General features: G+C 53.5%; 49 protein-coding genes and 1 tRNA gene (1 of these 50 only partly in view). 23 read left to right on the forward strand and 27 right to left on the reverse strand.

Translation table 11 applies throughout. From position 1 onward, the window contains the following. Positions 1-282 precede the first annotated feature (282 nt). Complete coding sequence (locus H6G13_RS04015) at positions 283-1,092, forward strand: hypothetical protein (RefSeq protein ID WP_190481894.1); 810 nt, start codon at positions 283-285, stop codon at positions 1,090-1,092. A 360-nt stretch (positions 1,093-1,452) separates the two neighbouring features. Here H6G13_RS04015 and H6G13_RS04020 read toward each other — a convergent pair whose 3' ends face one another. Together H6G13_RS04020 and H6G13_RS04025 are read right to left on the reverse strand one after the other, a co-directional pair. After that, the gene (locus tag H6G13_RS04020) at positions 1,453-2,343 is read right to left on the reverse strand and encodes an alpha/beta hydrolase (protein ID WP_190481895.1); all 891 of its coding nucleotides are present in this window, start codon (positions 2,341-2,343) and stop codon (positions 1,453-1,455) included. A gap of 35 nt (positions 2,344-2,378) precedes the next feature. Then, positions 2,379-3,101 (reverse strand): hypothetical protein, encoded by a 723-nt coding sequence (locus H6G13_RS04025; RefSeq protein WP_190481896.1) that lies wholly within the window; start codon positions 3,099-3,101, stop codon positions 2,379-2,381. A 320-nt stretch (positions 3,102-3,421) separates the two neighbouring features. Here H6G13_RS04025 and H6G13_RS04030 point away from each other — a divergent pair, with 320 nt between their 5' ends. Beyond that, positions 3,422-3,787 (forward strand): hypothetical protein, encoded by a 366-nt coding sequence (locus H6G13_RS04030; RefSeq protein ID WP_190481897.1) that lies wholly within the window; start codon positions 3,422-3,424, stop codon positions 3,785-3,787. Between the two features lie 179 nt (positions 3,788-3,966). After that, positions 3,967-4,488: a GNAT family N-acetyltransferase gene (locus tag H6G13_RS04035; protein WP_190481898.1), complete on the forward strand. Its 522-nt coding sequence runs from the start codon at positions 3,967-3,969 to the stop codon at positions 4,486-4,488. Between the two features lie 64 nt (positions 4,489-4,552). Here H6G13_RS04035 and H6G13_RS04040 read toward each other — a convergent pair whose 3' ends face one another. Further along, a complete protein-coding gene (locus H6G13_RS04040) occupies positions 4,553-4,963 on the reverse strand; it encodes a DUF4332 domain-containing protein (protein ID WP_190481899.1) in 411 nt (136 codons plus the stop codon). A gap of 58 nt (positions 4,964-5,021) precedes the next feature. Between H6G13_RS04040 and H6G13_RS04045 the strand changes: the two genes are divergently transcribed. Together H6G13_RS04045 and H6G13_RS04050 are read left to right on the forward strand one after the other, a co-directional pair. Continuing rightward, positions 5,022-5,095, forward strand: a tRNA-Pro gene (locus H6G13_RS04045). Between the two features lie 572 nt (positions 5,096-5,667). Continuing rightward, the gene (locus H6G13_RS04050) at positions 5,668-6,195 is read left to right on the forward strand and encodes a hypothetical protein (RefSeq protein ID WP_190481900.1); all 528 of its coding nucleotides are present in this window, start codon (positions 5,668-5,670) and stop codon (positions 6,193-6,195) included. A 57-nt stretch (positions 6,196-6,252) separates the two neighbouring features. On the opposite strand, the gene H6G13_RS04055 is transcribed toward H6G13_RS04050, so the two are convergent. Beyond that, positions 6,253-7,302: a pentapeptide repeat-containing protein gene (locus H6G13_RS04055; RefSeq protein WP_190481901.1), complete on the reverse strand. Its 1,050-nt coding sequence runs from the start codon at positions 7,300-7,302 to the stop codon at positions 6,253-6,255. 123 nt (positions 7,303-7,425) lie between these two features. Further along, positions 7,426-7,656, reverse strand: coding sequence for a hypothetical protein (locus H6G13_RS04060; protein WP_190481902.1), 231 nt, complete (start codon positions 7,654-7,656; stop codon positions 7,426-7,428). A 532-nt stretch (positions 7,657-8,188) separates the two neighbouring features. On the opposite strand from H6G13_RS04060, the gene H6G13_RS04065 reads away from it, so the two are divergent. Beyond that, on the forward strand, positions 8,189-8,938 hold the full coding sequence (locus H6G13_RS04065; RefSeq protein ID WP_190481903.1) for a Tic22 family protein: 750 nt from the start codon (positions 8,189-8,191) through the stop codon (positions 8,936-8,938). A gap of 168 nt (positions 8,939-9,106) precedes the next feature. Here H6G13_RS04065 and H6G13_RS04070 read toward each other — a convergent pair whose 3' ends face one another. From H6G13_RS04070 to H6G13_RS04085, 4 genes are all read right to left on the reverse strand, one after another. Then, positions 9,107-9,730: a sugar transferase gene (locus tag H6G13_RS04070; RefSeq protein ID WP_347277447.1), complete on the reverse strand. Its 624-nt coding sequence runs from the start codon at positions 9,728-9,730 to the stop codon at positions 9,107-9,109. A gap of 279 nt (positions 9,731-10,009) precedes the next feature. After that, positions 10,010-10,459, reverse strand: coding sequence for a phosphate-starvation-inducible PsiE family protein (locus H6G13_RS04075; protein WP_190481904.1), 450 nt, complete (start codon positions 10,457-10,459; stop codon positions 10,010-10,012). A gap of 14 nt (positions 10,460-10,473) precedes the next feature. Beyond that, entirely contained in the window at positions 10,474-12,735 is a 2,262-nt protein-coding gene (locus H6G13_RS04080) for a nitrate reductase (RefSeq protein ID WP_190481905.1), read from the reverse strand. A gap of 354 nt (positions 12,736-13,089) precedes the next feature. Continuing rightward, positions 13,090-14,688, reverse strand: a complete 1,599-nt coding sequence (locus tag H6G13_RS04085; RefSeq protein WP_190481906.1) for a ferredoxin--nitrite reductase — start codon at positions 14,686-14,688, stop codon at positions 13,090-13,092. 809 nt (positions 14,689-15,497) lie between these two features. Here H6G13_RS04085 and H6G13_RS04090 point away from each other — a divergent pair. From H6G13_RS04090 to H6G13_RS04100, 3 genes are all read left to right on the forward strand, one after another. Continuing rightward, entirely contained in the window at positions 15,498-16,637 is a 1,140-nt protein-coding gene (locus tag H6G13_RS04090) for a HEAT repeat domain-containing protein (RefSeq protein WP_190481907.1), read from the forward strand. Between the two features lie 222 nt (positions 16,638-16,859). Next, positions 16,860-17,801, forward strand: a complete 942-nt coding sequence (locus tag H6G13_RS04095; protein WP_190481908.1) for a LysR family transcriptional regulator — start codon at positions 16,860-16,862, stop codon at positions 17,799-17,801. Positions 17,802-17,814: 13 nt separating this feature from the next. Next, positions 17,815-18,897, forward strand: coding sequence for an anthranilate phosphoribosyltransferase family protein (locus H6G13_RS04100; protein WP_190481909.1), 1,083 nt, complete (start codon positions 17,815-17,817; stop codon positions 18,895-18,897). On the opposite strand, the gene H6G13_RS04105 is transcribed toward H6G13_RS04100, so the two are convergent. Beyond that, the gene (locus H6G13_RS04105; RefSeq protein ID WP_190481910.1) at positions 18,890-19,378 is read right to left on the reverse strand and encodes a GNAT family N-acetyltransferase; all 489 of its coding nucleotides are present in this window, start codon (positions 19,376-19,378) and stop codon (positions 18,890-18,892) included. The genes H6G13_RS04100 and H6G13_RS04105 overlap by 8 nt on opposite strands. A 452-nt stretch (positions 19,379-19,830) precedes the next feature. Between H6G13_RS04105 and secA the strand changes: the two genes are divergently transcribed. Next, entirely contained in the window at positions 19,831-22,620 is a 2,790-nt protein-coding gene (gene secA / locus H6G13_RS04110) for a preprotein translocase subunit SecA (protein WP_190481911.1), read from the forward strand. 3 nt (positions 22,621-22,623) lie between these two features. On the opposite strand, the gene H6G13_RS04115 is transcribed toward secA, so the two are convergent. The 4 genes from H6G13_RS04115 to H6G13_RS04130 are packed head-to-tail and all read right to left on the reverse strand — an operon-like array spanning position 22,624 to position 26,758. After that, a complete protein-coding gene (locus H6G13_RS04115; protein ID WP_190481912.1) occupies positions 22,624-23,733 on the reverse strand; it encodes a substrate-binding domain-containing protein in 1,110 nt (369 codons plus the stop codon). Between the two features lie 36 nt (positions 23,734-23,769). Continuing rightward, entirely contained in the window at positions 23,770-24,318 is a 549-nt protein-coding gene (locus H6G13_RS04120; protein ID WP_190481913.1) for a hypothetical protein, read from the reverse strand. A 2-nt stretch (positions 24,319-24,320) separates the two neighbouring features. Then, positions 24,321-25,049, reverse strand: a complete 729-nt coding sequence (locus H6G13_RS04125) for a hypothetical protein (protein ID WP_190481914.1) — start codon at positions 25,047-25,049, stop codon at positions 24,321-24,323. Positions 25,050-25,051: 2 nt separating this feature from the next. Then, entirely contained in the window at positions 25,052-26,758 is a 1,707-nt protein-coding gene (locus H6G13_RS04130) for a VWA domain-containing protein (protein ID WP_190481915.1), read from the reverse strand. Between the two features lie 305 nt (positions 26,759-27,063). Between H6G13_RS04130 and H6G13_RS04135 the strand changes: the two genes are divergently transcribed. Beyond that, positions 27,064-27,666: a hypothetical protein gene (locus H6G13_RS04135; protein WP_190481916.1), complete on the forward strand. Its 603-nt coding sequence runs from the start codon at positions 27,064-27,066 to the stop codon at positions 27,664-27,666. 1 nt (position 27,667) lies between these two features. On the opposite strand, the gene H6G13_RS04140 is transcribed toward H6G13_RS04135, so the two are convergent. Together H6G13_RS04140 and H6G13_RS04145 are read right to left on the reverse strand one after the other, a co-directional pair. After that, positions 27,668-29,125 (reverse strand): glycoside hydrolase family 1 protein, encoded by a 1,458-nt coding sequence (locus H6G13_RS04140; RefSeq protein WP_190481917.1) that lies wholly within the window; start codon positions 29,123-29,125, stop codon positions 27,668-27,670. Positions 29,126-29,360: 235 nt separating this feature from the next. Further along, positions 29,361-30,134, reverse strand: coding sequence for an SDR family NAD(P)-dependent oxidoreductase (locus tag H6G13_RS04145; RefSeq protein ID WP_199305728.1), 774 nt, complete (start codon positions 30,132-30,134; stop codon positions 29,361-29,363). Positions 30,135-30,292: 158 nt separating this feature from the next. Between H6G13_RS04145 and H6G13_RS04150 the strand changes: the two genes are divergently transcribed. The 3 genes from H6G13_RS04150 to H6G13_RS04160 are packed head-to-tail and all read left to right on the forward strand — an operon-like array spanning position 30,293 to position 31,629. Next, positions 30,293-30,637: a MerR family transcriptional regulator gene (locus H6G13_RS04150; RefSeq protein WP_190481918.1), complete on the forward strand. Its 345-nt coding sequence runs from the start codon at positions 30,293-30,295 to the stop codon at positions 30,635-30,637. Between the two features lie 38 nt (positions 30,638-30,675). After that, a complete protein-coding gene (locus H6G13_RS04155) occupies positions 30,676-31,146 on the forward strand; it encodes a GFA family protein (protein WP_190481919.1) in 471 nt (156 codons plus the stop codon). Positions 31,147-31,200: 54 nt separating this feature from the next. Then, positions 31,201-31,629, forward strand: coding sequence for a GNAT family N-acetyltransferase (locus H6G13_RS04160; protein ID WP_190481920.1), 429 nt, complete (start codon positions 31,201-31,203; stop codon positions 31,627-31,629). Positions 31,630-31,688: 59 nt separating this feature from the next. On the opposite strand, the gene H6G13_RS04165 is transcribed toward H6G13_RS04160, so the two are convergent. After that, a complete protein-coding gene (locus H6G13_RS04165; RefSeq protein WP_242028142.1) occupies positions 31,689-33,956 on the reverse strand; it encodes an FdhF/YdeP family oxidoreductase in 2,268 nt (755 codons plus the stop codon). 397 nt (positions 33,957-34,353) lie between these two features. Between H6G13_RS04165 and H6G13_RS04170 the strand changes: the two genes are divergently transcribed. Together H6G13_RS04170 and H6G13_RS04175 are read left to right on the forward strand one after the other, a co-directional pair. Next, positions 34,354-35,547 (forward strand): glucosyl-3-phosphoglycerate synthase, encoded by a 1,194-nt coding sequence (locus H6G13_RS04170; protein ID WP_190481921.1) that lies wholly within the window; start codon positions 34,354-34,356, stop codon positions 35,545-35,547. 20 nt (positions 35,548-35,567) lie between these two features. After that, the gene (locus H6G13_RS04175) at positions 35,568-36,134 is read left to right on the forward strand and encodes a DUF981 domain-containing protein (protein ID WP_190481922.1); all 567 of its coding nucleotides are present in this window, start codon (positions 35,568-35,570) and stop codon (positions 36,132-36,134) included. 69 nt (positions 36,135-36,203) lie between these two features. Here H6G13_RS04175 and H6G13_RS04180 read toward each other — a convergent pair whose 3' ends face one another. From H6G13_RS04180 to H6G13_RS04210, 7 genes are all read right to left on the reverse strand, one after another. After that, entirely contained in the window at positions 36,204-37,169 is a 966-nt protein-coding gene (locus H6G13_RS04180) for a class I SAM-dependent methyltransferase (protein ID WP_190481923.1), read from the reverse strand. A 231-nt stretch (positions 37,170-37,400) separates the two neighbouring features. Continuing rightward, the gene (locus tag H6G13_RS04185) at positions 37,401-37,811 is read right to left on the reverse strand and encodes a hypothetical protein (RefSeq protein ID WP_190481924.1); all 411 of its coding nucleotides are present in this window, start codon (positions 37,809-37,811) and stop codon (positions 37,401-37,403) included. Positions 37,812-38,216: 405 nt separating this feature from the next. Next, the gene (locus H6G13_RS04190) at positions 38,217-38,918 is read right to left on the reverse strand and encodes an EAL domain-containing protein (RefSeq protein WP_199305729.1); all 702 of its coding nucleotides are present in this window, start codon (positions 38,916-38,918) and stop codon (positions 38,217-38,219) included. Between the two features lie 661 nt (positions 38,919-39,579). Then, positions 39,580-41,556 (reverse strand): molecular chaperone HtpG, encoded by a 1,977-nt coding sequence (htpG, locus tag H6G13_RS04195; RefSeq protein WP_190481926.1) that lies wholly within the window; start codon positions 41,554-41,556, stop codon positions 39,580-39,582. Between the two features lie 157 nt (positions 41,557-41,713). Next, the gene (locus H6G13_RS04200; RefSeq protein ID WP_190481927.1) at positions 41,714-42,829 is read right to left on the reverse strand and encodes a glycosyltransferase family 4 protein; all 1,116 of its coding nucleotides are present in this window, start codon (positions 42,827-42,829) and stop codon (positions 41,714-41,716) included. Between the two features lie 6 nt (positions 42,830-42,835). Then, entirely contained in the window at positions 42,836-43,861 is a 1,026-nt protein-coding gene (gene hpsE, locus H6G13_RS04205; protein ID WP_190481928.1) for a hormogonium polysaccharide biosynthesis glycosyltransferase HpsE, read from the reverse strand. Positions 43,862-43,936: 75 nt separating this feature from the next. Next, the gene (locus tag H6G13_RS04210; protein ID WP_190481929.1) at positions 43,937-45,721 is read right to left on the reverse strand and encodes an ABC transporter ATP-binding protein; all 1,785 of its coding nucleotides are present in this window, start codon (positions 45,719-45,721) and stop codon (positions 43,937-43,939) included. Positions 45,722-45,888: 167 nt separating this feature from the next. On the opposite strand from H6G13_RS04210, the gene H6G13_RS04215 reads away from it, so the two are divergent. Both H6G13_RS04215 and H6G13_RS04220 read left to right on the forward strand, forming a co-directional pair. Beyond that, positions 45,889-46,284, forward strand: coding sequence for a hypothetical protein (locus tag H6G13_RS04215; protein ID WP_190481930.1), 396 nt, complete (start codon positions 45,889-45,891; stop codon positions 46,282-46,284). Between the two features lie 610 nt (positions 46,285-46,894). Then, positions 46,895-47,668: an ABC transporter permease gene (locus H6G13_RS04220; RefSeq protein ID WP_190481931.1), complete on the forward strand. Its 774-nt coding sequence runs from the start codon at positions 46,895-46,897 to the stop codon at positions 47,666-47,668. An 8-nt stretch (positions 47,669-47,676) separates the two neighbouring features. Here the strand turns inward: H6G13_RS04220 and H6G13_RS04225 are convergent, their stop codons facing one another. Further along, on the reverse strand, positions 47,677-47,850 hold the full coding sequence (locus H6G13_RS04225) for a hypothetical protein (RefSeq protein WP_190481932.1): 174 nt from the start codon (positions 47,848-47,850) through the stop codon (positions 47,677-47,679). 104 nt (positions 47,851-47,954) lie between these two features. On the opposite strand from H6G13_RS04225, the gene H6G13_RS04230 reads away from it, so the two are divergent. Further along, complete coding sequence (locus tag H6G13_RS04230) at positions 47,955-48,941, forward strand: ATP-binding cassette domain-containing protein (RefSeq protein WP_190481933.1); 987 nt, start codon at positions 47,955-47,957, stop codon at positions 48,939-48,941. Between the two features lie 382 nt (positions 48,942-49,323). Here H6G13_RS04230 and H6G13_RS04235 read toward each other — a convergent pair whose 3' ends face one another. Both H6G13_RS04235 and H6G13_RS04240 read right to left on the reverse strand, forming a co-directional pair. Continuing rightward, on the reverse strand, positions 49,324-52,446 hold the full coding sequence (locus H6G13_RS04235; protein WP_190481934.1) for an efflux RND transporter permease subunit: 3,123 nt from the start codon (positions 52,444-52,446) through the stop codon (positions 49,324-49,326). A 58-nt stretch (positions 52,447-52,504) separates the two neighbouring features. Next, positions 52,505-53,869 carry an efflux RND transporter periplasmic adaptor subunit gene (locus tag H6G13_RS04240; RefSeq protein ID WP_242028143.1) on the reverse strand — a complete coding sequence of 455 codons (1,365 nt, stop codon included), beginning with the start codon at positions 53,867-53,869 and terminating at the stop codon, positions 52,505-52,507. Between the two features lie 162 nt (positions 53,870-54,031). Between H6G13_RS04240 and H6G13_RS04245 the strand changes: the two genes are divergently transcribed. The 4 genes from H6G13_RS04245 to H6G13_RS04260 form a co-directional block, all read left to right on the forward strand. Then, positions 54,032-54,589: a PadR family transcriptional regulator gene (locus H6G13_RS04245; RefSeq protein WP_190481935.1), complete on the forward strand. Its 558-nt coding sequence runs from the start codon at positions 54,032-54,034 to the stop codon at positions 54,587-54,589. A gap of 164 nt (positions 54,590-54,753) precedes the next feature. After that, entirely contained in the window at positions 54,754-55,359 is a 606-nt protein-coding gene (locus tag H6G13_RS04250; RefSeq protein WP_206756509.1) for a hypothetical protein, read from the forward strand. A 172-nt stretch (positions 55,360-55,531) separates the two neighbouring features. Beyond that, positions 55,532-56,908: an SPFH domain-containing protein gene (locus H6G13_RS04255; protein ID WP_190481937.1), complete on the forward strand. Its 1,377-nt coding sequence runs from the start codon at positions 55,532-55,534 to the stop codon at positions 56,906-56,908. Further along, positions 56,905-57,671 carry the 5' portion of an SPFH domain-containing protein gene (locus H6G13_RS04260; protein WP_190481938.1) on the forward strand. The gene runs 523 nt beyond the window's last position, so the window shows 767 of its 1,290 coding nt (coding positions 1-767); its start codon is at positions 56,905-56,907; its stop codon lies off the right edge, out of view. Before H6G13_RS04255 ends, H6G13_RS04260 begins: the two co-directional genes overlap by 4 nt.

Here is a 57,671-nt window from a genome sequence, read left to right on the forward strand (position 1 = left end):
ATGCCCTAGGGCAGCGCCAAGCGTCATTTAGCAAGCGAAGACAGCCTAAATTCGAGATTTAGCCCCGCAGACCCCTTAATACTAAAACATGACTCCGTGCTTTTTCCCCTAAATCAAATCTTTCTGGGCAAAGATTAGACCGGAAGATGCACAATTCGTATCCGTACAGGTTGGTCTGCCCTCCCTAAGGATCCCCACAATGGAGGCGTGACTAAGCCTAAAACTCCATTCAAAATGCCATATCTCTCTATCAAAGCAGTGTTACAAAAGTCACTGAACAGTGTGTTTTACCAGGTTGCCTCCCAATGGTCGGAAATCCAGCCTAATCAGCTAGACTGCTCTCAATATTTGCCGGTTACGCTGCACCTGCGGCGGCAGCCTTTTCCCCTTGAATATGTTTCCCCGCTGCCCCTTCAGCTAGCAGCAATCTTAAAGCAGCCCATTCAAGAGATGACTTCATTGGTTATTGAGGGGGTTATTGAGGGCTTGCAGGGGGAATCAGTCCTGGGCTCAGATACTCCATCCTCACTAGAGCTTTCTATTATGCAAAGGATCACCCTCTTGCCCTCTGCCTCGGGGCAGCTGGGGCTACAGCTTGATCGCGCCGCGCTGATGCTTTGGTTAAACCTCCTCGTCGCCTTGCCCTGGCCAGAGACACAAGCAGCCTATCCACCAGCGCAGGTCTCAGCAGTCGGGCTATCTCCCTTAAGTGAGCGGCTGCACCTCTCTCCCCTGGCCCTAATTCAACACACCCATGCCCGTTGCTTGGGTCTGGCGACTGAACTTCCTAGCAGCAGTGCGAGTCTTACAGAGACCAAGGCAGCGCCTACCCCAGAGACAGAATCTAGTGCCACAGCAACAGTGATTTGGGCTTTGGCAGATTTAGTTGATGCGCTGGCCGCAGCCGGGGAGTCGGTGGCTCTACTGCAGCGGGGCTGTTTTTTAAGCGAGGCAGTGTATGAGTGGCTCAAGCCTTTCTACCAAGAGAGGACAGCAAATCCGGCTTTGGCCAGCCTGATCCTGCAGGCAGTTCAACAGACGCTACAGCATTTGCTACAGCAGCTAGGCCATTCTGCCCCTGGGGCTGTATGAGCGATCGCACCCGTCCTATAAGAAAAACTAACGTTAAAGAAAGGCTCAAACAGGTGACAAGCCAAAATTCTTCTTCTATACTTACAAACGTGTGTGAGGAGCGAACCAGAAGAGGTACCGAGACGAAACACGGCCAGTCGTCGGTACCTTTTCTGATTTTTGGCATTTATTGCTCTCTGATCTGATTTTTGGCATTTATTGCTCTCTGAGAGGTTAGACGCCGAGATTTAGGGCGGCTGCCTCTTCACTTCTGCGAGCACTCTCCTCACAAGCACTATTTTTGTAAGCACCAAAATCAGCATTCCTGCGATTCCTGTGCAAGGAATTGAGAACTGTTTATGCCTCTTTAGATTTTCCTCTTCAAATATGCTGTTGCAACACAGCAGCAATTGTCTCAGCCACCAGGGCAGGGTATTCCACCATTGCCATATGTCCGCAGTTGGCTAGTTCAAACACGTTGCCGTTGTCAGCCTCAAAGAGGCTGTGAAAACTGGCTAAATATCGGACAAACTTCAGCTCCATCACCCGGTCTTGGTCTCCCGCCAAGAAATAGACAGGTTGAGACAGGCCTGAGACAATTCTGGGCAGCAGATGTACCTCTTCCTCAGTGGTTGACTCTAGCAGCGATCCCAGGGCGGCTTCGGGGTGGGCTTGGAGCAAGTCTATCAAGCGCTGACGGCCCCACTGCCGCTGCAGTGGTCGAGCCACCATCATGCGGGTAAAGGCCAGATCAGCCCCCGGAAAATGCTGAAACCAGCGGGGTCGAAACTGAACAATCTGCTGGCCTGCGGCTCGAAACCGCTCAAACTCTCGCCGCAGATAAATACCGCCCCCTGCATTAACACAGATCACCCCTTTGATCCGCTCTGGGTAACAGTAGGCAGCCCAGAGGGCAACGCTAGCCCCTAAAGAATGCCCCACTAGCCAAACTGGCTTGAGATCGAGCTGCGCTAGAAGCTCTCCTAGGTCTCTGGCGTAGGCCGCCAAACTAAAGGGGGAATAAGAGGCACCCAAGCGTTGGGCCAGCGGCAGCATGCCCATTTGGTACTGATCTAAGAACTGACAGGAGTTGCCAAAGCCGCGCAGATCGTAGCTCAGGCATTGGCAGTAAGGCTTAAGCTGGTCAATCACGGGTGACCAGTACTGCTGGCTTAACAACCAGCCGTGAATAAAGACTAGGGTATTAGAAAAGCCTTCAGGGGCTGTGAGGCTGTAGCTGTGGGGAACCCCCCGGAGGGTAATACTTGGCATGACCTGATCCTAACCCGAACGGTTGACCCTTTGGCTTAACCCTTGCCCAGAAGCCGGTAGCGCACTCCCTCAGCAATCTTTTGCCCCAGATACTCTGGTATCAGGCTCTCATTAGGTCCCAAAAGATAAAGAATTAGCCGGGTGCGTCCCCGCCAAACCAACAGGTTAGCGTTGACAACTAAAAGATCCTCCTGCCAAATGGCGTACATGACTTTGTAAAATAGCCCTGGCTGGTTATCGGCCTCGATCAGCAGGGCCGGCAGGTGAAAAACGGGATCGACGTAAAATTCAGTTTCTACCTGCTCTAGTCCGGCATCGAGATTAAATTCGACCGTCAGCATCTCCTCAACCTCAAAGCGGCCCGCCAGCGCTTCACGGACGGCGCGGCAGACGTTGTCAGCGGTTTGTCCGGTGAGGGCTTTGCCGCCGCGAGAGACAACTAGCTTGATGAACACCAGCATGGGGGGATAGATCTGACCATAAAGGCTGAGGTTGTGGATGGTCAGACCATAGGCAGCCAACACGCCAAAGATATCGCTAAGCAGGAAGGACTGGTTGCGGTAGGCAAAGTGGAGGGCGCTACGGTTGCCCTCGGGCTTGATTTCGATGACTGCTTTCTTGCTCTTATAGAGCTGATAGGCCAGGCGCAGGTTTTGGAGCTGGATCTCGCTGCTCACAAATTGCTCATAAAATTGGGGAAACGCCCGGTTGAAGCGCTTCAGTAGCTCAATGGTCGAAGATTTTAGGCCAGCAGTCATTGTCGGGGCAAGGAACTCTATGGACGTCACGTTAACACTTGACTCGTAAGCTAGCGACGAAAGGCCCTGATGCCAGAGGAGGCTCTCCAGTTCATGGAGGTGGCCTGGGTCCTATGTATGAGGTTGCCCAAGAAATTCTCTTTGAGTTAGACGTTTCTAGATAGTCTTAGTCAACGGTTGGGTTAATCATACCCCTGTACTAATCTCGCAGCTTCACCAACACCTCATCAACTACTCCGCATCTGTACGCAGGTCAAGCCAGTCGGTATGGGATGTGATGGAAACAGAGCATTGTTGTTTCCCTAGATGAGGACTGGAAGATGAGTCTAACTCAGAATGAGCGTGAGAAAATTCGCCGATATTTCGGCTATCCGGCAGCGACCGGGTGGACCAACCAGATCCAGTTATTTTGCGATCGCTTCAGTGTCACTCAGCCAGAAGCAGAAGAGACAGTGCGATCGCTGTTGCGGCAGATTGAGCAGATCAACTTACAGCTGCAGCAGACTTTAGGAGATGAGCAGGCGGGGCAAAAGCCGCTTAATTCTTCAACAGGGCAAGAGGTAAGCGTTTTGAGGCGAGAGCAGCGGCAGCACGTACAGACCTTGTCAGGATTCTTGGGTCTGCCTATTCATAGAGCTGTGTTTGGGGGTGAGGGGTGGCAGTCCTCCCGACGGGTAGCTAGGTAGTAGGCCACAATAGGGCCATCACTCCCTCTAAATCAAGACCTATCAGCACTCTGGCATAGCCAGAGTGCTGTTCTATGTGTGGGAACGAAACACTAGTTCTAGAGAGAGGGAATTTTGCAGAAGAGAATATACTATTTGAGTAGTGCTCTCTGTCTTGTCTCTACACTACCGGCACCTGCATGGGCTTTTGGAAAAGTTTGTTTGTCAACTCAGACGCAACATCGTCTCCTAAGTCAACCCAGTCGAGTTCTGTCTTGGCAGAGGTGCAGAGCGACGATGGCAGTACCCGCATTTTTTTTAGTACAGACCGCGATATAGACCTGTACGAGTTAGAGGAACTGTGCAACGCCGTTGGGTGGGCTAGGCGGCCCATTCGCAAAGTCAAAAAGGCTATTCAGCACAGCTTTTTAGTGGTGACGATGTGGGAGCAGCGCGGTAGCCGTCGCCGGTTAATTGGCTTTTCCCGAGCTACGTCAGACCACGCTTTTAACGCCACTATCTGGGATGTCGTCGTACATCCCGAATTTCAAGGGCAGGGTTTGGGGAAAGCGCTCATGAAGCAGCTTGTCAAAAAACTGCGGAGTGAAGACATCAGTAACGTAACCCTGTTTGCCGATCCCCAAGTCGTGGATTTTTATCGGGGACTGGGCTTTATGGCTGACCCGGAAGGAATCAAAGGCATGTTTTGGTATCCGGACTAGGCTGTGCCTGCTCATCCGCCAATTAAGAGCAGAAGTTGGGCGGCGACCCAAGATTCCTTCAAAGCTAGAGCGCTGCTATTTGCCGAGCTTCTCGCACCCAGACCGAGATCTGGCCAGGATCGGGGCATAGGTCTGACCGGTTAAGGGTGGTGACATGGAATCGGCGGATCTGAGTGTGGAGCGTGCCTAAAGCGGTTTGGGCTAGCTGGCTCACGGACATGACGCCAGCGTGAAGCAGCAGACCATTGTACTGACAGCCCACGCTGGGAACTCGGGCGAGATCTGCTAGAGCCACCCACTTGTTGATGTAGCGTAGCGGCTGGTGGAGTTGACGCGCCAAGGACTGGCGCGCCTCAGCGTTCTGGCTGCGTTTGAGCAGTTGGGCTGTGGTCTCAATGCCCAGATGAGCTAGCTGCTGTTCGAATTCGGAGGTCATGCCGGGCAGTTGGCCCAAGTTCCAGTTTTGAGGACGCATCTTTATAATGGGCTTGCCGACGAAAGGCAAAAGCAAGTTATACTGATTACGAGTTTAACGGGATGTAGCGCAGCTTGGTAGCGCGCCTGCTTTGGGAGCAGGATGTCGCAGGTTCAAATCCTGTCATCCCGATTCGGTTGTATCAATACTTTTGGCGACATCTGCCCCAAAGCAGACGCGCTTCAGTCGGTGTGTTGTGTCCAATCTGTGTCCAATGTGCCTTAGTAGTATGCTGTAACGCTACATACTACAGCCATGATCACAGCTTGCCAGTACAGGTGTATCGCTTCACTCAGAATCGGCTGTAGGCTCTCAGCAGCACTATTCAGGATTGAACCCACACACCAAATAAGCCCACAAGCGTACATAACCTTGTGGGTGAACTGGTGCTAGGCATCCTTGCTTAGGCTGTAGCTTGAGATATGGGATCTGACAGGCAGCAGGAATCAGAGCTTAGCTACCCCTCTTGTCTTTGAGAAATTAAAACTATTAAAACGTTTATATTTCTGCTGTAGAGAGGGTATACCCCTCCTACACTTCAAACATAAAAATGATTTAATAGTTTTAATTATTGAAAGAGAGAAGGTATATCCCTCCCCTACTCAGAAAATAAAAATATTTAAAGTGTTTTATTTTTCAAATGTAGAAGCTATCCCTCTAACTCAGCACCCCATTCTGTAACAAAACAATCTTGGGATCTAGAAATGGGCACTCAATTGGCTGTTGCTTATTGCTTGGTAAGTGAAGAACACAACTCTAGAGCTTTTGAGTCCTGGAATGATGCCACAGCTTTGCTTGATGAAATAATTGATAACGAAGGTTTTGATATATCTGAATTAAGAGTGAGTACGTGTAAACATGGATGGTACCTAGATTTACTGATGAGAATTTGCAAGGGGACTCAGATTCAAAATCTTGAATTTGCGAGTGTACGCGATTTTTGGAGTGTCATATGTGCTGAGCAATTAGAAGCAGCAAAAGAGAGTTTGGAAAAAGTTTTGGAGTTTCTTGAATCAGGTATTCCAAATTTAGGAGAATGGGAGGACGACAAAGTTGAGGATTTGAGGAAGGATCTAAACGCCTTTGAACAAGCTGATGTAGATTTTAGAATCGATGATTATGGATTTGATGCAAATCAAAGTTTTTGTTCTCACATCAAAACGCTTCACTTTACAGTAAACGAAGCATTAGAGAAGGGGAAATGTCTTTTGTATTTCTTTTGCCCTTCATAGAACAAATCAATTCATACGTCTTGCTCGAAGATAGCAACTATGAGTTTGACTAAAGAATCACTCCTCAGAATCACAGCTTTCATCAGTGGAAAAAACGGCTCCTGCTGCTATTGGGTCAAACCCTTCTGGAAATTGAGTATCAGCGTTGTAAATCGCGTTTTTAAAGTTTGCGCCATCGATAATGGCCCTTCTCAAATCAGTTACTCTCAAGTCAGCACCTTGAAGGTTTGCACGAGTCAAGTTGGTATACCATAGTCGTGCGTTGCAAAGGCGGGAGTTAATAAGACTTGCTTCTAGAAAACTGGAATCTGTAGTAATTGAATTCTCAAAGATTGCCCCGTCTAAAACTGCTCTAGAGAAATCTGCTGAGATTTCAGAGTCACTAATGTTTAAACCCGTTAGGTCTTGATCTGCTAAGTCTAATCCATATCCTCGAATGCCTACGGCAGAAGAATAAGCTGCCAGTAAATACATACCTACATCAGGAGGAGAAAAGCCTTCTGGAAGCTGTGTTCGAGCATCATAAATAACGTTTTCAAAAGATGTCGAATTAAAGTTGGCTCCTCTCAAGTCAGTTTCTAGGAGGTATACATTTTGCAAGCTAGCATTCGTAAAATCTGTATTGGTTAAATCTGATTTTGAAAAGTCAGAATCTCCAATTTCAGCATCTACAAAACGAGCGCCAGATGAATTAGTGCTTCTAAAATAGCTTGCTATGTTTGCATTACTGAAATTAGCTCCTCTTAAATCCGCATTGTCTAAAGTGTCATAAATCAAGCTGGCATTTTCAAAGTTGGCAAGCTGTAAATTTGCACTAGACAAATCTACTTCTCTGATGACTGAATATCTTAAATTTGCCCCTGGTAAATTAACATGAGTCAATTTAGAGCGTAATATTTCAGAAGCTCTTAAGGAAGCACCTGCTAAATTTGCACCAGACATATCAGTGCTAGAAATAGTACAGCGATCGCATCTTCCAGTTTCAATAATCCTATTAATTACTATTCGAGGCGTTGGTTCTGGTATGTAGAGATCAGCTACAGCATTGCGAGAGAGTGCTGCAATGGAAATCAGAAACGCCAATCCTGCAAAGTACGCTTTTTTCATATAAGTAACTTTCTCAATATGGACACGTAATAATCTCTTCTAAACAAAGTTCCCCAATCCTTCTAAAAGGAAACCCCTCCCAAATTATGAGAGGGGTTTGAGTTATGGAATTGAAATCTCGATTTAGCTTTCCGTATTGGGAGCGCTGCGTTTAATCAAGATGCTGATGTACTCGCCGGTTGCTCCTATAGGTTGCGGCTGAGTCCAGAAATTCTTGTCGGCGTACTTCAAAGTAGCAAGCAGTTTTTGCGTTGCAACGATCGCTCCGTAGTCTCCAATGAGGATGTGCTTCAGCGTTTCCTGGTTTGAGAGAACCGGAATGGAGCGCAGTAATTCAGTTTTGCTAGTGATCATGTTTCTACCTTCTAAAGGAAAACAGGGAGGTCACTAGTAGCCCCTCCGAAGGTAGTTGGACAGGGGCACTAGGCTAAAATGAGCCTAGCGCTGCCTTTCTACCCGGACTAGATTGGGAGCGTTAGGGGGATTGGAAAGGTACGAACTTTCCTTTCTCCCGTCTAGGCTCTCCCTGCACTTAAAACGGTATCAGAACTGCTCAACGAGTTCAACCGTATTCAAAGAAGTCCTAAAAGATGGAATGAGGCAAAAACTCTTTTACATCAGATTGCCTAGCGCCGTCTGACTAACCATCGTCTAATGAATTGCTGTCTGTCAGGAACTTTGTTTGCTGCTTCAAAATCTCTATACTCTGAAGGATTGCTTCCGGCATGACTGGCGTAAAGAGCAGTTGACTCTCTAAGGGCTTGGATGAGAAGATCGCTGCTCACCGCTCAGACTAAGGAAAGCAGAGATACGTTTTCTGCTGTTTCCACAAAGAAGTCTCCGTAAGATAAGGTTTATTCGCTAAAGTGCGCACATGGTTGGATCTATGAAAAAACTTCTTCGCTCTTGGTCTGTCGGCGGTCTAGCCACTCTGGTGCTGACAGGGGTTGGACTATTGGCTCCTCTATCCGCGGAAGCGCTACCTGAGGATCAAATTGTTGATAAGCTGCAGCAGGTGCCTGTCTTTCTCATCCTAAACTCGGAGGGCCAACCGCTGACTGCGGCTGCCTCCGCCGACGCAGCAGAGGTGAAGGTGCCAGTCGTTTTCCTAGATGGCGAAACAGCTCAGGAATTTTTGGAGCAGGCACAGCAGGAAGATGCGAATGCTCAGGTCGCTCTGGTTGACCTGGGAACGCTGTTCCAAGAAACTCAATCTCAGGAAACAGGTCCAGCACCCGTCATGTACTTCCCAGAAGAGGATGAGTTGACAGCGGCAGCTACCATTCAAGATGATTTTCGGGGAGTGCCCCTGTTTTTTGCCCGTCGAGGTGAAGACGGGCCTTATCTAACAATCACGCAGGATGGGGTCTCTTCTCTGCCTATGTTTTTCTCTAGGCAGGATCTACAGACCCTAATCACCCGGTACACACAAGAAAATCCGGGTGAAGCCCGAGCCATCGCTATAGAGGTGCTTTCTCTGGAGTGGCTACTAGCGGCAATGGCTACCAGCGATGACCCCCAACTAGACGAGCAACTGCAACGGATACGGCTGTTCCCTTCTTCTGAGGTGCTGCAGTATTTGCGATCGCAGCAGCAGGAGCAGTCTACCAGACCCGCTACCTCCTCTCAGCGATAAATCTTGCTAGTGCTCTAAATCCATATAACAAAGCGAGAGAAGGCGTGGCATGCTTTCTCTCGCTTTGTTTTTAGCAACCTAGTGTTTAACAACCTCTGCGGCAATCTCTTTCTGAATGCCCCCCTGTGAATGTCTTGGGGGAAGAAGTTCAAAGGAGCGACCACCCTACTAACAAGCGCCCTTGCGGCGCAGTACCACGAGAATAGTTTGAAGAATGAGCTGTAGGTCATATCGGACAGACCACTGCTGCTGATACGCTAGGTCCATCTTGACAACAGCTTCAAAATCTTTAACGTTGGAGCGACCCTTAACCTGCCACTCTCCTGTCATACCAGGCTTAATATTCAGGCGCTGCCAGTGATGTGGCTCGTACTGGCGAACCTCATCAAGGGTTGGAGGACGCGTTCCTACTAGGCTCATGTCGCCTTTGAGCACGTTCCAAAATTGGGGCAGCTCGTCTAAGCTAGTGCGGCGCAGAAAACGGCCAACTCGAGTAATGCGGGGATCGTTCTCGTTCTTGAAGATCAGGCCCTGAGCCTGGTTTTCAACCAGATGCTTGAGCCTATCTGCATTGTGGACCATAGAACGAAACTTCCAGATTTGGAAAGTACGCCCGCGATAACCGCAGCGCATCTGGCGGTAGAAAATAGGACCTGGATTGTCTAGCTGAATAGCCAAGACAACGGGCAGCGCAACTAGACCCGTGAGAAACAGACCTACCAGAGCTCCCGCAACATCAATACCCCGCTTGAGTGAACTGGTCACAGCAGGGTGAATGGGAGTAGCTAGGATTTCTGGAGAGGGAGAGAGCGGAAAATGAGCAGACTCAACTCGACCCTTGAGCGTAGGCGTCAAGGAAGGTCGACTGGGTTGGCAAGACGTTTCAGGAGAGGTGAGCACAGAGATGGACTCCTCGGACCAGCGTGAAGATGCATTGGCTGATCTTAAAGAAGTTCTATGAAGTTTCGAAGATTTTGAGCTAAGGTTTGCTGAATCTTTAAGAAAGCTACTACTACTCTATGCACAGGTAAAGCTCGGGCTGAACCCAGCTCCTAACCTCGGTAGAGTTGGCTATGACCGATGGCTAATGCGGATAATCCAGTAGCTGATAGATAGCGCAAAGACGGCAGCCGCCAGACCAACAAGACTAGTGCCGGTAACTTTGTCCAGATCCACAATGACAAGTTTTCTACCTACAGCAGTTAATGCCGTTGCAATGACCAGTTCGACCTGGACAACGTGCTTCTTCAAATAGGCCGTGATATTCTCCAAGATTTCCAGAGCAATTAGCACGCTGAGGAACAGGCCAAAAATCTGGCTCAGGGTTGGCCCAAAGAAACCATTCTCAGGAGAAACTCTCAAAGCTGTTGTCAGCACAATAAACAGGTCCACGACGATGACCAAAATCACCCCCACCATCGCCAGGGACAAAACCTTTGAGATAGCCCCCTCAAACTGGCCGAGCCGCCTTAAAAAAGCGCTATCTTCAAATTCCCTAGCCAACCGACGCCAAATGGACATGCTCCTCTCCCCGATTAGTGCTGAAGCACCTCTGTGAGCATAGTCGATGGGGAGGACTCTAGCAAAGAATTAGTTTGGGCCATATCGGCAGGTTCAGCCGTCTTTTCTTGAGCGTGTTTCTGCTTGGCTAGGGAAACTACCTGAACAGCGCAGGCTTTCAGTTCTGGCTGCAGGGAAAGCGGACAGCGTTCGGGGTGGGTAAGCCGATTACAGTCAGCATCTTCAGCCCAGAGACTGCCCCAGTGCATCGGCACAAACACAGTGCCCCGCCGAATATTTTGGGTGACCAGCACCTTGAGCCGAAGCTGGCCTCGGCGCGATCGCACCTCTGCCCACTCCCCCGACTGCATCTCTAGCTGCTGGGCATCCCTAGGATTGACTTCCAGAAAGGGTTCTGGGTGCAGCGCTCGGGTCTTTTCGATGCGGCCTGTGCGGGTCAGGGTGTGCCAGTGGCCGTAGAGGCGACCCGTAGTCAATACAAAGGGGTAGTCGGGATCGGGTGGCTCGGCCAGGCCCTTTTCATAGAAGGGCACAAAACTGGCTCGTCCGTTGGGTGTGGGAAACCGCAGGTCGGTGTAGAGCCGTTTGTCGCGTTTGCTTGCCGCTGTCGCCGGAGTTTCGACCACTGGACAAGGCCACTGGATCGGTCCCTCCTGGGCTAGGCGCTGATGGCTAAGGCCGCTCATGTCGCAGATGCGATCGCGAGTCAACTGCACAAACTCTTGGTAAACCTCAGCCGCATTCGTGAACTCAAACTGCCGCTCAAACCCCAAACGACGGCCGACCTCAGCAAAAATAGCCCAGTCTGGCCGAGCCTCGCCAATTGGCGGCCTAAACGCAGAGCAGAGGGTGACGGTGCGTTCAGAATTCGTCATCACCCCAGTTCTTTCGCCCCAGGGAGCTGCTGGCAGCAGCAGGTGGGCAAAAGCCGCCGTCTCCGTCGGGTAATAGGCATCTTGGTAGACCGTGAAGGGCGAATTTCGCAGGGCAGCTTTGGTGCGCTCCAGATCTGCCATGCTAACCGCTGGATTGGTGGCTGCAATCCAAAAAAGTCCTACCTGGCCTTGCTCTAGTGCTAGCATCATCTCCCAGGCTGCTAGGCCCGGTTCAGCCGCAATGCTCCCTGGGGGCAGTTGCCAGACCTGCTCAACGGCCTGCCGATGGGTCGGATCCTTCACGCTGCGATAGCCGGGCAGCAGATGAGACAGACCACCAGCTTCTCGACCGCCCATGGCATTGGGCTGGCCGGTTAGAGAAAAAGGGCCAGCACCCGGTTTGCCCAGATTACCGGTCATCAGGTGCAGGTTGATCAGGCTACAGACCTTAGCAGTGCCTTCCGAAGACTGGTTCAGCCCCATCGACCATAGCGATAAAACTCGCTTAGAGTCGGCCCAGTAGCGGGCTGCGGTTTCTAACTCTTCTACCCGAATGCCGCAGTGCTCAGCCACCAGATCAGGGTGGTAATGGCGCAGTACCTCGGTATAGGCCGCAAATCCCTGAGTGCATTCCTCGATAAATTCGGTGTCAATCTGACGCCACTGCAGCAACAGATGAGCAATGCCGTTGAGCAAGGTGATGTCTGAACCTGGTCGAATGGCCAGATGCAGGTCGGCAAAGCTAGCGGTTTCGGTGCGCCGGGGATCTACGACAACAAGCTTAACGTTGCGGTTTTTCTTGTGATATTTCTTAAACCGATTAAAGACAATGGGGTGGCACTCTGCCGTATTGGTGCCAATCAAAAAGGCGCAGTCCGTCAGCTCTAGATCGTCATAGCAGCAGGGTGGGCCGTCAGAGCCTAAAGCTTGGCTGTAGCCCGCGACCGCCGAGGACATACAAAGCCGAGAATTGGCGTCAAAATTATTGGTGCCTAGACAACCCTTGATCAGTTTTTGGGCCACATAATAGTCTTCGGTCTGAAACTGACCCGAACCATACATGCAGATGCCGCTTGGCCCCAACGTTTGCCGCACCTGCTGAATTCGATCAACCAGGGTTTGCAGCGCTTCTTCCCAAGAAACTCGGCGAAAGGGCTGGTCCAAAGATTCCCGCAGCATGGGGTACTTGAGCCGGTCTTTATCTAGGGATTCGGCAACTGTGGCTCCTTTGACACACACTTGTCCTTTACTGGAAGGGTGAGCCCGGTCTCCTCGAGTCTGCCAAGTGGGGTTGCCTGCGCTGTCGCGGTGAGTAGGACGCTTGGGCAGGGCAGGAGGGAGCACCTCTAGGCCGCAGCCTACTCCGCAGTAAGGGCAGAGAGTCTTTGTGGGATCAGCCATAAGGCAGATGAAGATCTAGATAAAAGGCAATGAATTAAGCAGCATTGAATTGGCTAGGTAGGCCCTTTCAGGGCAGTTTGTGGTGCAAAAGTGGCTAAACCAGCCTTTTAAACCTCACGACAGCCACTTTGCCGCAACAGAAGTCAGAGCAGGACATCACTCGCCTGTATGAGTATTGTGTAGAAGCCCGGTAAAGGAAGCACATTGCCAGACATCTTGTGCTACTCTCCTAATGAATGAAAACTGCGTGTGTGTGCCCTGCAAGTGTTCTGCTCTGGCAGGGACTTTTTTACGGGAAAAACCGGGCTAGGGCAGCAACTCGAAACCAAATCTGAATTTGTTTACTCCCTCCACTTAGGCAGATTCAGACGCTGTGACTAAAATCGAGCCATTCAAGCTACTGTTGCTTGCCTGCGTTTTTGGGCTGGCCTGGAAATGCTCTATCAGCAGCTGGCGCAATACATCAGGCAGATCATCACAGGCCACTCCCTGCTGCACCCGTTCGCCTAGTCGAGCTTCCTTGCCGACTTTGCCGCCCATGTAGATATCAACTCCTTCCAAGGTTTTGCCTGCTTTGCGCACTTTAGTGCCCATCAGGCCGATATCAGCTACTTGGGGCTGACCGCAGGAGTTGGGGCAGCCAGTCCAGTGAATTCTTACGGGCTGAGGCAAAGACAGCTCGGCATCTAGGGTTTGGGCCAGCGCCAGCGCCCGCTGTTTAGTCTCAATCAGGGCGAAATTACAAAACTGGGACCCGGTACAGGAAACTAGCGATCGCACCAGAGTCTGCGGAGCAATCGAAAACTTCTGCAGAAGCGGCTCCTGAAGAAAAGCCGACAGGCGAGAATCGGCAACATTCGGAATAATTATGTTTTGCTCCACGGTGAGGCGAACTTCACCATTGCCATAGACTTCTGCCAGGCGGGCCACGTCATAGAGATCGCCAGCCTGTAGCCGCCCAACCGGAACGTGCAGGCCCACATAGTTTAGGCCGGTTTGTTTTTGGGGATAAACGCCAATATGATCTCGCTTGTCCCAGTCAATTTCATCTTCTGGGGCTGCTGAGAGCAGCGGCCGCCCCAAGGCTGTTTCCACCTCAGATCGAAAGCGTTCCACACCCCACTCATCGATCAGCCACATCAGCCGCGATTTTTGGCGGTTGGCCCGCAGCCCGTGATCCCGGTAAACCTCTAGAATGGCCCGACTGATATCGACGACTGTATCATCGGGCGGCACCCAGGCATTGAGGGGAATGGCAGCTTCGCAGCGACGGGCAGAGAAAAAGCCGCCCACCAGCACGTTAAAGCCCAGTTCACCGTCGCGATAGGCAGGGACAAAAGCAATGTCGTTAATCTCAGCGTGAATCGAGTTGTCGCGCCCCCCTTCAATGGCAATATTGAACTTGCGGGGCAAGTTGGTAAAGGCCTGGTTGCCCTCCCCGTTACTGGTGATCATGTCCTGCACCTTGAGCACCAGACCCTGAGTGTCGATCAGCTCATTGGCGTCAATACCAGCGACCGGAGAGGCAGTGATATTGCGAACGTTGTCCATTCCCGACTGCACAGAGGTCATGCCTGCCTGCTTAAGCTGCTCGAAGATATCAGGAATATCTTCCAAGCGAATGCCCCGCAGCTGCAGGTTCTGGCGAGTGGTGACGTCGGCGCTGCCGTCTTCGCCGTAGCGCTGGATAATATCGGCCAGCACTCGCATTTTGTAGCTGCTCAACAGACCGCTAGGAGTGCGCAGCCGCAGCATAAATTTGCCAGGCGTAACCGGTCGGAAGAAAATGCCCAACCACTTCAGCCGGTGGGTCAGATCGGTTTCATCAACTGCTTCCCAGCCAACCTGAGCAAACTGCTCTAGCTCGTTTCTAACGACAAGCCCATCTTTCTCAGCTTTGAGCTTTTCAAACTTGTTGAGTTTTTCTTCGGTTTTGGTAGTTGAACTAACCACAGGATCACCTAACTAAGCGTTTCAAAAGACAGCAAGACTGACGCAATGAGTAATCTAAACCCGCTTCGAGAGCAAACAATTAAGCAGTGAAATCAACCGTTGGATATAAATATTTAAATTTTTCTTGACCTAGAACCTCAGACTGTCTTGTCAATGCTGTTCGAAAATGACTTTCTTGAAACGATTTGAGAATTGAAGCAGAGTAAAAGAGAGACTCAAAAACTGCTGCCAATAAAAGCCGCTGCTGCTGCTCCAGCCAAAGCCTACAAAAAGTTTTGCCGACTGTATTTGACTCTTACGTTAAGCAACAAATCAAGGGGCTTTTGTATCTGTAAGCACAGTTCTGTAAACAATTTGTAAGCCTTGCATGGGCCTCATGCAATTCCTGCATTTTTCTTCGCCGCCTGGGTTTCGCTAAACCTAGAAGAATCAGTAAGATGCTTTGCTAGATGGCCAAGCTCAAAAAAAATTTCTGATTTGCAACCTAATTTGTAAAAGTCAGGCCGGTGGTAGGTACTCCTCAGATAGAGCCTGAAATGCCTTTTGGGGGTGCTGATTATTCAGCAAATCGGTTTTAACCGCTCGGTGGGGCAGTGTAGAGTAAGCCAGACAAATAGGGTAGATGGGGTTGTTTGCTAGGGCCGTTTAGAGCGCTTTAATCGACCCTTTACTAGAGCCCGCTGGGCATCTCCAAGCTAGAAAAGTAAGCTGGGATTGTGAGGGAAATGATTAAGGCTTAACCAGACCATTGTTTCGATTCACGCCACTTAAGAGCCAAGTCTGAGTCACGTTTTAAAGGACGGTAATCGTTGTACTCTTCGTCTGAAACCCACTCACATAACACTGGTCCACAAACGGTATCTGTCGATCAACCCGAAGTTTCCCTCAACAGAGCGATTGATACACTTCTGCTAGGCAACTTTCACGACCGATGGGAAGTAACTAAGCGCCTGCCAAACTTTGGTGAAGAGGCCATTTCACCCATACTGGCCTTGCTGGGAGACGACAGCTTGGATTGGGAAGTGCGCTGGTTCGCCGCCCGCACATTGGGAGAATTTGACCGGCCTGAGGTAGTGGCTGCCCTGCTATCGCTGTTTATGGCCACTGAGGATGAGGAACTGCGGCAAAGTGCAGCTGACGCTCTGACTCAAATCGGCCCTTCTGCCGTGGCAGCACTAGCCCACTCCCTGCGGGAGCGCGATCGCAAACCCATTGCAGCCCAAGCCCTGGCTCAGATTCGTCATCGCTCGACCATTCCGCCTTTGCTAGAGCTAGCCCAAGACGAGTCAGCCCCACTACGGGCCCTAGCCCTAGAAGCGCTGGCTGGGTACCCCGAGCCTCGGGTGCTAACTGCCGTTCAGGCAGCCCTGGTTGATCCAGCGGGAGAGGTGCGGCTGCAGGCAGTTCGAGCCTTAGGAGCCTACCGCCAAAAGCTGGACCCACAGGACCTGATGGACTGGCTAGAACCGCGCCTACAGGACGGACATCTAGGCGTTTGTCAGGCTGCGATCGCACTGCTAGGTCGCCTGTCCCTGCCCACTGCTGCGGCCCGACTGATCGCGTTGATTCAGACCCCTACAACCCCTAAGTCCCTGCGGCTAAAGGCCATTCAGTCCCTAGGGTGGATGGGGATTCGGCCTGCAGTTGAGGGCCTGCTGGAGATTTGGCAGGAAGCCTCAGTAGACGAACGCTCTGCCATTGTTACAGCCCTATCGCACCAGCCTGAAGCAGAGTTGCGAGAGCTAGCAGCTCAGGCCCTGCTCAGCTGGCTGCAGCAGCTTTCTCTGGAGCGTCCATCATCAGAGCTAGAGCCGCTACGACGACAGAGCGCCTTGGCCTTAGGCCAGATGAGAGTCGTAGCCGCCAGGGCTACCCTAGAAGTCCTGAAGGAAGACCCCGATGAAGGCATGCGGCTACATGCGATCGCAGCACTGAGACACTTAGACTGAGTGGAAGAGGAGTTAGTAGAAGGGTTAGCTTTTTCTTCCTCTCTCCTCCCTCTTCCAAAGAACTTTCAACCTATTCTTTCAGACAAAACTTCGCGAATAGGCACGTTCTGTATCTTCGTTTAGCAGTTTTTGATACTAAGCAGTGCCCCGGCTTTTGTTATTCAGTTAACAATCCCGACCGACTCTCGGTTGGGATTTCACTGTTTCAGGTGCTAGGTCCCCATGCGTATAGAGCAGTTGCAGGCATTTTTAGCCGTTGCGGAAACCGGGAGCTTTCAGGCGGCTGCTCGCCAGTGCCAGGTTACCCAATCCACCATCAGCCGTCAGGTGCAGGCGCTAGAAGCCGATCTAGATGCGCCCCTGCTTCATCGCGGGGCGCAGGCCAAGCTCACGATCGCGGGGGAACGGCTAATGCCCAAAGCTCGCCGGATTTGTCAGGACTGGCTACAGGTGTCGCGCGATATTGCCGACCTGATGGCCGGAAAGCAGCCAGAACTGTGTGTAGCAGCGATTCAAACAGTGTGCGCCCACTTTTTGCCGCCGATTCTGCAGCAGTTTTGCCAGGACTACCCCAACGTGCAGCTGCGGGTCAGTTCCTTAGGTAGCGATCGATCCCTAAAGGTACTGAGAGATGGCCTGGTAGACATTGCCATTGTTATGCAAAATCCCAAGCTGACGGCCCACCCAGAAATGGCCGTGATCCCGCTTTATGAAGAAGCCGTAGAGGTACTGCTGGCCGCCGATCACCCGCTTACAGCCTATGAGGCAGTGCCCTGGGAAGCGCTGTCCCGTTTTCCCCATGTGGTGTTTAAAGACGGCTATGGGATGCAGCGGCTGGTGCAAGAGCAGTTTCAGAAGTGTGAGGGCACTCTACAGGCAGCGCTAGAGTTGAATACGCTAGATGCCTTTCGGGGGGTCGTGCGGCAGGGAAATTTCGTGGCCCTGCTGCCCAAGGCTGCCCTGACCGAGTGCCGCCGGGACCCTACCCTGGCAGTGCGAGTTACCGAAGCCCCCGTGTTGCGTCGTCAGGTTGTGCTGGTGACCACTCACGATCGGCTCACCATCCCGCCCATACAGCGGTTTTACGAGCTGGTTAAAACCCTGGCTAGTGACTTTCAAGGGCCTGCTGCAGCTACCGTTTCACCACTTGCCTTCGTCCGCTAGAGTGTGATCCACCATGAGCCAAGAATTTAGGGAATTACTGAAAAAGGTCGGCAGCGGTAGCCATACCTCCAAAGACCTGAGCCGCGAGGAAAGTGCCCTAGCCACCCGGCTGATGCTGCTGCAGGAGGCTACCCCAGCCCAGATCGGCGCGTTTATGATTTCCCACCGGATCAAGCGACCTACAGCGGCAGAGCTAGCAGGCATGCTAGATGCCTACGAAGCCCTAGGCCCGACTCTGCCTGCCATTGCTAGCGCAATTCCGGTTATGGTGCTGGGCTGCCCCTACGATGGCCGCTCGCGCACCGCTCCGGTAACTCCCCTAACAGCGTTGATCCTAGCGGCGGCGGGGGCTCCGGTGCTGCTGCATGGCGGCGATCGCATGCCCACTAAAGAAGGCATTCCCCTAATTGAAATCTGGCAAGCCCTGGGACTCTCCCTAGAACGCCTGGATCTGGCGCAGGTCCACACCCTGCTAGAACGCACTGGATTTGGCTTTATCTACCTGCCCCAGCATTTTCCGGCGGCTCAGTCGCTGGTGCCTTACCGTGAGCAGATCGGCAAGCGCCCGCCCTTTGCCACCATTGAACTGATGTGGTCGCCCTATGGTGGAGCCAGCCAGACTGTTACCGGCTATGTTCATCCGCCCACCGAGGGGTTGGCTCAGCAGACCTTCCAACTGCGAGGGCTACAGCGCTTTATTGCTGTCAAGGGCTTAGAGGGCAGCTGCGATTTACCTCGCAGCCGCACCGCCATTATTGGCTTAGGGCAACCCGACGGCTCTATTGAACGAGTGCTGCTCCACCCCCGAGACTACGGCTTTGCCGCAGAAGACGTGCCCTTTGAGGGAGATGAGTGGCTGCACCGATCGCTTGCATCGGTGCTCCAGGGAGAGCCCAGCGAACTGATGCGCTCTACCGTTTGGAATGGCGGCTTTTACCTGTGGCGCAGCGGCGTTAGCGAGTCGCTTGAAGCGGGGCTGACCTTGGCGACCACCCTGATCCAGCAGGGCCAAGTTCAGGCCAAGCTCGATCAGCTGCGCCAGGCAGTTTTGGATCTAACCTTAGCTGCGTCGCCGGTGGGGTTGAGCATTAGCTAAACGGGCCGCTCGACGAGGCTGCTTCTGCGCCTCGATAGGCCGGGGTAAACTCTCGCTCGACGGGCTGGTTAAACAGAACCAGGGTAGTGCTGGAGTTGGCTTGGAAGCCGATGCGCTCATAAAAGCCCTGTTGATGCGTGGTCATCAAGTAAACGCGCTCAACCTGGCTGACGTGGGGGTGGCCCAAAACTGTCTGGACCAGCTTACGGCCCAGGCCACCACCCTGATAGTTAGGGTCGATCACTACATCCCAGATGGTGGCCCGGTAGATACCGTCGGAGGTGGCGCGAGCAAAGCCAATCAGCGTTTTTTGATCCCAAACGGTAACTACTGGGTGGCTGTTTGCGATCGCAACCTGCATATCTTTCATGTCTCGGTCTTTTGCCCAAAAGGCAGCGGCCTGAAATAGTCGGTAGAGCTGGTCTAAATCAGACTCCGAAAAATCTTCGCTGTACTGAAAATGAACGTGGCTACAGTCCATTGCGGCGGTTACGTCCTTACGACAAGGCAGTTAATCGGGCAGTAACGGCACTATCCCAAAATGCTTCACTAAAGCATAAACAGATTTATCTGAATCGGGATATACCGAAAATGGCTGATTCAATCCAAAAATCAAGATATCGTGACACCCTTTGGCTTAATCCTTTAGGATGATTAGCCATAGCGGGTTTTACGCCCTAATACTGCTTCAACCCTCTATTTACATCTCCCCTGCAGGCTCTTTTGGACCACTCAGCCCAGCCCAAAGTCCAGATGATAGGATAGATAAGCCCATCTAGCCCAGTTTGGCCCCCTTTATCTCGGCTGCCAACCTTCGCTGATCAAGTGAGTTGGGTCACTGGCTTGAGGTGCGGGAATCGTCCCTTGCAGCGCCTCAATACATTACGATTTACTAAAGTCTTATACCCCTACGCTGTCTTGGTTCCCTAATCCATGCTGAAGAACCTTCTGGGTGATCCCAATACCCGCAAGCTTAAGAAATATCAGCCCGATGTGGCTGAGATCAACCTCTTGGAAGAGGACATCAAAGTACTCTCCGACGAGGCACTCTCCGCCAAGACAGGAGAATTTAAGCAGCGGCTGGAAAAGGGAGAAACCCTCGACGACATTTTGACCGAAGCTTTTGCTGTAGTGCGTGAGGCCTCCCGGCGAGTGCTGGGTATGCGCCACTTCGATGTACAGCTGATTGGCGGCATGGTGCTGCACGATGGTCAAATTGCTGAAATGAAGACCGGGGAAGGCAAAACCCTGGTTGCGACCCTACCTTCTTACCTCAATGCTCTAACTGGTAAGGGCGTTCACATCGTCACCGTGAACGACTACCTAGCCCGTCGAGACGCCGAGTGGATGGGGCAAATCCACCGCTTCTTAGGCCTGAGCGTGGGGCTGATTCAGCAGGGCATGTCTCCCGCTGAGCGCAAGTTTAACTACGGCTGCGACATCACCTACGGCACCAACAGCGAGTACGGCTTTGACTACCTGCGCGACAACATGTCCACGGCTATGCAGGATGTGGTGCAGCGCCCGTTCAACTTCTGTGTCATTGACGAAGTCGATTCGATTTTGATCGACGAGGCCCGCACGCCGCTGATCATTTCAGGTCAGGTGGATCGGCCCAGCGAAAAATACACCCGAGCGGCAGACGTCTCTCGTGAGCTAAACCCAGAAGAGCACTACGAAGTAGACGAGAAAGCCCACAACGTGCTGCTGACCGACGAGGGCTATATCAAATCGGAAGAACTGCTGGGCGTCGTTGACCTGTTTGACCCCAAAGACCCCTGGGCTCACTACATCTTTAACGCGCTTAAGGCCAAAGAACTCTTTACCAAAGACGTCAAATACATCGTCCGCAATGGCGAGGTGGTCATCGTCGATGAATTTACTGGGCGAGTCATGCCCGGTCGCCGCTGGAGCGATGGCCTGCACCAGGCGATCGAGGCCAAGGAGCGGGTAGACATTCAGTCTGAAACCCAAACGCTAGCCAGCATTACCTATCAAAACTTCTTTCTGCTTTACCCTAAGCTGTCGGGCATGACCGGCACAGCCAAGACAGAAGAGGCCGAATTCGAGAAAATCTACAACCTAGAAGTCACCATCATCCCAACTAACCGGGTGAGGGCGCGTCACGATGTTTCTGACGTCGTCTACAAGACCGAAGAAGCCAAGTGGAAGGCAGTCGCGGAAGAATGTGCAGAAATGCACGAGCTGGGTCGCCCCGTACTGGTGGGCACGACCAGCGTAGAGAAATCGGAACTGCTCTCCAACCTATTGCAGCAGTTAGGCGTGCCCCACAACCTGCTTAATGCTAAGCCCGAGAACGTTGAGCGAGAATCAGAAATTGTGGCCCAGGCCGGTCGCCGGGGAGCTGTGACGATTGCCACTAACATGGCGGGGCGAGGCACAGACATTATCCTTGGGGGTAACGCTGACTACATGGCCCGCCTCAAGGTGCGGGAATATCTCATGCCCCGGATCGTGAAGCCGGAAGATGAAGACGAGTTTTCGGTGACGGCAGTGCCCGGCGCTAAAGGTCGAGGCCCCGCCCAAGGCTTTACACCAGGCAAAAAAGTTAAGAGCTGGAAAGCCTCTCCCGATATTTTTCCCACCGAGCTGTCAGCCGAAGCCGAAGCGGCGCTGCGTAGCTCGGTCGATCTGGCGGTGAAGACCTATGGTGAGCGCAGTCTGCCAGAATTGCAGGCAGAGGAGAAGGTTGCGATCGCAGCCGAAAAAGCCCCCACCGACGATCCCGTTATCCAGAGCTTGCGGGAAGTCTACAACCTGATTCGCCACGAATACGAGAACCTCACTGAAGCAGAGCACGACGAAGTCGTTCGCCTAGGTGGGCTCCACGTCATGGGGACAGAGCGCCACGAGTCTCGCCGGATCGACAACCAGCTGCGGGGCCGGGCCGGACGTCAGGGCGACCCTGGCTCCACCAAGTTTTTCCTCAGTCTGCAGGACAACCTGCTGCGGATTTTTGGTGGAGATCGCGTTGCAGCCCTGATGAATGCCTTCCGGGTAGAAGAAGACATGCCAATTGAGTCGGGCATGCTCACCCGCTCCCTAGAGGGAGCACAGAAGAAGGTCGAGACCTACTACTACGACATTCGTAAGCAGGTCTTTGAATATGACGAGGTGATGAACAACCAGCGTCGCGCCGTTTACGCTGAGCGCCGCCGAGTGCTAGAAGGGCAAGACCTCAAAGAGCTGGTCATCGCCTACGCCGAGCAGACGATGGATGACATCGTGCAGGCATACATCAACCCAGAGTTGCCGCCCGAGGAGTGGAAGCTCCCCGAGATGCTGGAAAAGATCAAGGAGTTTGTCTACCTGCTGGCAGACCTAACCCCCGACCAGCTAGAAGACCTCTCACTGGGCGAAATTCGCACCTTCCTCCATGAGCAGGTTCGGATTGCCTACGACATCAAGGAAGCTCAGGTCGATCAGATCAAGCCCGGTCTGATGCGTGATGCAGAGCGATTCTTTATCCTGCAGCAGATCGATACCCTCTGGCGCGATCACCTGCAGCAGATGGACGCCCTGCGGGAAACAGTGGGCCTGCGTGGCTACGGCCAAAAAGACCCGCTGCTTGAGTACAAGAGCGAAGGCTACGAGCTGTTCCTCGACATGATGACGGGCATTCGCCGGAACGTGGTCTACACCTTGTTCCAGTTCCAGCCACAGCCACAGCCACAGGTGAGAACCTCTCAAGAAGTCGTCTAAACTTCAATTAGCCCGCTGCCACAGCCGGATCACCTCAGTTACTACCTGACGATCTGGCGGCAGCGAGATCTGGCTAGGCGGATTGACCTCAGCCCCTGGAATCCCTTGGCTCCAGGGGCTGTTGGGTACGCTCTCTAGATCTACGCTAGGGTTTACTGGACGAAAGCCATGCTGCACAAAGACCGTCTGCTGTTCGGGCGCAGCCAGAAACTCAAGAAAAGTACGGGCCGCTTTAGCCTCCCCGCTGCTGACATCCTGGCGGAGAATGGCAGCAGTGGAGACGGTTTCGACCGTGCGATCCAGATAGTAGATTTCGTAGCTCTGGTTCTGAGTGGTGCCCGACTGCTCCCAGCGATGCAGGGCAATGCTTTCGTAAACAGTGGCGATGTCGGCATCGTTGGGGCCTCGGGTAATAAACTCCTGCAGCAAAATGTCTGTGGAGCGGGGCGGCTGGTAAACCGAGCTCTTGACCTGGGCAAAGAGCGACTGAACCGGCGGCGCATTGAGGGCAGCCGGGCTGAGGGCTGACGTGTTGAGCGCTGCTTCAGACCAAAGAGTAAGCGTGAGCTGACCGCTGTTAGAGCGGGTTGGATCGGTGGTGACAAAGTCGAAGCTGCCCCAAGCCGGATTGCCGCCAATCGCACCCCAGTTGGCCTGTTCAATGGCCTGCTCCAGGCGCGACCACTGAAATTGGCCATTGGGAAAGAGGGCCTTGCCGCGCTCAGGCCATGCGATCGCAACCAGCAGCGTCTTCGCCACTGGCTGTGGCTCCTCGTAGAAGGGGCTCTCGCCGGTTTGAGTTTGCCAGCGCTGACGCAGCTCCTCCAGCAGATCGCCGTTAGCCGGAATCAGCACAGTCGCTTTGAAGTCGTTTCTATCATCTAGATAGTTGTTAACGACATCCTGAGAGCCCTGAATTTTAATTACTAGATCAACGTTGGGATTAGCCTGCTCAAATCGAGGCTCCAGCGCTGCTAGCGGTTCCTGTAGTTCCGAGCCGCTGACGACTGTGACCGTCTGCTGCAGACCCGGCAGAGGGGCGTAGGTTAGGGCCAAGGCTCCAGCAATAATGGCGGTCGAGAGAGCTATCCGTGCACCTGAAGACTGCGTCATAGTAAGCTCCTTGGGGGTAATGCCGAATGGTGGGAACTACTCTTGGGAAAGAGATTCGGGGTGACGATGTAACGAGGTAGCAGGAACTGCCGGAGGCCAGCGCACATCCCAGAAGCTCCAGCTCACGACCCCCAGCAAAAAGGCCATCAGGCCACTTCTCACCAGGGCGAAGGTCGGCTGCGCTGGTTGAAAAGTCAGCGTATCGGAGCCACTCCCGGCCAGAAACTCCTGCACCTGCCGCTTAATAGCCGCCCCCGAAATGGGGCTTTGGGCAATTTGAGTGGAAAAGGTCTGGGATTCGCCGCTGAGGGTAAGGGTATGGCGAAATCGTACCCCGCCACGCGGTACTCGGTCAGTTAGCTCCGAGACCACCTCCACAGACTCGACCACAAAGGGCTTGGCGGCACCGGGAATCAGCCCATAAAGGAAGGTGCTCACCGCCTCGCAGCGCACCTCATCGGAGGCCGGGCGGTGGCAGGTCAGACCCTGCCCACCTGTAGTCAAACAGCAGTAGGCGACTAGCAGCAGCAAACAGAGCAGACCCACAATCGGCAGGCTCGCAGGTCGGGCTTTAGACTGGGTCATAGTTACCCTTCAGCAATCAGCACCTCCATATTCTCCTGCATCCCGTTGAACTCAGTGCTGAGGCTGCGCACTTCGTCAGCTGCCAGGGAACTGCTCAAATCGGCGGTGCGTAATTTGTTCTGAAGCTGCTGCAAAACGCCTGCGGCATCGAGAATTAAGGTTGATAGGCTGACAACTTGAGCCTCACGAGCATCTTCCCCCTGCTGGGCGAGCTGCCGGTTGCGCTGCAAACTGGCAATTAGGGTATCCCACTGTTGGCGGGCCACGCCACTGCTGTTTTGCCGCTGCCGCTCGGCCTCGATCAGCTGCTTTTCTAGATCGGTGACCGACAGCAGTGAATCTTTGCCCTGCAGCCGCTGGGCCAATTGGTCGATTTTGGCAGGCAGTTCGCGGCTGCGATCGCAAGCATACTGCACTACTCCTAACAGCTCTATCTGATGAGCCTCGGTCAGCAGCCGTTGGGCCTCGGCCTGCAGCGCAGTGGCCTGCTGGGTGAGGTTCAAAGCCTGTTGCCGAGTTTTTTGCAGCTCCTGCTCCAGACGCGGGTTTTCCAATACAGGGGAGGAGTCGGGCTCGCGAGATTTAAGGGCAGTAGCTCCGAGGGTTGCGATCGCGGCCGCAGCAGGCAGCATCACCCCGCTGGGCAAACTCGCCAGACGCACCCCCAAAAACAGCGTCAAACCGCCCGCCAAAACCGCTAAAGGATACTGCAGAGGATTAGCCAGCTTCATGGTTAAAACTCCAGCTGCAGATCCGACATCAAGCGAGCAATTGTGGCCGGATCGCCCTTGGAATAGTAGCCGCCATTGAGCTGAGCAATCTGCTGCAAAGCTTCTGGGTCAAAGTCACCTTCTTCTCCATAGCCCACCGTAAAAAAGGCAATCCGCTCATCACTGGAGAACCCACTCTGCTGCAGCTCCTGGCCCAGCTGTTCCAGAGAAATGCCTGACTCCGAATCTTCCCCATCAGTCAGCACCAACACTGCATTGATGGCGTCGTCCCGACGGTTCTGCCGCAGCCAATTACGAGCATAGAGACTGGCATCATACAGGCGAGTGCCGCCTTCGACCTGTAGGCTATTGATAAACTGCAATCCCCGCTGCTGCCCCTCAGGCGTACTGTCTGCCAAAACCGGAGACCGAATACTGGAATCGAAATCAATTAACGCCACCTTGTCCTTAGGCCCTAAGCTCGTAATGTAACTCTGCAGAGTGCTCTGCACTGCAGGCATCTTGTTGCCCTCCATAGAGCCAGAGGAATCGACCACAATCACCACTAGCGACGGCTTTTTAGCAGTCTCCTCCCAACTGGTCAGTATGGCCTCCACGACCTGGGGTTGCGGGGGGCGGTAGGAGTCGTAGCTAGCCTGAGGATTGACGCCAAACTCCGGGCTAAATTTGGCCCCCAGAGGCACTCCCGGCACCCCTGGACGCAGCCCCAATTCAGCGGCGATCTGCTGAACTGCTGGAGTCTGTAGATAGGCCAGGATGGCCTCTGCAGCCTCCTTCTCCTCAGCGCTAACCCAGGGAGCATTGGGCAAAATACCTCGCATATTGGAGGTAAACGTGGCCTTGGGGTACACCGCTACATACTTGGGCTGATCAGGTTGGCGCTGGCTGTTAGCCTCAATCACTGAAGACTCATAAACAGAACCAATGGAAGCCCAGAAAGGCCCGTTTTCGAGCATAGACTGAGCCAGAGACCCGGTAGAAACACCGTACCGGGTAATTTTGCTTTGAATGCTTTGAATGCCTGACTGGTAACTCTGGATGTCTTCAGGGGTCAAATCCTCTGGCCGCTTGCCCGATACAGAAGCGTACTGAGCCACTAGGGTTTGCAGCCCCGAGTTGGAGCGAGTAGGCGCAGTGTGAACGTAGTAAATATTTTGCGCCGGGCTAGCAGCATCGAGATCCTGATGAGTTTGAGCGGTGGTTAACGCTCGATACAGATCGTCTACCTGCTGTAGCCCAGGGGCCAAATTTTCCTGCGTCATAAAAACCATTGGGCTATTGGCCAGCAGTGGAGCGTCGGCAATCGGCGGAATGTAGTTTTGTCCCGGAAAGACCTGCTCCATCTGATAGATCAGCTGACTGTGATAGATTTCCCCATCCACCGAAATCAGGGTGGGAAACTCGGGTGCCTCGGCTGCTAGGGTGCCCGACTTGAGCTGCTGTGCCAGCGTCACCACCTGATTGACGACATCACCACTGCCTGCGGCTTCGCAAGACAGATAAAAGGCTTCGCCGCTGCTGAGTTTAGGGTCTTGCTGATTAAATTGCTCTGCTGCCTGATCGCAAAAGTGGCCTAGGGCGCTGCCAACTAGCAGCTTAACTTCCAGTCCCTGGCGGTTTTCACTGCTGCTAAGCCCATTGTTACAGCCAACTAGCAGCAGCACTAATCCTGCCGACAATGCTCGAATTCTGCCATTTGCATTGGACATATGGATTGTCTGTCGAGAGTTTATGGGAGTGAGCTATCTACAAGCTACTCATCGAAGATTAACGATTCCGTAAAGCTAGGGTGATTCACTAAAAGCAAAAATTTCTGCGAAAACTCGATAAAAACCTGAAAATCAGCTCAAGGTCCTGCCATTTGTAGTTTAAACATCTATCCAAAGAGAGATGGCGTTTTAGTATGAACACAAGTTTTCACCTATAGTGATTTTGTCTATTCCGTATATTTTGTGAGTAAAGCTATTTGGCTACGGGGAACTCTTGGAAGCACTCCACTGCTTTTGATACGCTGATGAAAATAATTTTGACGGTCACAGCCATAGGACTGGTGACTGTGATGGGGGTAGCGGGGGCTGCAACCGCAGCGACGGCCCAACCCAGTGCCGGTTCTCGTTGTGACGATGTCAATTTTATAGAGACTAGCAGTAGCGAGTGTATTGACCTAACTCGACTTACCAGCACCCTTGAAATTGAACTCAGCACTCAGTTTTATACTGCCCTGGGTCGATTGAGTATTCCTGTTTTGCACAAAGACTGTGAGTCTGACAAAACCTTGGGATATTACGACCTCTCTAGCAATGAGATGGTCTTGTGCATGAACAATCTTCAGGACGACCATGTCGAGATTGAAGCAACCTTGATTCATGAGTCTTGGCACGTAGTTCAAGACTGTGAGGATGGGCTAGATAATGCCAGCTACCGACCGATGTCTCTGCGGCATGGAGATTCTGCCAATCTGGATCTCATGGCCTCCAGCCTACAGCGGGCCGACCTGAGAACCATTGAAAACCATTACAACCCAGAGGATCGACCCCACGAAATCGAGGCTCGCTACATGGAGCATCACCCAGATCTAGTGCTGCAGGCCCTAAACGCCTGTGCCATTCGGCAGTAAGTTACGATTCAGCCGTCTTTTCCTGAGACAGGTAAAGGCTTTCGCCGTGGGTTTGGATGACCTCTTGGTACCACCAGTAGCTTTGCTTGGGGTGGCGGGCTAAGTTGCGATCGCGAGCCACATACACAAAGCCATACTGCTTCTGATACCCGTTGAGCCAGCTCAGCAAGTCGATGAAAGACCAGGCGAAGTAGCCAAAGAGGGGAATGCCCTCTGCAATCGCTTTTTTACACCAGATCAGGTGCTTTTGAATGTAGTCGATGCGGGACTGATCTAGGACTTCGCCAGTGGGTGCGATCGCATCCTTGCTGCCCAACCCATTTTCCGTAATCACCAGCGGAATATTGCCGTAGCGGGCCCGAATTCGCTTCATGCCCTCGTACAGCCCTTCTGGATAAACCGCCCAATCCCAGTCTGTGTACTCAATGTCCGGATTTCGCACCTTTTTGAACAAGTCCGGAATGCCGCTTTCGGGCTGGCTGCCTTTTTGACCCGAGGTGTTGATCGTGGCAGAACCCACGCCATCAGGAGGATTGTAGGCCAGAAAAGTGCTCTGATAATAGTTGATGCCGATAAAATCGTTGACTGTGTTCTTAAGCAGATCCAGATCACCTGGGAGAACGGTTGGCGTATGGCCCTTTCGCTGGTAGTAGTCCCAAATTAGCGGCGGATATTCACCCTTTAAGACCGGGTCGTAGAACCAGTGAAAATCCATCCCCTCATAGTATTCGCAGGCTCGGACATCCTCTGGTGTAACGCTGATGGGAAATCCTGGTAGCAGCACATGGGCGATGCCGATTTTGCCGTCTAGAATCTTGCCCTGTGCAACCAGCTGACGATATTCCGCTACGGCCTCAGCGTGGGCTAAATTGACGATGTGACTAACCTCAATAGCCCTACCTTCATCTCGAACCCCAGGCGGGTGCAGTCCATCCCGGTAGCCCAGCATGATGAAGTTGATCACTTCATTCAGCGTGATCCAGTATTTAACCCGGTCCCCAAATTGCTCGAAGCAGGTTTTGGCATATTGGGCAAAGGCTGAAACTATCAGCTCCCGATTTTCCCAGCCGCCTTGATCCTGCAATGCCTGGGGCAAGTCCCAGTGATAAAGCGTGACAAAGGGCACGATGTCATAGCACAGCAGCTCATCAATCAGCTGACTGTAGAACTGAATTCCTGCGGGGTTCGGTTTGCCCACGCCTCCGGGGAAAATACGAGCCCAAGCGATGGAAAACCGGTAGGATTTAAGCCCCAGTTCGGACATCAACCGCACGTCTTCCCGGAAGCGATTGTAGTGGTCAGCAGCGACATCACCGTTAGTGCCCTGGTAGGTGGTGCCAGGCAGGTGGGAGTAGACGTCCCAGATTGAGAGTCCTTTGCCGTCTTGCTGATAGGCCCCTTCTACCTGGTAGGCAGCGGTAGATGAGCCCCACAAAAAGTCCTCCGGAAAGCCTGCCATGTGTCTGCTCCTGGATGGGTGACCATTAGTGGCAGCCTACCGTGTTGGCATATTTTTGGTATCGGCCTCCAGAGAGCCGAAAAGTTCTCTCAACACCTGCCTGCATCCCTACCCTGGCTATAGCAATTTCAAATCAGCTGTGCGGGGTGCAAGGGTAGAACCTCTGGTTGGGGGCACAGCTCCCACACCCCCATACTTACAAATAGTTTGCTAACGCTATATGAGGACAGAGAACTTATTTTTTCGGCAGCAGCCCCAAATTTCTGCCAATGGCTCTGTCTAACCAGCGATGTGGCATTGCCAAAGGTAAAACCCAGTTGAAAAGGGGATTGGGAACGAACGCATAACGGGTTTTTGGAGCTTTCAGCTCAAATACCTGCCTGATAAACTCCCCAACTTGGTCTGGAGAATATCCTGCCTTACCAAGACCCGTCATATACCGCTGAAATGCCTGTAGGGGTTTTGCATATTCTGTCGCGGCATACTGGCTCATATCTTGAGCTGAGTCCTTATCCCAAATGGGCGTATTGACTGCTCCAGGTGCGACGATAACAACATCAATGCCATGCAGCTGCAGTTCCCGGCGCAGGCTATGAGATATTCCTTCAATTGCGTGTTTGCTGCCCGCATACGCACCGATAAAGGGGGCTGCAATCTTTCCCCCAACAGAGCTTATGTTGATAATTCTGCCCGGTTTCGTCGCTGGGGACTGTCCAGCCTTTAATAAGGGTAAAAATGCCTGTATTACGGCAATTGGAGCAATCACGTTCACCTCAAACTGCCAACGAATCTCATCGATCGACTGGTAGACAAGTGGCCCACTAGTCGCAATCCCGGCATTGTTAACTATTCCGGCTAATCCGTCGGGTCCAACGATTGATGCGACCTGTCGAGATGCGTTTTGCAGCGATTTTGTGTCGGTCACATCAAATAGCAGCGGCGTCACATTAGGCCCAATTTTGTCTGTGAGCCGCCTCGCATCTTCTTCTTTGCGAACACTTCCAAACACCCGCTAGCCACAGTTGGCAAACGCCCTCACGGCGCTATACCCGATGCCAGAAGATGCTCCAGTCACCAAAATTGCCCTCACAGTAACTCCTCCTACCTTGTGAACTGCAGTTACCTCACCGTAAACTATGGACTATACTCCAAGGTCAAGGGATTGCCATGCTGATTGGAGAACTCGCTAAGAAATCGGGGCTACCGACCGATACTATCCGCTTCTATGAGAAGAGAGGCTTGATTGATTCTGAGCTAATCGAACGTAGAAGCAACAACTATAGAGATTACTCGGAGGTCAGCCTAGAAAGGTTGGTGTTGATACAGCGCGCCAAACGGCTAGGATTCACGCTGACCGAGATTCAGGACTGGATTAAAGCTTTTGAAAATGATCAGCTTACGCTTGATCAAAAGCAAAGAATTTTGGGTCAAAAGCTTGAGGAGGTTGAGGAACGAATTCAAGAACTAAAGAGGATGAAGAGCTATCTCTCAGAAAAAATAGCTCGCTTATAGAAGTGAGCCCTCTTCAATCACTATAGGAAACATAAAAGATGGCTACTCCTTACACCGGAGGCTGCCAGTGCGGGCAGATTCGATACGAGATTCGAGCCGAACCCCTCACGCTGTATGCCTGTCATTGCAAGGAATGTCAAAAGCAATCCTCTAGCGCCTTTGGCATGTCGATGTCCGTTCCTCGTGCCGCAGTTGTCATCCTTCAGGGACAGCCAAAGGAATGGAAGCGAGTCTCTGACAGCGGGCGGGAAGTAAGCTGCTTATTCTGTCCGGAATGCGGTACAAGACTATTTCACAATCCTGCTCGAAATTCTGAAATCAGCAACGTTAAGCCCGGAACACTAGATGATACGAGTTGGCTCAAGCCCGCTGGCAATTTGTGGACTCGAAGTGCTCAAAAATGGATCATTTTAGATGAAAAATTGCTCAACTACGAAGCTCAACCCAGCGACTTTTCTCCGCTGCTTGAGCGGTTTCGGATCGAGTGTATTAAGAACAATTCTACTTGATTTGAATCTACACCAATCGAGATGCACAGCTGAACTCTGTAGGATTAATCTGAATTGGCTAACGTAGTATATAAAACAGATCTAAATCACGTTGACTGGGTGCAGGTGAAAGCAATACTGCATCAGGACGATTTTGATAACGGACGTAGCCCTGAACAGCTCAAGGCATCGTTTGAGAATAGCTATGCTACCTGCCTTGCCTATGCCGAGGAGCAAATCGTCGGGACTGCTCGGGCGTTATCTGACGGTGTTTGTAATGCATATATTGTTGATGTGTGGACGCTTAGCTCCTTTCGCCAGCAAGGAATCGCGAAGACGATGATGCAGATCCTTATAAGCAAATTACAGGGGCAGCACGTTTATTTATTCACAGATGATGCAGTTGACTTTTACAAGAAGCTCGGTTTCGTCGAACAGCCTGTTGGTTTAAGCCAAGTGGTCGGTAATTGGCTGGTCAATGATGAAACCAGCTTAGTCAGCTGAGGTTTTCGCTTCCAGCAGCTATTGCCCTTTGTCCAATCTACGAACTGACTACAAACTAACTACTCAGCGCTGAAGATCAGAACCGGGACGCGCTTATAGGCGGGTGTTCCTGAACGGGTTTCGATATGCGCTTTCATCAACACGTTGGCTTCGGGGTAAAACATCAATGCTGAGCCGGGCCGAACCTCGCCGCAGATAATTTCAATCTGGTTGAGCTGCCCGGCATCGCCTCGCACTGAAACACGCTGGTGCTCAACAAATCCGGCTTGGGCAACATCTTGCGGGTGCATCAGAATGCAGTGGCGGTGGGGCATACCCCGATAGCGATCGCCCTCTTTATAAACCACTGTATTGTGCTGAGAGTAGCTGCGCCCGGTCATCAGCGCCAGCACCAAGCCCTGAACGGGTTCGGCTAGGCCAAAGTCTTGGGGCTGAGGCAGAGTCAGGGTTGGCAAAGGGGTGATGTGCATTTGGGCTTTGCCAGAGGGGGTCGGGAACTGGGGTTGGGTGAAGATGCGACCCGCGATGGTGAACTCTTCCTCAGTCTCGTCGATTTGACCGATTTTCTCGTAGCCGGGAATGGTTTGGGCAATGAGTTGGCGGACGTAGCGGGTATCTTGCAGCCTGCGCCAGTCAACTGGGGTATCGCCATGAAGACGATGGGCCAGATCGGTTAGAAACTCGACTTCCGAAATCAGGTCGGCTCCTTTGAGATGCGTTTTGCCCTCGTCGTTGAGTCGCACGAAGTTGTTGCCCGACTCGGTAGTAGTTTTATGGGGGTTTTCGAAGCGGTTGAAGACGGGGACGATGATTGTGTTTTGTCGGCCTAGACCGTGGAAGTGGCCTAAGTTGGGCTTGGTGGACAGGTAGATAACGGTGTCGATTTGGCCTAGAGCACGCTTGGCTTGGGTGAGATCGGGGTTGGCAGCATACAGGTTGCCGCCTAGGCAGAGCAGGGTATCTACCTGGCCGCTGTCGGCAGCTTCGATCAGGGCACGGGCATCGTAACCAGGTTCGCGCTTGAGGGATCGGCCCAAAAGCTTTTCTAGCGCCTGACGAATTTCTTCTTTAAGGTGCGCGGTCACGCCCATTGAACCGAAGCCCTGCACGTTGGAATGGCCTCGAATGGGCATCAGACCCGCGCCTGGTTTGCCGACATTACCGGTGAGCAGGGCCGTATTGGCAATGCTGAAGATGGTATCGACGCTATTGGCCTGCTGGGTAACGCCCATTGCCCAGGCAAAAACGACCCGCTGAGATTGACTGATTAGGGTGGCGGCGGCTTCGATCTCCTCCTGGGATAAGCCGCAGGTGTTGACCAGGGTTGACCAGGGGGTTGTTTGAGCCTGTGCGATCGCATCCCTCCATCCTTCTGCATGCGCCTCGACAAAATCAGTTTTGACTAGGCCCCGCTCAAGTAGAGACTTTTGAATGCCGACAAACAGCGCCACATCGCTGCCCGGAATCGGCTGCAGAAACAGAGAGGAAATGTCTGATCCTTGCAGTAGTGAGGTCAGTGGAAAAGCGGGAGAGCCGAACTTGACTAGCCCCACCTCCCGCACCGGGTTCACCACAATCACCCTGCCGCCGCGATCGCGTAGCTTGATCAGCTCATTCATTAACCGGGGGTGATTGGCCGGGGCATTCGACCCCACCAGTACTACACAGTCGGCCTGGTGTAGCCCTTCCAGACTCACCATTGACGTACTGATGCCAAAGACAGCCTTAAGGCCTACGGTAGACGGGGCATGGCAGAGGTCGGAGCAATCGGCCAGGTTATTGGAGCCTAGCGATCGCATCATCAGCTGCAGCAAATAAGCCGCTTCGTTGGAAGAGCGCCCGGAACTGTAGGAGGCCACGCGCTCGGGGGAGTGGCGGAAAGCGGGGGTTGCGATCGCAAAAATCTCCTCCCAACTAATTCGCTCGTAGTGAGTACTGCCAGAGCGCAAAATCACCGGAAAACTTAGCCGCCCCAGCCGATCAGCTTCTAGAGACGTGAGTTGCTGCAGTTCTGCCAAGCTGTGCTGGTCAAAAAAGTGAGGCTGCACTGGGGGCTGCAGTTCGGCCGAAATCGCCTCCACACTCTTCGCGCAGCGCTGCAGCGGTTCGCCCACTTCATTTACAAAGCCGCCCTTTTGGCCGCCTGTGCCCCAAGCGCAGGAGAGGCAGGCGCTTTTGTGAGTCAGAGTTTGCCAGAGCTTAGGGCCTTCGGCAGAGAGAGTGTGCTCAGCCCAATATTGAATAATGGGCAGACCGCCACCCATCTTGGGCTTACCAGAAGCGGGCGAGATGCCTGATTGAGGCTGCTTGGCGTCGGAAGAAGTCATGGCAAATTCTCAGGGCGAGGGGTCGGTAGCGGTGAAGCGGCAGCTGTATACCGTACCTTAATTTGCCTAGGCCAGGCTGTGTATTGACTTGCATTAAAAATGTGCAAAGTCGTGCAGAATTTTGCCAGTCCCAGCAGCATTCTCTGCTGGCAAAAACCAGGCAAGTTCCAGCTTTTAACCTTGACTCAATCTGGCAAGTTCAGTAGCCTTGGAGGCTGAAGCAGGTCTCTCGCTGCTTGTCTTTTTGGGGAATCTAGTTAGCTTGACTCAGCGCTGTTGACCGCTGCGTAGCTAGGCCAATGGCTGCCGCAGCTTGAAGCTGTTTTGTAGAACGCAGTCAATCAGACCAAGACCGCCTAAACTACACACGTTTAGGGATTTCTACTCAGCATGCACTATGCCTGACTTTCACCTTAACTATGTTCCGACCTTCACCCTGCTCTCTAACGAAGCCCACGAGACGATGGAGCAGAGGCTTTCTCGGGCCTCACAGCGCATTCCTATTGGGGTCATTGTTCCGGCGCTCTTCAGTGATCTTGCCAGCCCCGCAATGGCAAATATCATTCAAGAACTCAAAGACATGGAGTTTATCCAGCGGGTCTACATCAGCCTCGATCGGGCCAGCTTTGAGGAGTTTCAAAAAGCTCAGTCAATCGTTGCACCGCTAGAGGAAAAAGCCTGTCTGCTTTGGAATGACAATTCCAGAGTGCAGGCCGTGATGCAGAAGATCGATGACGTAATTCCGCTAGGGCCTCGGGGCAAAGGGCGGGCAGTCTGGACCGCTTTAGGCTACGTTTTGACCAAGGAAGAAGTTGCAGTGCTGGCATTTCACGATGCCGATATCTTGACCTACAACCGCAGCTTCATGGTGCGGTTGCTGTACGCGGTTGTGCAGCTTCGCTATCAGTTTGCTAAGGGCTTTTACGCCCGCTATGGCGATCGCCTCTACGGCCGGGTTTTGCGCTTGTTCTACTTTCCCCTAGTGCGCGCGCTCCGCGAGATCTTGGGCCATATAGATTTTTTGGAATACATGGCCGACTTTCGCTATCCCCTATCTGGGGAATTTGCCACCTTTACCAGCCTTGCCCGGGAAATGCAGTTTCCCTCTGATTGGGGCATTGAGGTAGGCATTCTTTCTGAGATTTATCGGTTGGTGAGAGTGCCTCGCATTTGCCAGGTGGAGCTGGTTCATCGCTATGACCACAAGCATCAGCAGGTGGGCGCAGATGCCAATGCTGGTCTCAAAAAAATGGCTGCCGACATTGCCCGCACCTTCTTTGCCCAGCTCTCTGCTCAAGGTATTGTCCTGAGCAATGAGTTTTTCCGCAGCTTAAAGCTCACCTACCTCACCAATGCCCGCAATGCGATTGGGGTCTATGAAGCCATTGCCGAAATGCACGACCTCAACCAGTATGACCTGCACGTAGAGATCTCTGCCGTCGAAGCCTTTGCCCAAGCGCTCGATCAGGCGCTCAACGACTTTCACCAATATCCCTTTGGTTCACCCCTAATTCCAGACTGGCGGCGGGTAGAAGTTGCCATTGATGGCATTATGGACGAACTCACGGACGCGCTAGATAACCCGCTATAAACGGAGACAGTCTTACCCCTATGTTTGTCAACTACATCGCACTCATGCTGATTAACATGGTTGCCGGGCTGGTCATGCTGGCAACCTTCGTCTATCAGGGCTTTGACAGCAACCCCAAGCGGTGGGTACCAGGATTTGGGATGACAGGTGCGATCGCACTAATCACCGGCCTGCACATGGTGTTGACCTGGCCCGTCAGAGGCAGCTTCAACATTGCCTTTGGCGAAACGACCGTACTGTTTGGCATTCTCTTTCTCGCCACTGCTGTTGCTCTAGCGATGAGCTGGGGTCTCTTGAGCGTGGCCATCTATGCCTTTTTTGTCGGCCTGACCTCGATTTTGATCGGGCTGCGCCTCATCACTCTAGATCTAACCCGTCGCCCACTGATTTCTGGCTTGGGCTTCGTTTTGACAGGGCTGGGCGGGGTACTGGCAGCGCCCACCCTGCTCTACCTCAAGGACAATCGCCCCTGGCGGCTGCTGGGAACCGCCGTACTGCTAATTGCTGCCCTGATCTGGGCCTTTACTGGATACATGGCCTATTGGGGCCACATGGAGCAGTTTCAAGACTGGCAGCCTATGCCTTAGGGCCAGTGGGGCGCAGGAGTCTGCGCCCCTACCAGAGATTGCCTACAGCTCAAATTTAGGAACTAGGTACTAGCTCTGAGCCTGCGGTTTTCGGGCCACGATGGTGCGGTGGCGTGGATCGCTGGGCACCGATACTACCTGCTCAAAGCCAACAACCGCTAGTGCCCCTTCTAGATCGAAGGTATAGTACTCATCGGTCCAGGGTTCGGTGCTTTTCATTAGAGTGAAGAGCACAGGCGGCAGGTTTTGGATGATAGGGGATTTGGGATTGTTATCGACAATTGCGATCGCACCCCCCGGTCGCAGCAGCCTCAAAGCCTCCCTAAAAATTGCCCCAGCCGCGTCACGGGGCAGCTCGTGAACGACAAACTGAAGTGTGACCAGATCAAAAGAGGCATCGGGCAGCCCTGTCTTCTCGGCCTGAGCGTGAAGCCAGTTCGCCACCTCTCCTGCCGTGTCCCGCGTTTTGGCCACTGCCAGCATATAAGGCGAGAGATCCAGTCCCACCGTTCGCACCGGCTCAGCCTGAGCTTGGCTGTAGTAGCGATGCAGCGCCAGCGTCGAAATACCTACTGAGCAGCCCATGTCGAGAATGTCGCGCACTGGCCCCACGCCAGAATTTGCTAATACCTCGTGAAAGCTGCTCCGCAATCGGTCTTGAGCGGCTTGCCAAGTCAGGGGTTCCTGGGGCCAGACTCGCAGGCCCATTGAATAAGTCGCCGGTTCTACCTCAAAGGCTGCCTGCCAGCAGAGATTGCCCTCGTTATATGCGTGAAACGGCACCTGGTAATAGGCCGGGTAGGTAACTGCCAAGTTGGTCACCTCTGCCAGCCGTTCCTTGGCTCCAGACGACTCTAGTTCCTCAGCCATCTGACGCCAAGCGATTCCTTTGTTCTCTGCCGTTTTGATCAGCACCTGCCGGGCCTGCCGCTTCATCAAGGCATAGAGGGGCCGGGTTTGAATTAGTCGGTTTACCAAGCGAGAGAGCAGATCTTCACCTGCCCAGTCGGGTTTAGCCTTGATTGCGGTGGTCATGGGCCTATCATCAGTTTTCTTGCAAAGCCTATTGTAGGCCGCAGTTGACCTGATAAAGCCATTGCCACATTTTATGTAGCAGAGGTGAGAAAACCTATCCAGACTCAGCATTTGACTGATTAGCTTTGTTCTAAGCTTTCTAATCAAAACTATCTTCCGAAAAAAAGGAATGTTGAAGGAGCCAATCGCCCCTCCAACATTCCTTAAATTCAGTAAATGTAGTTACACCCGTTAGCGATTTCTTAGCTCTTCTACAATTTCGTTTTCTTCAGTAATCTCCTCAAGATTGAGTTTGTTCTTAATCGTTTCACCTACCGAGTCTCCGGACTCCTTTTTCATATCACTTTTGGTTTCAGCGGCAGCAGAGACTTCGCTTTGCCACTCACGGCGCTGTTCTCGCATTTCATCAAGCCTTGATTCAGAGACAGTCGGCTCTTGATTTTTGAGTTCTGCTTGAGAAGCAAAACGAGAAGATGCAGCCAGGGCTACCAGCACGTTAGAAGCGGATTCCGTTCTTGGAGGAGTAGAATTTGCTAGCGCTGCCGTTTGAGAAAAGCCAAACAGTACTATTACACCCATGAGCAGCACAGCAAGACGTTTAGCAGTGGCTTTTAACGAGAAAAAAAACTTATGAATCGTCATGATTCCTATCCTTTCAAAAACAGAAATAAATTGTGGAAAGCGTTACTGAGCTCTGAGACTTTTCTCTCACAAAAAAATTGCATCTTGTATCTTGAGAAAACTAATGAATTAGTTCTCAAGGTTGAGCTCGCAATTTCTTCAACTTCAGTAGAGTAAGCAAAAATACAAATTCTAACGTCTCCCCCCGGATAGAAACGCTCCAAGAGGATTGGACTGGACGTATCAGTAGCAAGCGTAGGGTGAGTTATGCCGCATAACAGGGGATAGCGCCTCCTCCCAGCAACCTAATATCACCAATCTTAAGCATTAATCAACGTCAGCTAACGCCAACTGGGGGCTGAGCCTGCAGTACATAGGCAGGTAACCACTCTGTTGTTAGGCAACATTACTCACTGCTGTTAAACCTTAAACAAACACAGGGCACTTCAAAGGTGGCGGCATAGCCGCGAAAGATTCAAAAGCAGGCCGAGCAAAGTAAAACCCCTGAAACAACTCAACCCCCAAGTCCTGCAAAAACCTAAACTCCTCGTAGGTTTCAATGCCCTCGGCAATGGGCTCAATTTCCAGCTCCTGGCAAACTCGCAAAATTGCCTTCACAATGGTCTGCCTAGTTCTATCTTGATCAATGCCTCGAACCAAGGCCATATCGAGCTTAATTAGATCGGTTTGAATGTCCGCCAGTAAGTTTAGCCCAGAGTAGCCCGCGCCAAAATCATCAATAGCCGTTCGGAAACCTCGCCTCTTGTATTCCCGAATAATCTCCTTCAGATGGGCCGGATCGACCACTCGCTCATTTTCGGTAATTTCAAAAATGATGCGATCAACCGGAAAATTATAGGATTTAGCTGCTGCCAGCGTCGTCTGAATGCAATTTTCAGGCCGATACACGGCATTCGGCATAAAGTTGATGCTGATAGACGACTGAATACCAAACCTCGCTGCAAGCTGAACGGCCCGAATTCGACAGGCCTGATCAAATCGATAGCGATTAGCCGGACTGATCCGGCTCAAAATTTGCTGAGCCGACTCGTTGTTAATACCGCGAACGAGAGCTTCGTAGGCAAAGATTTTCCAAGAAGTAGTATTCACAATTGGTTGAAACGCCATTGTGAACCTGAAATCAAGTCCTCTACCCGACGTACAGTCAGCGCAGGAAAACGAGGGGTTATCCTGATGAGCCATTAAGCGCATTCCCCTTTTGAAAAGGATAAGAATTGAGAGCTGCCAGCGTTTTGTAAAAAGGAATCGCTGCTAACAGGCTTAAACTTATAGCTTCTAATCATCAAGAATTTCTCCAAAAGTCCAGCTAGGCAACCAACTTGATGCCGCCCTAGAAGAACCTATTTATGCAGAAACATCCTGATGATAAACCTTTGAAAAGCCGCAAAATATAGAAAAACATCCAGAATGCTTTCGTTTGAAGAGCGATTCTTGTAGTGGATGTCTATGGGGAATATTTATGTGGTTTACGAATTTTAATCTAGCAAAGATTTGGCGATCGAAGCAAAGACCAGTCGGTAGATATTGATGTGCTTTAATTTTCAATACCTCAGCCTGTCCGGACATCCTCCCATGGGAGGATTTGAAAACTAAAGCCCTTTGCATGAATTACGGCTTGAATTAGAGGAATCCTAACTTGGACACATTATCTTGCCACTGGGGGGAGGATTCCTTTCTAAGGATTGATACAAACAAAATCAGGCCAGCCAGGATGAGCCTGGCGGCCTGAGCATTAGATTGCAATAGTTAATTAGGTGGGTAGAGTGTCTTATCGCTCCGTTAGGCGAGTTAACAGCTTATTTGACCGCTCCACAAAAGTTTTCATGCCATCGGCATCGAACCCTTTTTGAGCCATCAGCGCTAGGTCATACACCTGGTTACAGATCAGGCTGGCCATCTCGCCCGCTGGAGAAGTGCTGCCGTCGGCCTGCACAATGGTGCTCTGGCTGAGGTTGAGCAGATTTTGGATCAATGGGTGGGCGGTGTTGACCAGCAGCACGTGGTCTTCGGGAAACTCCATATTCTTCTGCTGCATCAGGGCCATCATTTCCTGCATGCGGCGAGTAGCTTCAGGTAAGAGCACCATTGCAGGGGGAGCTGCCTCGGCATCATCGGCCTTGAGAGCCTGGGGCTTGACGTTGAGGCGGGGCTTGTTCAGCGCCTTCTCAAAGAGCTCTTTAACCTGGTCGTCACGGGTTTTGTTAGTAGCCGGATCGACAATTTCACTCTGCTTGTCCTTGTCTAGCAGCGTGTCATCTAGATCGGCGTCTACCCGTGAGAACTTGACATCGGGGTAGTCTCGTTCTAGGGAGGGAATAAAGTGGGTATCAATAAATGAGTCCATAAACAGAACTTCGATGCCCTGGTTTTTGTGCAGGCCGATGTAGGTTGCCTGAGTGACTTCGTCGGTAGCGTAGAAGATGCGGTTTTCGTGCTTCTCTTTGTTGCGCTCCAGGTAGTCTGCCAGGTTGGTGTAGTAGAAGCCGTTGGCGTCGGTGGCGGGCTGGTCGGAAGAAACTTCAGCCCAGGCATCGCCCTCTTCACTCTGCACTTCTACTTTGGCGGCAGCGTCCCCGAGCTTGGCTGTGGTGCGGAAAATCAAAATGTCTTTGGTTTGCTCTTTGAACTTATCGTCGTTCAAAGAACCAAACTTGACGAAGTTGCCCAGGTCTTGCCAGCTCTCGATGTACTTGGCGAGGTTGTCGCGGTGGAGCTGCTTGAGGTTGTCTCCCACTTTTCGGGCGATGTAGTCGGCAATTTTGCGAACGGTGCGATCGGCCTGCAAAAAGCTGCGCGACACGTTCAGCGGGATGTCGGTGCTGTCGATTACGCCGCGTAGGGGCAATAGGAAGCGGGGTACCACTTCTTCGCAGTTGTCGGTGACAAAGACCTGATTGGAGTAGAGCTTAATGCTGCTCTTGGTGACGTCAATGTCGGGCTTGAGCTTGGGGAAAAAGAGGATGCCGTTGACGACAAATGGGTAGTCGGTATTGAGGTGAATCCACAGCAGCGGATCTTCCTGATAGGGATAGAGGTAGCGGTAAAACTCTAAATAGTCTTCGTCTGTGAGGCTATTGGGGGACTTTTTCCAGGGGGCTTCGTGCTTGTTGACCACCTCGCCGTCTAGCTTGATCGGGACGGGCATGAAGTCGCAGTAGGTGGTGATCAGCTGCTTGATTCGGTGAGATTCTAAGTACTCCTTTTCCTCCTCCATCAGGGTCAGGGTGATGGTGGTGCCGACGGTGGTGCGGTCGGAGGCAGAGATCTGGAACTCGGTTGAGCCATCGCAAGACCAGTGAACGGCTTCGGCTCCTTCTTGATAGGAGAGGGTATCGATTTCTACCCGTGAAGACACCATGAAGGAAGAATAGAAGCCCAAGCCGAAATGGCCGATGATGCTCTCATCGGAAATGTTTTTGTACTTGGTGACAAACTCTTCGGCGCTGGAAAAGGCCACCTGATTAATATACTTTTTGACCTCATCGGCAGTCATGCCGATGCCAGTGTCGGAAATGCTGAGGGTTTGTTTTTCTTTATCAAGCTTGATTTCGATCTCTGGGGGGCTAACCTCGCCAGAATATTCGCCGGAGCGGGCTACCATCGACAGCTTATTGATCGCGTCTACGGCGTTGGAAACCAGCTCTCGCAGGAAGATCTCGTGGTCTGAATAAAGCCACTTCTTGATAATGGGAAAAATATTCTCGGTATGGATCGAAATGTTGCCCTGTTCCAAGATCGTGGTCATGGCTGCTTTCTATCGCTTCTAAGGGTGACAATAAAGTGGGTGGCAATAAAGACTATCCTAACGGGCTATTTTGGGTGCGATCGCACCTCTCTCACAAGCCGCATATTCTCCCCTGGTCGGTTCGGTTTCCCTCACTAGGGTTTCGGCGTGGTTGAGCTTAGTTGTGAGTAGCCGCCTTGACTAAGGAAGATTCCACCCCATCAAGTGTACGCACCAGGCTAAACTGGCTAACCGCGTAGTCACGGCAGCGCTGGCCCAAGCCTGGGTCGTGGTGCCGCCACTGGGCCAGCTGTTGAATGCGCTGGGCTAGCGCTGCGGCGTTACCCGCCTCAACCAAATTCTCGGCCAGCGGCCCCGTCAACACCTCGGGAATGCCACCGATCCGGCTGCCAATTACTGGAATGCCGCAAGCCATCGCCTCAATTAGGCTGCGGCCAAAGGGTTCGGGCCATTCGCTGGGCAGCACCATCAAATCGCTGGCCCCATAGACCTGTTGGGGCTGGGAGACATGGCCCAGGAAGGTCACCTGCTGTTCTAGCCCCAAATCGCGCACTAGAGTTTTGAGCACTGTCAGGTAGTCAGGACGGCGGGATTTTCCGGCAATGGCCAGATGAACCGTTGGAGCTATTCGCTGAACGGCTCGCAGTAGCGTTTCTAGGCCCTTAGTGGGGTCTAGGCGTCCGACGTAGCAGACTAGGGGTTTGTCGGGCGGGAGGTTGAGGTGCGATCGCATTTCCGCCACCTCCCCCGCAGGCATAAACCGTTCAGAGTCAATGCCGTTGTACACCACATCAATCTGCTCGGCGGCAAAGCCCCGCTTCACCCATTCCTCTCGGGTCTGCTGTGAAACCGCAATCAGGCGGCGAGCCCTCTTCATGCCCAAAGACCACTGCCAACCCAGAGCTGGCGGCGGCGGCAGGCGCAGATGACAAACAAACGGCACTCCCTTGAGCTGGGAAAGCACCAGACCGGCAAAACTGTCGTGGTATTGATTGCTGTAAACCAGGCCCGGCGGTTCCACTGCAACCCGTCGTAGGTCATTGACTAGCTGCCAGCTTGAGGTCAGCGGCTGCCGCATCTCAATCCGGTACTGGCGTAGGAGCATCGCACTGTGGCAAAAGGTTTGATACTCTGCCAGCAGGTCGCCCGGACTGCGATACAGCAGCGTTAGACGGTGGCCCCGCTGGGCTAACCCGCGGCACACGTCGAGCAGGCTCAGTTCTTGCCCCCCTCGCTGGGTAGAGGGCTCATTCTCCAAAACGATGATATGCATGGGCCTCTACTCAGGACTGCGGGAATCCCCTGCTAACATATCAGGCTGTTTGCCAGCCCAGTTTCGCTGAACCTGCTCAATCTGCCGCTGCACCCCGAGGCCAGCCACAAAAAAGGGACTCAGAACGGTCGCCACCAATCGCCGCATTTCACAAGCAGCGGCCCCCTGGCTACCCAGATCCTGCCGGTGTTGCCAGTAATAGGTGCCCGCTTTTTTCAGGTCGCTCAGCAGGTAGGCCAGCAGCATCGCCGGTCGCTGCCAAGTGGGCAAGGCCAGCATTCGCAGGTGGTGCCGTCCCAGGCCAATGCCCCAGAGGTTGCGGCTCATGTAGTCAAAGGTTAGGCGCGAGGGGGGAATGCAGTGCTGAATTTCCATTGCCGGGTTGTACCAGACCTGCCAGCCAGCTCGGTGCAGGTGAAGCAGCGCTTCGTAGTCTTCCCCGGCCAGCATGGACTGACCGACTCGGCCAATTAGCAGCAGGTTTGAAGGTACGCACTGCAGCCAAGCCTCACGACGCACGACTAAACCCGCTGAGGGAGGCATGCCGTTGCGGCGAGGTTCGTAGCGCAAAGGTTGATCGCCCCGGTCGTTGAGGGCCAGGTAAAAGAGAATAGACCTCAGGGCTTCGGGCGGCGGCGCTTCGTACTGCCCATAAATTCGGCTGGCAAAAGCTCCCGCGTTGGGATGGGCCTCGGCAAAGGCGACAGCAGCGACAACCCAGGTAGGCTCTGGTAGGTTGTCGTCGTCGAGGCAGCCTACTAGCGGGCTGGCGGCCTCCTCAATGCCTCGCTGCCGGGCGTAGGCCGAGCCCTGCTGCGGTTCAAAGCAGTAGCGCAGGGGGCAAGGTGCTGACCAAGTGGACTGGATTTGCTTGATCAGGTCTGCTGTACTGTCGGTACTGTTGTTGTCCACCACCACCACTTCCCAGCGCAGCGATTCGACGCCCTGCTGGGTCTGCAGTCGCTCTAGCAGCGGGGGCAGGTAGGCAGCCCGGTTGTAGGTAGGGATCACCACAGTGAAGTCTGGCGGCATGGCAGATGTATTTCAGCACGGCTGCTTTTCAAAGTACCCAAAAGCAACAGTACACAAAAGCAGCGCTGCCGTCAGCTAGCCCTGACGCAGACCCATCTGCACTTTCCAAAGGCTGGCGTAGAGGCCGTTGCGCTCTAGCAGTTCTTCGTGGGTGCCCCACTCGACCAGTTGGCCCATCTCCATCACATAGATCCGGTCGGCATTGCGGACGGTGGAGAGGCGGTGTGCGATCGCAATTGTCGTCCGGTTCCGAGTAATTTTCTCCAAAGATCGCTGAATTGCCGCTTCAGTCTCATTGTCGACCGCTGACGTGGCCTCATCTAGCACCAGAATAGGCGGATCTTTCAGCACAGCACGGGCAATGGCTAGGCGCTGACGCTGACCACCCGAGAGCTTCTGGCCCCGTTCGCCCACAATCGTGTCGTAACCAGCGGGCAGCTGTTCGATAAACTCGTGGGCCTCGGCAATCTTAGCCGCTTCTACGATGTCTTCGGGGGCAGCGCTAAAGGTACCATAGGCAATGTTTTCCGCTACGGTACCGTGAAATAGAAACACGTCCTGGCTAACCAAACCGACAGCCTGCCGCAAATCCTGGGAGTTGAGTTCGCGGATATTAATGCCGTCTAAGGTAATGCGTCCGGCACTGATCTCGTAAAAGCGCAGCAGCAGCTTCACTAGAGTGCTCTTGCCCGACCCAGTTGACCCGACAATCGCAATGGTCTTACCCGCAGGCACCTTCAGTGTGAGATTTTGCACCACCGGCTGCCGGTCTTGATAGGCAAAGGTGATATCTTCAAACACCACTTCGCCCCGCACCTGCTTAACGGGCAGGCGATGATTGCCGGGGCACAGGGTAATCGGCGTGTCGAGCAGCTCCATAACTCGACTGGTCGAGGCCATCGCCCGCTGATACTGATCCAAAGTATCGCCGAGCCGGGTCAGGGGCCATAGCAGCCGCTGGGTGATGAAGACCAAAACGCTGTAGGTGCCCACCTCCAAGTTCCCGGCAACAGTCTCCAAACCGCCTATCACCAGTGTGGCGGTAAAGCCAAACAAGATAAAAATTCGGATCAGGGGAATAAAAGCAGCACTCAGAGCAATGGCGTGACGGTTGCTGAGGCGATAGGCTTCGCTTTCCTGGCGAATGCGCTCGATTTCATAGTCCTCCGCCGTAAAGCTCTTGATCGTCATGATGCCACTGAGGTTGTTGGAAAGCCTGCTGTTAAGCAAGCTCACCCGCTCCCGCACTAGGGCATAGCGGGGGGCTAAGAGCTTTTGGAATGCGATCGCACCCCATACAATCAGCGGCATCGGCAGCATGGCCAGCCAAGCCACCTGCGGAGCCAACACAAAAAACGCCCCACCAATCAAGATGACTGTCGTGATCACCTGGAGCACCTCGTTGGCTCCGCTGTCGAGAAACCGCTCTAGCTGGTTGATGTCGTCATTGAGTACCGCCATCAGCCTGCCAGTACTGCGCTCCTCAAAATAAGCCATCTCTAGATCTTGCAGATGGGTGTAGGCATCGACCCGCAAGTCCCGCTGAATCGTCTGAGCCAAGTTGCGCCACAGCCAAGCATAGGCGTATTCAAATACCGACTCCAGACTCCAGATCACAAAGGTCAGCAGCGCCAGCACCAAGAACTGGCCGCGAACAGTCTCAATTCCCCAATTGGCAATCCAAGAATCTTCCTGCTGCACCACAACATCAACCGCCAGACCAATCAAAACCGGCGGAGCCAGATCAAAGAGTTTATTTAAGACCGAGCACAGGCTAGCCAGCCGAATCCGCTGGCGGTAGGCCCGACCGTAACGCAGCAGGCGCTGCAGAGGTTTAGAAGGCAAGGCGGTAGAAGGCATAGCAACAAGCAAGTGAAATGGAAAACCCTGGGTTTGGGGCGAAGCAGCAGCAATCTGCATCAGCAAGACAACAAGCCAGTGAAGTGTTCGCTTGAAACCCGAAATCAACTAACCGCACGCTGTATCTACCCCGGAATCCTAGATCCTAACCGGAAACTCCTACGACGATGGAAGAAATCCCACCCGCCAAAGAAAAGAGAAGCCTAACTATTCTGGCTCTGCTATACCTAGCCCTGTTTCTAACCATTTTGTGGCTAGCCTACACCGATCAACTGCCCGCCTTCCTAGGAGACATTCCGGCCCACGACAAAATTGCTCACGTAGTTCTCTATGCCGTGGCCGCTTACCTGGGACATCGAATATGCCGCTATCACCGGTTTTCCTTGGCAGGCAGGCAGATACCCACCTTCCCGGCTCTGTTTACTCTGTTTACAGTGAGTGAAGAACTAGGTCAGTTTCTTGCTCCCAGTCGCTCTTTAGATGCGATCGATTTGGTTGCCAGTTTTGCAGGAATTGTTCTGGGATGGTGGTTGGCAGAGCGAAACCGTAAAAGCGAGGCGTGATAACTCAATTGGCTTTAAAGAGGGTAGAAATATATTTTCTTTTTAAGCTTGCAATCTTCTCAAGCTAAAGAGATGCCACTAATAAAATTTTTACTTTATCAGCAAATAATCACTTCAAGATATCATTACGCATTTCCACCAATGCTCGCTTTGATATCATCACGAATGAAATCTTTAGGCATTTGCTCCTCGCAAATCTCTGTTCGATTTTTCTAATTACTTGATTGATTCAGATAAGAGTTCTAGCAGGAGAGAACGGTCATACATACAGCGCTTCTTGGTCTATTCTCGTTTTTAGATAAACATTCATACCGTGCCAGTATCGAATAGCGCGGTTTTTTGATTACATCGTCTCTGTTGTTACATCAGTATTCATATGCTTAGTTGATCTTGCTTCTTTAAGCTAAGTTTTCAGGATCTGGCTTATTGCAGAAGTGAATCGAAATGCGTTTGACGCTCCGGCAACAATCAGGAGTTGCAAGAAAACGGCAAGCTGAGTACAGATGCTCGATTGCATCCCTGACGATGCCCCCTGTTTACCTGCAATTGTCTCTATAGTGTCTTTAGAGACCTTTAGTTACAACAGCCCTACAGGGCGCACAGTGCATTCATGCTCGAACTTTTGCTTGGCGAACTCAAGCGCACGTGGATCCAATTTATCCGCTATCCGGCAGAGGTGATCGGCGGCATTATTATTATTACTTCCGTCTTTTACGGCCTGTTTTTGAGTGCTCAGTACATGGCAGGGCCGTCCCTAGGTTTTGGCGATCGGCTCGATGCGGTCGTGGTGGGCTATGTGCTGTGGAGCTTGGTGCTTTACATCGTCAACGACATTGCCATTGGGCTGCAGGTTGAGACGCAGACGGGCACGCTGGAGCAGGTATTTTTGTCGCCCTTTGGGGCACCACAGGTCTTCTTTGCTCGCGCCCTAGCTAGCTTGGCCCTACGGCTGACGCTGATTTTGGGCATTTTGCTGATTTTGATGGGCATTACAGGCAGCCGTCTGCAGTTTCCGCCAACGCTACTGCTGCCGCTGGTGACGCTCTTGCTGGCAGCTTATGGGCTGGCTTTTGTGATGGGGGCCTGTGCGCTGATATTCAAGCGGGTGCAGCAGGTGTTAGGCGTGTTTCAATTTGCCCTGCTGTTTTTGATTGCGGCTCCTACGGAAGAGTGGAGCGGCACGGCTCGCTGGCTGGCTTACGGACTGCCGATGTTGCCCAGTACTGGCCTGCTGCGCGATTTGATGGCGCGAGGTGCGGCACTAGACTGGGGCGTGTGGGGAGTTGCGATCGCAAACGGCCTAATCTACTTTTTCCTGGGCATCAGCCTATTTCGCTGGGCCGAACGAGAGGCCAAGCGGCGAGGTATTTTGGGTGGCTATTGAGACGTTAGCTACACTGGGCGCATCAAGACTTCCCACACCACCGGAGAGATGCCGTTAGCGGCCTCGTAGGGTGAAATAGGAGGGCGCTGCTGAGGTGTTCGCGGCTTAGGGGACGGTGTAGCTTGATTTGATTCGGAAGAATTGGCGGGTTGGGGGGGTGGGAACATCACTTTAGAGTCCATAGCATCACCTTAAAAAATAGGCGACATTGATACTATACACAGGCTTCACTGTTTCGTCGGGACCTTTTTTATCCCAAATTCACTGAACTTAATTCCTCCCCCTTATGACCAATATTATTGAGGTTCATGGGCTTAGTAAGCGCTACCCTGTCGCCGTCAAAGAATCGGGTCTGCAGGGTACGCTAAAGCATTTCTTTCGCCGCACCTACCGCACTGTTGAGGCTGTGCGTCAGATCTCTTTTACGATTGAGTCGGGCGAAGTCGTCGGATTTTTAGGCCCTAATGGAGCCGGGAAAACCACGACCTTAAAAATGCTGACCGGGCTCATTCACCCATCTGAGGGCAGCGTGCAGGTGGCGGGTCAGGTGCCTTTTCAGCGGCGGGTTGACTTTCTTCAAACCATTACGTTGGTGATGGGGCAAAAGCAGCAGTTGCTTTGGGATTTACCTGCGCTAGATTCTCTTCGCATTAACGCCGCTATTTACGGCTTGAGTGACAAGGAATTTCGTTATCGCGTGGATGAACTGGCTGATATGCTTTCTCTGCATGAGAAGCTCACCCAGCCGGTTCGCAAGCTCTCTTTGGGCGAGCGGATGAAGGCTGAAATGCTGGCGGCTTTGCTGCACCGTCCTCAGGTGCTCTTTTTGGATGAGCCTACACTGGGTCTGGATGTTAATGCGCAGGTTGCGGTACGGGAGTTTTTGCAGGAGTATAACCGCCGTTACCAGGCTACAGTGCTGCTGACTAGTCACTATATGGCTGACATTACTGCGCTTTGTGAGCGGGTTTTGCTGATCCATCAGGGGATGCTGATCTATGACGGCAGTTTGGATGGGTTGCTGGATCGTTTTGCGCCTTATCGGGAGGTCAAGCTGGAGCTTGACTACCCGGTGCAGGAGGAGGCGCTGCAGGTTTTTGGGGAAGTGGAGATTACTGAGGGCTGTACTGCTCGTTTGATTGTGCGGCGAGAGGCGTTGACGCAGACGGTGAGTCAGCTTTTGTCTCAGTTTCCGGTTAAGGATTTGACGGTGACGGATCCGCCGGTGGAAGAGGTGATTGGTCGGGTTTTTCGGGCGGGGAGTGCGGCTTAGGGGGGAAGGCGTAGGTAAGGGCTTGTGGCGAAGGTTGGGGTAAGGCGTGGATCAATGGGTTTATGGCAGAGTCTCTGCTTGGGTGGCAGCCCCCCAAACCCCCCGATTGGGGGACGAGGCGCGTCCCCCAAACCCCCTCCGCCAAATCCCCCTGCATCGAAACTTTTATTGCGGTCTATTCAGGCTGGGGAGGAGTGTGTAAGCCTCTGCACTTAAGAGATCTAGCCGATTTACAAACAGGTGTGTTGGTTACGGCACCAAAAGCAAAGCTGTTCCTCTCCTAGCGATCAAATTTCTCTGATTACAGCCACTTTCGATTGCATTCACTACCCATCCACTCCCTACCCATCCACCCCCTACCCACTCACCCTAGCCGTAGTCACTAATTTGAAAACCGCTGCAGAACTCCAGATTTCGCGCTGGGCATGGGGATCTGCGCTCCTGCTAAATGCTGCCGTTGGGGACGATTGAGTAGCAGATGGGCTGACGGAATATAGTAGAGTGCCATCACGGTTGCACCGCCTAGTCCGCCTGCGATCGCAATTGCCAAGGGCGGCCAAAACCCGGTCTGATCGAGCATCAGCGGGATAAAGCCCATGATTGTGGTCAGGGTGGTTGCTAGTACGTGGCGCGTTGCTTTGAAGACCACTTGTTCAACGGCGCGGGGGTCGCCCTGATCGGCTTGGGGGTCGTCTTTGATGGCTGCCAACACCACGATTGAGTCGTTAATTGCCAGCCCGATCAGGCCCAGCGTGCCGAGAATGGCGGTAAAGCCAAAGAGTGAGCCAAATACCTTCAGCGCTAGAGCTGCTAAGCCTACGGAGCATAGGGCCACTGAGCCGATCAGCGCTGCTAGTCCAAAGGAATTGAATGATAGCACCAGGGTTGCTGTCATCAGAATCACCAGCACACTGACTGTGGAGAGCAGGCTGCCGATGGCGTCGCCTCGAGCATCGGCTTCGCCGCCATACTCCAGCCGATACCCCGGCGGCAGCTCAAAACCGCTGGTCTGGAGCTGAGTCTTGAAGCGCTTGAGCACCGTATCGGGCAATGCCCCAGCGGTGATAAAGCCCTGCACCGTGTTGACTCGCTGCCCCTCTCGCCGAGTCAGCACAGCGAGGTCGGGCTCTAGAGAGAGCGATGCGATCGCATCTAGCGGCACCTGGCCCTGGGGCGACACCATTTCTAAAGCGGCAATGCTGCTCAGATCTCCTCTCTGGGAATCTGGCACCCGCACGCGCACCGGAATATTCTCAGTGCCTTCTAGAATCGAACCGCCGATTGCCCCTTCTAGTGTGGCATTGAGCTGTCCGGCGATGGCGCTGTTGTCTAGTCCGGCCCGCCGCGCCTGCTCCTCATCTACGGATAGGGCTAGCTTGGGGAGAGCTTCGGTCAGATCGGCCTGGGTATGAATTACGTCGGGGACTTGGGCGAGTTGCGATCGCAGCTCATTGCCCAACTGGCGCAGCCGCTCCATGTCCGACCCATACAGCCGCAGCTCAATCGGCGCATCAAAAGGTGGCCCCTGCTCTAGCTGCTTCACCAGCACCTGCGCCTCTGGAAAAGCCCCATCTAGCTCTGTCTGTAGCGTCTGGATCGTCTGCCGCAGATGGGCTGTGGAGCGGAGCTGCACCATTGCCTGGGCATAGTTCGCTGCATTTTCTCGGTTGGCAATCACGTTGTAGAAAAAAGACGGCGCACTCTTGCCCAAAAACCAATGCACCTCGTCCACTTCCGGATGCTGCCGCGCCAGATCTCGTGCCCGCATCGCCTGGGCCTGGGTTTCAACCAGAGACGTCTGGGTGGGCATGACAAACTCAATCTGAAACTGGTCCCGGTTAGTCGGCGGAAAAAACTGCTGCTCCAGCGTCGGAAAGACTGCAAAGCCCACAATTGGCAAGATTAACGACAGCCCCACCCCCAGCCAAGGACGTCGCAAGACCGTTCTCAGGCTTTGGCGATACAGCCCAGCCATCCAGTCATTGCTAAAGCCTTCGCTGAGCCACTGACGGCTACGGCCTAAAGGCTGCCAGCGGTGCAGCAGCCCTACCAACGACGTAATCACCGTTAACGAGAGAAATAGAGAACTGATCAGCGCCAAGATGACCGTTAGACCAATAGTGCCGATAAACTCGCCAACGCTGCCCGGAGACGATGCAATGGGCACAAAGGCCAGCACCGTTGTCAATGTCGAAGCCAGCAGCGGAATGCCCAGGTGGCTTACGGTTTCGTGAATTGCTGTTGCCGGAGGCATCCCTTGGCGCAGCCGCATCTGCACCTCATCGACGGCAATGATGGCATTGTCAATTAGCAGCCCCAGCGCAATGATGATGCCCGTCACCGACATCTGATGCAGGGGCACCCCCAGACCGCTCATCCAGCCAAACACCATTAGGCTGGTCAGCGGCAGCGCCAGTCCGACAATCAGCGCCGACTTCACCCCCAGCATCACCAGGGAAACCGCAATTACCAGCCCCGATCCAAAGACCAAGTTGCCGATTACCCCATTGAGCCGCTGCCGCACATACACGCTCTGATCCAGCACCACCTCCAGCGTCAGTCCATCCGAGAGATTGGACTGAAACTCGTCCAGTGTTCGCCGCGCCTTTTCCGCCCACTGGTCTACCCGCTGGGCCGACTCCACCGTGGCCGAGAGCACAATCGCGGGCCGTCCGTTGACGAAAGCCAAATCGCTGGCCGGTTCGGCAATGCCCTTACTGACCTCAGCTACGTCTCCCAACCGAGCCACCTGTCCGGTATCGCTCACCTGAATGGGGATATCTCGAATCCGCGCCAGTGAATCTAGCTCGCTGTTAACCTCCAGCAGCAGCTCACTGCTACTGCTACGGAACTGTCCGGCAGACACCTTAGCATCGCTAGCGGCGACCTGCTGAGCTAATCCCTGAGCAGTCAAGTTGAGGCGGGCTAGATCGGGGGTTGCGATCGCAACCTGAATTTCCTCATCCGGTGCTCCAAACAGCTCCACCTTATCCGTCCCCGGAATGCTCCGAATGGCATCCTCCAAGCCTTGGGCCACCCGCTGCAAAATGGTGTAGTTGGGTGACGTATCCAGGTTCCAAGTCAACCCCACGATCAGGGCGCTGGCCTTAGTTATGCTGTCTTCGTATTCGGGGGCACTGGCTTCGGGCGGCAGCTCTGGCACCGCATCATCCATCTTGCTGCGCACCTTAGCCCACACCGGATCAACCTCGCGCACACCTTCCTTCAGCTCTACGGTGATCACAGAAATTCCGTTGCCGGAGGTGGATCGCAGCGACTCTATTTCTTCTAGCTCAAACAGGCTCTTTTCAATCTTGTCTGTCACCAGTGCCTCTACCCGCTCCGGCGTCGCCCCCGGCAGAAAGGTAGTGATGTTGCCAAACCGCTGGGTGATTTCAGGGTCTTCCATGCGAGGCAGGGTGAAAAACGCCGACAGGCCCCAGGCGAGGATTAGCACCAGGGTGAGGATGAGGAGTTGGCGGTTGCGGTAGAAGAGGTTGAACATGGGATGGGTGAGGGGGTGGGCCGGTAAATGGGTGAATGGGTAGGGACTAGACGCACCACTACAGGGCCTGGGTAATGCTGACGGATTGACCAGGGACAACTCGGTGGGCTCCGGCGGCAATAACTTGTTCTCCGGGCTGCACCATGCCTCGAATGAGAATGCGATCGCCTTCGGTGTGGAGCAGCTCTACGTCTCGGCGGGCCACTTCAAAACCTGCCTCCGCCCCGTCTTCACGAGGCACCGCTACATACACCGACCACAGCCCGCGTTCACCTGGCACTAGCGCTGTTGAGGGCAGCCAAAAGCCTTCGCCTGCCTGCGATTCTGTCAAAACTAAGCGAGCGGTTTGGCCTACGGTAATGGCCGTGTCTGCCTGAATTGCTAAAACTATGGTTACGGTGCGGCTGGTTGGATCGAGTTCTGGCAGCAGGGTGGTTACCGTAGCGGGTAAAGTGGCGTTGCCTACCTGCACGGTCTGGGAACTGCCGACACTGAGCCTGTCTGCAACCTGGGTGGGAACGCCAATGCGGGCCTCTAGCGTGTTGCCTTCAACCAGCTTGAGTACGACCTGGCCGCTGCCGACGACGGCTCCTTCATCGACCAGCCGCTGGCTGACCGTGCCGCTGAAGGGTGCTCTGAGCACGCTTTTAGACAGATCTACATCAATTGCCTGTAGGCTGGCGTCGAGCTGGCGAACGCGGGCGGCCTGACCTTCGACCTGCTCGCGGCGAGATCCGGCCAGCAGCTCGTTGAGCTGGCTTTGGGCCTGCTGCAGGCGGTTTTCTAGAGAGCCGGTACCAAAGGTCTGCTGATCGAGTTCCTCCAGGGAAATTGCGCCGCGAGTGTAGAGTTCCTGTCGTCGCTGCCGCTGAATTTGGGCCAGGGCTACCTGCTGCTCTAGGTCGGCTACTGCGGCTTGGGCAGCAGCAATACTTTCCTGTCGCGGGCCTATTTCTAGCTCTTGCAGCTGGGCCAGGGCCTGATCTTTTTGGGCCAGAATCTGCTGTCGCTGCGCTTCCAGGCTGCGGACGTCGAGCTGGGCTAGGGGTTGCCCGGCGGTGACTGAGTCGCCATCGTCTACCAGCAGTTTGATGACGGTGCCTGCGCCCTCAAACCCCAGGTCGCTGCTGCGCCGCACCACAACTTCCCCGGTGTAGGTGCGCTGGGTTTCGTAGCGATCGACTGCGGTTAGCGGCACAGTCTGCACAGGTAAAGTCTGGGCTTCAGCCGTTTCAACTGGCGCTGAGGAGAGCAGTTGAGGCAGCACCACTGCCCCTAGGGGCAGCAGCGCCAGCGGCAAGAGCCAAATCCAGCGGCGATTGTGCGATCGCTTTTTCTGCTTGGAGTTACTGGGTTCAGAAACGGGGGCCGAGTCGGCTTGGGGCGGAAGCATTTCGATGGGAGCAGTGGGTTCGGCCTGCATAGGGGCACCTAAAACGGGTTGATGGGCAAAAGGGCTATATCCAAAAAAGTGTTATTCAAAAAGGTGATATCCAATAACTTGATATAAAACTTGTTGTGTATTGCCCCATAGCCTATACTCAAATTGTTGAGTATGTCAATCTTTTCTTGTTCGGTTCCCTCGATGGCTCTAGCGCATACAATTCTGGCGGTTCTCGCTCATGCTCCCTACAGCGGCTACGACCTTAGCAAGCAGTTTGAGGAGGGGGTAGGTTGTTACTGGCAGGCGAGCCAGCAGCAGATTTACCGGGAACTCGGAAAAATGGAGCAGCAGGGCTGGGTAACTTTTGAGAAAATTCCTCAGGAAGGCAAGCCGGACAAAAAGATTTACCAGATGACTGAGGCCGGGCGGCAGGAACTGCTGCGCTGGTTTGGTGAGCCAACCGAGCCCACACCCATCCGCGAGGATTTGCTGGTCAAGGTGCTGGCAGCTCCGTTTATGCCTACAGAACTGCTCATTAAAGAGCTGCAGCATCGCCGCCAGCTGCACACCGAGAAGCTGCTAGAGTACCGGGCGATTGAGTCTGAGCACCGAGACTGCCCCTTGCCGCCAATTGATGAGCGCTTTCGCTACCTGACGCTGCGGCGGGGCATTCGCTACGAGCAAGACTGGATTGACTGGTGCGATGAGGTGATGGACTTTCTCAAGCAGCAGGAAAGTGCGTCGCCTGCGCAGAAATAGCCAGCAGCAGTCTCGACATTAAGGGAAATGAAAATAACGGGCGTTGATCCGGATGGCGGGAGTACGCTGGCAGCAGAGACCCGTATTCTTTCGCGCTAATCTGGCTGCCTGGGAGGCGCAACCGCATCATGCTTTATGGCATTTGTTTTATTATCGGAGGCATCTTGGTCGTCCTTTCAGCCGCTGGTGGGCTGGATTTGTTAGACATGGACGTTAGTGCAGATGCCGATACCGATGTCGATATCGGCTTGGGCGGCGGTCTTGACGACATTGATGTGGGCACCCACGCCGGACAAAGCGAAAACGGCAGCAGGGCTCTTTATGCCAAGCGGCGGCGGTGGCTACCCTTTTTTAGTCTGCGGTTTTGGACCTTTGGAACCTGCTTTTTTGGCCTCACAGGGCTGCTGGTAAATCTGGCCCAGCCAGACCTCAATCCAGGAACGGTGGCCCTGATCGCGGCGTTGATGGGGCTGGCCTCGGGCCTCGGGGCAGCAGTAGCAGTGCGATCGCTCAGGAGCGAAACTGTCAGCAGCCTGATCCGCCCCGAAGAAATGGCCGGCTGCATCGGCACCGTCGAGATTCCCTTTAATGCCGATAGCCGAGGCAAAGTTCGCCTCAGCATCAAAGGCTCAACCCTCTCTTTTGTGGCCTACACCCATGAAGCCAGAGCCTTTCAGCGAGGAGAGGCAGTACTCGTTGTTGGCCTAGAACACAACCGGCTCTGGGTCGTCTCCGCCGATGCTCTGGAATCCACCCCAAACAGCGTGTAGAGACAACTCTAGCTAAAGCGAGAACAGTGGCTGCCCACCCCCATCACCCAAAGAGCACCAACCCCCACCCCAACAGCCAATACTCTTTGCCCCCAACCCTGCACCCTAGACCCTACACCCTCCTACCCCTGCACCCATTTCCTCCCCCTCTTCTCCACACTCAGGTAGACCCATGGATAAACCAATCAGAACCATCGAGGTATCGCCTACCCCTGTTCTGGGACAGGCCAGCGGCGGTGCTCCAGTGGGGCCGGGCGCTGCGATCGCAGTTCTCATCTTTGCCATCTTCATCATGATTTGGGGTGCGAACGCCCTGGTGCAGATCTGCGACCCCAACAAAATTTTGATCATCTCTGGGCGCAAGTACCGCCGCGAAGATGGTCAGGTGATGGGGTATCGGGTGATCTACGGCGGGCGCACCCTGCGAATTCCCGTTCTAGAAACGGTCAAGACCATGGATCTGAGCACCATGCCAGTGCCCATTGAGGTAACCAACGCCTACTCTAAAGGCGGCACGCCGCTCAGCATTCAGGCGATTGCCAACGTCAAAATTGCCCGCGACGAAGCCTTGGTTGGCAACGCCATTGAACGCTTTTTAGGACGGGGGCCTGCCGAGATTTCGCGGGTAGCGCGGGAGACGCTAGAGGGCAACCTGCGCGGTGTGGTCGCCACCCTCACGCCTGAGCAGCTCAACGAAGACCGGCTAGAGTTTGCTGAGCGCATTGCCAGCGACGTTCGCGATGACCTGGCTAAGCTGGGGCTGCACCTCGATACGCTAAAGATCCAGAGCGTGTCTGATGAGGTGGACTATCTCAACTCCATCGGGCGGCGGCAGATTGCCAATATCGTGCGCGACGCCGAAATTGCAGAGTCTAACGCCGTTGCCGAAGCGGAGCAGATCGAGGCCGAGTGCAACCAGCTGGCCGAAATCGCCAAAACTCAGACCCGCACCGCCGTTCAGGAAAAAGAAAACGAGCTGCGGCGGATCACCGCTGAAGTCGAGAAGCAGGCCCGCATCGAAGAGGAGCGCACCACTGCCGCTGCCGAAGAAGCCCGCGCCCGCGCCCAGCGCGAGCTCCAAGCCATCCGCGCCGACCTGGAAAAAGCCCGTCTGGAGGTCGAGCAGGTGCTGCCCGCTGTGGCCCGCCAGCAAGCCCAGGAACTAACTGCCCGAGGCGAAGCAGCCAAGCTCAGAGAAGATGCCTCAGCCTCAGCCCAGGCTAACCAGATGCTGGTCAAAATCTGGCAGGAAACGGGTGTCGATGCTGCCGAACTTTTCCTAGTGCAGCAAATGGAGATGGTGCTGAAGGAAGCAGGCCGCATCCCCAGCCGTCTACACCTGGGCCAGGTACACGTGATTGATAACGGGGACGGACGTGCGATCGCATCTCTGCTCAACGCCTACCCCGAAATGGTGCGCCAGTTCCTCCGCCAGTCTGAAGAAACCCTAGGCATTCCCCTCTCCGGCACCCTCTCCCCCGCTACCTCCCGTCCCTCCATCTCCCCGACCTCCCCAGTCCCCCCCATCCCCACCCTGGAGGATCTATGAGCCTAATCATTGCCTTACTAGTCGTCATGTTTGGGGCAACCGGCGGCATTATGCTGGTGGTTCGCAACCTGTACCACATCTGCCAGCCCAGCGAAGTGCTGATCTTTGCTGGCGACAACCGCGCGGTTAGCGATGGCCGCAAAGTTGGCTATCGCCTGGTTAAAGGCGGCAGCAGCATCCGCAAACCCCTGTTGGAAAAGACGTTCCGCATGGAGCTGACCAACATGATCATTGAGCTGAAGGTGACCAACGCCTACTCCAAAGGCGGCATTCCCCTCAAAGTCGATGGCGTCGCCAACATCAAAATTGCCGGGGAAGAGCCCACCATTCACAACGCGATTGAGCGTCTGCTGGGCAAAAGCCGCCAAGAAATTGAAAAAATCGCTCAAGAAACCCTGGAAGGCAACTTGCGCGGTGTCTTAGCGACCCTCACTCCGGAGGAAGTCAACGAAGACAAAATGGCTTTTGTTCGCAACCTGCTAGACGAAGCCGAAGACGACCTAGAACAGCTAGGGCTGATCTTAGACAACCTGCAAATCCAAAACATCTCCGACGACGTCAGCTACCTCAACTCCCTGGGCCGCAAGCAGCGAGCCGACCTGTTGCGCGATGCCCGCATTGCCGAAGCCCAGGCCAAAACCAAGTCGTCATTGCAGGCTTCGGAGAACCTGAGAAAGACCTCGCTGCGCCAGATCTCAGCCAAGATCGAAACCACCCGCGCCGATGCCGACCGTCGTCTGCAAAACGCTCTAAGTCAGCGCCA

It is taken from the genome of Pseudanabaena sp. FACHB-2040 (assembly GCF_014696715.1).
GTDB lineage: Bacteria > Cyanobacteriota > Cyanobacteriia > Phormidesmidales > Phormidesmidaceae > JACVSF01.

What these genes read in the sequence shown, in the direction of transcription:
- H6G13_RS04020 (WP_190481895.1), bottom strand. Translation starts at nt 2,343, where the DNA reads ATGCCAAGTATTACCCTCCGGGGGGTTCCCCACAGCTACAGCCTCACA.
- H6G13_RS04025 (WP_190481896.1), bottom strand. Translation starts at nt 3,101, where the DNA reads ATGACTGCTGGCCTAAAATCTTCGACCATTGAGCTACTGAAGCGCTTC.
- H6G13_RS04030 (WP_190481897.1), top strand. Translation starts at nt 3,422, where the DNA reads ATGAGTCTAACTCAGAATGAGCGTGAGAAAATTCGCCGATATTTCGGC.
- H6G13_RS04035 (WP_190481898.1), top strand. Translation starts at nt 3,967, where the DNA reads ATGGGCTTTTGGAAAAGTTTGTTTGTCAACTCAGACGCAACATCGTCT.
- H6G13_RS04040 (WP_190481899.1), bottom strand. Translation starts at nt 4,963, where the DNA reads ATGCGTCCTCAAAACTGGAACTTGGGCCAACTGCCCGGCATGACCTCC.
- H6G13_RS04050 (WP_190481900.1), top strand. Translation starts at nt 5,668, where the DNA reads ATGGGCACTCAATTGGCTGTTGCTTATTGCTTGGTAAGTGAAGAACAC.
- H6G13_RS04055 (WP_190481901.1), bottom strand. Translation starts at nt 7,302, where the DNA reads ATGAAAAAAGCGTACTTTGCAGGATTGGCGTTTCTGATTTCCATTGCA.
- H6G13_RS04060 (WP_190481902.1), bottom strand. Translation starts at nt 7,656, where the DNA reads ATGATCACTAGCAAAACTGAATTACTGCGCTCCATTCCGGTTCTCTCA.
- H6G13_RS04065 (WP_190481903.1), top strand. Translation starts at nt 8,189, where the DNA reads ATGAAAAAACTTCTTCGCTCTTGGTCTGTCGGCGGTCTAGCCACTCTG.
- H6G13_RS04075 (WP_190481904.1), bottom strand. Translation starts at nt 10,459, where the DNA reads ATGTCCATTTGGCGTCGGTTGGCTAGGGAATTTGAAGATAGCGCTTTT.
- H6G13_RS04080 (WP_190481905.1), bottom strand. Translation starts at nt 12,735, where the DNA reads ATGGCTGATCCCACAAAGACTCTCTGCCCTTACTGCGGAGTAGGCTGC.
- H6G13_RS04095 (WP_190481908.1), top strand. Translation starts at nt 16,860, where the DNA reads ATGCGTATAGAGCAGTTGCAGGCATTTTTAGCCGTTGCGGAAACCGGG.
- H6G13_RS04100 (WP_190481909.1), top strand. Translation starts at nt 17,815, where the DNA reads ATGAGCCAAGAATTTAGGGAATTACTGAAAAAGGTCGGCAGCGGTAGC.
- H6G13_RS04105 (WP_190481910.1), bottom strand. Translation starts at nt 19,378, where the DNA reads ATGGACTGTAGCCACGTTCATTTTCAGTACAGCGAAGATTTTTCGGAG.
- secA (WP_190481911.1), top strand. Translation starts at nt 19,831, where the DNA reads ATGCTGAAGAACCTTCTGGGTGATCCCAATACCCGCAAGCTTAAGAAA.
- H6G13_RS04115 (WP_190481912.1), bottom strand. Translation starts at nt 23,733, where the DNA reads ATGACGCAGTCTTCAGGTGCACGGATAGCTCTCTCGACCGCCATTATT.
- H6G13_RS04120 (WP_190481913.1), bottom strand. Translation starts at nt 24,318, where the DNA reads ATGACCCAGTCTAAAGCCCGACCTGCGAGCCTGCCGATTGTGGGTCTG.
- H6G13_RS04125 (WP_190481914.1), bottom strand. Translation starts at nt 25,049, where the DNA reads ATGAAGCTGGCTAATCCTCTGCAGTATCCTTTAGCGGTTTTGGCGGGC.
- H6G13_RS04130 (WP_190481915.1), bottom strand. Translation starts at nt 26,758, where the DNA reads ATGTCCAATGCAAATGGCAGAATTCGAGCATTGTCGGCAGGATTAGTG.
- H6G13_RS04135 (WP_190481916.1), top strand. Translation starts at nt 27,064, where the DNA reads ATGAAAATAATTTTGACGGTCACAGCCATAGGACTGGTGACTGTGATG.
- H6G13_RS04140 (WP_190481917.1), bottom strand. Translation starts at nt 29,125, where the DNA reads ATGGCAGGCTTTCCGGAGGACTTTTTGTGGGGCTCATCTACCGCTGCC.
- H6G13_RS04150 (WP_190481918.1), top strand. Translation starts at nt 30,293, where the DNA reads ATGCTGATTGGAGAACTCGCTAAGAAATCGGGGCTACCGACCGATACT.
- H6G13_RS04155 (WP_190481919.1), top strand. Translation starts at nt 30,676, where the DNA reads ATGGCTACTCCTTACACCGGAGGCTGCCAGTGCGGGCAGATTCGATAC.
- H6G13_RS04165 (WP_242028142.1), bottom strand. Translation starts at nt 33,956, where the DNA reads ATGACTTCTTCCGACGCCAAGCAGCCTCAATCAGGCATCTCGCCCGCT.
- H6G13_RS04170 (WP_190481921.1), top strand. Translation starts at nt 34,354, where the DNA reads ATGCCTGACTTTCACCTTAACTATGTTCCGACCTTCACCCTGCTCTCT.
- H6G13_RS04175 (WP_190481922.1), top strand. Translation starts at nt 35,568, where the DNA reads ATGTTTGTCAACTACATCGCACTCATGCTGATTAACATGGTTGCCGGG.
- H6G13_RS04180 (WP_190481923.1), bottom strand. Translation starts at nt 37,169, where the DNA reads ATGACCACCGCAATCAAGGCTAAACCCGACTGGGCAGGTGAAGATCTG.
- H6G13_RS04185 (WP_190481924.1), bottom strand. Translation starts at nt 37,811, where the DNA reads ATGACGATTCATAAGTTTTTTTTCTCGTTAAAAGCCACTGCTAAACGT.
- H6G13_RS04190 (WP_199305729.1), bottom strand. Translation starts at nt 38,918, where the DNA reads ATGGCGTTTCAACCAATTGTGAATACTACTTCTTGGAAAATCTTTGCC.
- htpG (WP_190481926.1), bottom strand. Translation starts at nt 41,556, where the DNA reads ATGACCACGATCTTGGAACAGGGCAACATTTCGATCCATACCGAGAAT.
- H6G13_RS04200 (WP_190481927.1), bottom strand. Translation starts at nt 42,829, where the DNA reads ATGCATATCATCGTTTTGGAGAATGAGCCCTCTACCCAGCGAGGGGGG.
- hpsE (WP_190481928.1), bottom strand. Translation starts at nt 43,861, where the DNA reads ATGCCGCCAGACTTCACTGTGGTGATCCCTACCTACAACCGGGCTGCC.
- H6G13_RS04210 (WP_190481929.1), bottom strand. Translation starts at nt 45,721, where the DNA reads ATGCCTTCTACCGCCTTGCCTTCTAAACCTCTGCAGCGCCTGCTGCGT.
- H6G13_RS04215 (WP_190481930.1), top strand. Translation starts at nt 45,889, where the DNA reads ATGGAAGAAATCCCACCCGCCAAAGAAAAGAGAAGCCTAACTATTCTG.
- H6G13_RS04220 (WP_190481931.1), top strand. Translation starts at nt 46,895, where the DNA reads ATGCTCGAACTTTTGCTTGGCGAACTCAAGCGCACGTGGATCCAATTT.
- H6G13_RS04225 (WP_190481932.1), bottom strand. Translation starts at nt 47,850, where the DNA reads ATGGACTCTAAAGTGATGTTCCCACCCCCCCAACCCGCCAATTCTTCC.
- H6G13_RS04230 (WP_190481933.1), top strand. Translation starts at nt 47,955, where the DNA reads ATGACCAATATTATTGAGGTTCATGGGCTTAGTAAGCGCTACCCTGTC.
- H6G13_RS04235 (WP_190481934.1), bottom strand. Translation starts at nt 52,446, where the DNA reads ATGTTCAACCTCTTCTACCGCAACCGCCAACTCCTCATCCTCACCCTG.
- H6G13_RS04240 (WP_242028143.1), bottom strand. Translation starts at nt 53,869, where the DNA reads ATGCAGGCCGAACCCACTGCTCCCATCGAAATGCTTCCGCCCCAAGCC.
- H6G13_RS04245 (WP_190481935.1), top strand. Translation starts at nt 54,032, where the DNA reads ATGGCTCTAGCGCATACAATTCTGGCGGTTCTCGCTCATGCTCCCTAC.
- H6G13_RS04255 (WP_190481937.1), top strand. Translation starts at nt 55,532, where the DNA reads ATGGATAAACCAATCAGAACCATCGAGGTATCGCCTACCCCTGTTCTG.